This window comes from Lysobacter sp. 1R34A (assembly GCF_051217035.1).
In the GTDB taxonomy this organism is placed as follows: domain Bacteria; phylum Pseudomonadota; class Gammaproteobacteria; order Xanthomonadales; family Xanthomonadaceae; genus Lysobacter.
The window spans coordinates 1-53,905 of the sequence record NZ_JBPKJP010000016.1 but is presented as its reverse complement, the minus strand read 5'-3'; the positions used below and the strand labels follow the sequence as shown (position 1 = coordinate 53,905).

The following is a 53,905-nucleotide window of genomic DNA, read 5'->3' as shown; positions in this document are numbered from 1 at the left end:
ACCCACGACGACGGGGCCAGCGTCGACTACGCCGAGGCCGACCTGATCCTGGTGGCGGTGTCGCGGGCCGGCAAGACCCCGACCTGCGTTTATCTGGCACTGCATTACGGGGTGCGCGCGGCGGCTTTACGGCTGCGCGAGCTCGACGGCGTCGATGCGGCCTTGTGCGAGTCCTTGCCGGTCGAGGCGAGCACCCTGCACCGGCTGCTCGGCAGCGTGCCCGACAGCCCGCGCTTCATGCACGACGCCAGCCGGCCCTTGCCGTTCGACATCGTCGTGGTCGACGAGGCCTCGATGGTCGATCTGCCGCTGATGTGCAAGCTGGTCGAGGCGGTCGCCGATGGCGCCCGCCTGATCCTGCTCGGCGACCGCGATCAATTGCCCTCGGTCGAAGCCGGCGACGTGCTCGCCGCGATCGTCGATGCCGCCGGCGACGACGACGGGCTGCCGCCCGCGCTGGCCGAACGGCTGCGGCCGCTACTCGGCGAGGCGTCGAAGATCCAGCCCGACCCGACCCCGCTCGGCGCCTACCGCGTGCATCTGCGTCGCGGCTATCGCCAGGCCGAGAGCCTAGACCTGGCGCCGCTGGCCGAGGCCACCCGCGCCGGCGACGCCGACGCCGTGCTGGCGCTGTTGCGCGGCGGCCGCCTGGCCGGCGTGCAGTTCCACGAAGACGTGCACGACCCGCTCAGCGGCTCCGGCCGCGAATTGCTGCTGCCGACCTGGCGCGCGCTGGCCGGCACCATCGACCCGCTCGAAGCGCTGGCGCTGGCCGCGCGTTTGCGCCTGCTGACCGCGTTGCGCGACGGCGGCCAGGGCGCGGCGCCGTTGAACGCGCGCATCGAGGAAGCCCTGGCCGGCGCGCACCGCCCGCCGTACTTCCATGGGCGCCTGTTGTTGATCACCGAGAACAGCTACCGCCATGGCCTGTTCAACGGCGACATCGGCGTGTGCCTGCGCGCCGACGCGACCGCGCGTCCGCCCGGCGCGCGCGAGCACGACACCGGCGCCGCTACCACGGTGGCCTGGTTCGCCGGCGGCAGCGACGGCGCACGCGGCTTCCATCCCTCGGCCCTGCCGGCGCATGGCGGTGCGTTCGCGATGACCGTGCACAAGGCCCAGGGCTCCGAATTCGACAGCGTCTGGCTGCAACTGCCGCGCCAGGACGCGCGTCATCTGTCGCGCGAACTGCTCTACACCGGCATGACCCGCGCGCGGCAATCGCTGCACATCGCCGCCAGCGAACCGGTGCTGCGCCAGGCCTTGTCGCGGCACGCGGCGCGGGTGTCGGGATTGGCCTGGCGGTTGGGTGGGTGAGAGGGGCCGCGCACCTGTGTTGGTCCGTAATGGGTACCCGCGTCACTTTCAGGTCGCCCTGCGCTTAGAGCGGGTCTACGATTTTTGAAAAAAAGGGTGGTGGGGTGGCCTTTGCTCTTTTACTTTCGCCGTTGCCGTTGCCGTTGCCGTTGCCGTTGCCGTTGCCGTTGCCGTTGCAGTGCGTAGCTTCGCACTGGCGAAGACAAAAGAAGACCCAAAGGGCGGCCCGCAGGGATGCGGGCCGTTTTTCATCGGGACAAGGATGTCCCGTATGAAAAATCCCCGCGGATGCACCGCTCGTGCGGGCCCTTGATTCAAAGAAAAGCATTTTTCTTTGGTTACCTTTCTTTTGTTGCTTATGACAAAAGAAAGTAACCCGCTGCTTTAGTGGCGGAAGCTTTGGGTTTGATCTTGATCTGCATTTTTCGGATTGAGGCGCCGCGAGGCCGTCGCCGCGATGTCGCGGCTTGCGCCGCTCCTACCACGGCGAAAGCGCGCCGCTTCGATGAATGGCATCGGCGTTTTTGTTTCCGCGCGTCCCGCGGTCGCGGCTCACGCCGCTCCTACAGGAGAAGGTGAGCGCCGCGCTCCTGTTCCGCATTGCAGCTTTCGCTTTCGCTGTGCGCCGCCTCGCACTCGCGAAGGCCGAAGAAGACCCAAAGGGCGGCCCGCAGGGATGCGGGCCGTTTTTCATCGGGACAGGGATGTCCCGTATGAAAAATCACCGCGGATGCATCGAACGCGCGGGCCTGTGATTAAAAATAAAGCAACTTCTTTGGTTACCTTTCTTTTGTTGCTTTAGACAAAAGAAAGTAACCCGCCGCTTTAGTGGCGGAAGCTTTGGGTTTGATCTTGATCTGCATTTTCGGATTGAGGCGCCGCGAGGCCGTCGCCGCGATGTCGCGGCTTGCGCCGCTCCTACCCCGGCGAAAGTACGCCGCCTTCTACGAATGCCGATGGCCTCGTTATCTCTGCGCATTCCGTGGTCGCGACTCACGTCGCTCCTACAGGGATAGATTCATAGCGACATGCAGGTGCGGCGGCTCCAGGGTAGGAGCGGCGCAAGCCGCGACCGCGCGATTGGGGCTGTGCGACTCTGGCTGCAGGGCGTTGAAGCAACATCAAGGTCTAGGGCTTCCGTCCGCTGACGCGGCCGGGTTACTTTCTTTTGTCCAAAGCAACAAAAGAAAGTCACCAAAGAAAAGTGCTTTTCCCTGCAAGGGCACAAGCCCGCACGATCGATGCCGACGCAGGGATGCTCCAGACCGGCCATCCATGGCCTGCTTGCGCACGGCCCGCATCCCTGCGGGCCGCCCTATGGGTCTTCATTTGACCGGCAAAGCGAAGTCGCAAAGCAAAGCCGCAATGCAAGCGGATCAAAATCACGGCAACGGCAACGGCAACGGCAACGGCAACGGCAACGGCAACGGCAACGTGCAGCCTGGATGCGGCGTCGCGACGATGGCGCCGGTCCGGATCAGGTCGCCGCTAGGCTCACGCCAGCGCCACCCTCACACCAGCGCCGCGTCCTCGTCGCTCGGGGTGTCGTCCTTGCGCGCGACATCCCCGGTCGGCTTGGCGCTGCGCACCGGCGATTTGCCGCGTACGTCGACGGCTTCGGCGATCGCTTCGATCGCTTCCACCACCGGCACGGCGATGGTGCGCTGGTCGTTGGCTTCCTTGGCCAGGCCGTGGGCAAGCGCGGCTTCGGCTTCCTCGGAGGCCTTGCGGAAGCGCTTGGCGTCCGGGCACAGCACCTGCATGTAGTCGGCGTCGAAGTTCAGGCGCTCGACCAGGAAGTCGACGAAGGCCCGTACCTTGGGAGATTGCACCTGCCCGCGCGGGAACACCGCGTTGAACTCGTACTCCGGGCCGGTCCAGCCGGCCAGCACGCGCTGCACGTAGCCCTGTTCGGCGAAGGCCTTGACGGTGACGTCGGCGGCCAGCATCAGCGCCTCGCCGCACAACAGCGCGCCGCGCAGCGGGCCCGGGTCGTTGGCGACCATGACCGGGTCGATCACGTAGTCGACGTTGCGCTCGCCGTCGTTGAGGGTCCACACGTATTCGTTGTTGCGGCGCGACTTGGGCATCGCCAGGGTGCGGTGATGGCGCAGGTCGTCGGGGTGCAGGGGCTCGCCGTGGCGGGCCAGGTAGTTCGGGCTGGCGTAGATCTGGGTGCGGAAGACCGCCAGGCGGCGCTTGATCAGGTTGGAGTCGGGCAGGTCGCCGACCCGCAGGGCCACGTCGATGCCCTTGTCGATCAGGTCGACGGTGTCGTTGCTGAGGTTCATCTCGACCCGCACTTCCGGGTGGCGCGCGTGGAACTCGCCGAGCAGCGGCGCGATCCAGGTGATGCCGACCGAGTACGGGGCGGTAATGCGCAGCCAGCCGCGCGGGCCGCCCTGCAGCTGGCCGACCGCGCTCTCGGCCTCGGCCAGTTCGCGGGCGATGCGCTGGCAGTGCTCGAAGTACAGGTTGCCGGCCTCGGTCAGGCCGAGCTTGCGGGTCGTGCGATGCAGCAGCTGCGCGCCGAGCCGGGTTTCGAGTTCCTGGACCTTGCGGCTGACCGTGGTCTTGGGCAGGCGCAGGACGCGGGCGGCGGCGATGAAGCTGCCGCTCTCGACCACCTTGACGAAGATCAGGGTGTCGTTGAGATCGTGAGCCATGGGCGATGGCCTCCGTAGGGGTGTGGATCGAACGGGAGCCTGCCGCGCGCCGCGCCTTGCACCGGCGTTGCGGGGTTCCCGTCAGTTCAAAAACTCGGCGCCGAAAGCTGGACGCCCAAAACACGACGCATATAGCAGGTGCGGTTGCGGGTGACGGCTGTCATAGCGCCTTGCTGACCCCGCCCACTGCCTGGGCGGAACGGCGGCGGCGACAGTAACGGCATCGTCGCGGGCTGCGAGCAAGCTCGATCCCCGCGTCCCCCTCGTCCCTGCCGTCATGTCTGGGGCCGGTCACGGGGCATTCAAGGAGGCAGAGAGGGCATTGGCCCGATGTCGGGACAATTATTCCCTGAATCAGTGGCTAATCAAGTGCCGTCCGTCTCTCTACTCTTTGCCGCAGATCGACACGAGTCCCCCGCCATGTTGAGCCCCCGACAAGCCCGATTCGCATTTCTGCCGCTGATGCTGGTGGCCATGTCCGCCCTGATCGGGCTGGCCGTGGTCGTGTTCCGTCAAGGCCTGGCGCAAGGCGCCGAAGAGGCCTGGATGCTGGCCTGGGTGCTGGCCTTCATCATCGCGCTGCCTTCGGCCATGCTGCTGATGCCGGCCGTCAGCGCGGTGCTGGCGCATTACACCCGGGGTCATTCCGGCAATGACACTCGTCATGGGATCATCCCGATGACGGGAGAGAAAGTCCCGGGAGCGGGACAATGAAAGCCCCTTTGGTTGTACTCGGTGCCACCGGCGGTGTCGGTCGCGGGGTCGTCCAGGCCGCCCTCGACGGCGGCCGGCCGGTCATCGCGGTCGCCCGCCAGGCCAGCGAACTGAAAGTGCTCAAGGCCGCCTACCCCCACGCCGACCTGACCACGATCGCCGGCTCGGTGAGCAACGACCCGGCCGGCGCCAAGCTCGCCCGCGCCCTGCGCAAACTCGGCCGTCCCCTGGCCGGGGTGGTCGCGGCGGTGTGCGGCAGCGCCGAACGCGGCCGCCTGCTCGACAACCCGGCCGAGTTCCTGCGCCGCAAGCTCGACGAGGATCTCCTCCCCCACCTCGCCGCGGCGCGCCACCTGCTGCCCTTGCTGGCCGAACACGATCGCGGCGGCACCTACGTGCTGATCGGCGGTCCCGGCAGCGAGCATCCCTGGGCCGGTTACGGCCACCGTTCGATCGGTGCCGCGGCCCTGCGCATGCTCGCGCGCGTGCTGCACGATGAAGCGCGCCAGCTCGCGGTGCGGGTGCAACTGCTCGCGGTCGACACGCCGGTGTGCACCGAGTTCAACCAACGCAATGCCTGCCCGGAATGGCCGAGCGCCCTGTCGGTCGGCCAGCGCGCGCTGGCCCTGATCGACCACGACGCCGACAGCGAGCCGCCGCACGCGGTGGTGCCGTACGCCTCGCGCGTGGCGCCGCCTCCGCAGTTGCCGCCGCGCGCCGCGCGCGTCCCCCCAGCGCCCGCCAGCCGCTCGCCAGCCGGTGCCCGCGCCTATCCCACCACCGCCCGTCCCACCCCTAAATCGGCTTCAACCGATGCGTGTTCGCAAGATCCGGACAGCACCGCCGAGGAAACCGCGCAACGCTGTCTCCAGGACGCGCGCGCACTGTTGAAGTCGTTGACCTCCAAGAATCCCAAACAGGAACCCACCCCCCGATGAGCACCAGCAACTACTTCGCCCGTTCCGGCCGCGCCGGCGTCGGGCTCTCCGTGCTCGCGCTGGCCGCGAGCGTCGTCATTGCCCTGGCCGCGGTCGGTTGCGGCAGCCAGGCCGCCACCCCCGAAGGCGCGCCGCCGCCGCCGGACGTCAGCGTCGCCCAGGTGCTGACCAAGCAGGTCCGGCAGTGGGACGAGTTCACCGGCCGCGTCACCGCGGTGGAATCGGTCGAGCTGCGTCCCCGCGTCAGCGGCTACGTCGAGCGCGTCGCCTACCAGGAAGGCCAGGAGGTCAAGAAGGGCGATCTGCTGTTCGTGATCGATCAGCGCCGGTACCGCGCCGAGCTCAACCGCGCCCAGGCCGAACTGGAACGCGCGCGCGCCGAAGCGCGCCTGGCCCAGACCCAGGACAAGCGTGCCCAGACCCTGGTCGAGGCCAAGGCGATCTCGCGCGAAGAGTTCGAGACCCGCCGCGCCGCGACCACCCAGGGCAACGCCTCGGTCCGCGCCGCCGAAGCCGCGGTGGCCTCGGCCCAGCTCGACCTGACCTTCACCGAAGTGCGCGCGCCGATCAGCGGCCGCGCCGGCCGCGCCCTGGTCACCGCGGGCAACCTCGCCCAGGCCGACCAGACCCTGCTGACCACGCTGGTCTCGCAGAACCCGATGTACGTGTATTTCGAAAGCGACGAGCAGACTTACCTGCGCTACAACGAACTGGCCCGCAAGGGCGAGCGCGCCGAGAACAAGAACCCGGTCCGCATCGGCCTGGCCAGCGAAACCGGCTATCCGCACCAGGGCACGGTCGACTTCACCGACAACCAGGTCGACCCGCGCACCGGCACCATCCGCGCCCGCGCGGTGGTCGACAACAGCGACCGCATCTTCACCCAGGGCCTGTTCGCGCGCGTCCAGCTCGAAGGCACCGGCGACTTCAAGGCCATGCTGGTCGACGACAAGGCCGTGCTCACCGACCAGGACCGCAAGTACGTCTACGTGCTCGGCCCGAAGAACGAGGCGGTCCGCAAGGACGTCGTGCTCGGCCGCATGATCGACGGCCTGCGGGTGGTCAACTCGGGCCTGGCGCCGACCGACAAGGTCATCGTCCACGGCGTGCAGAAGGTGTTCTTCCCGGGCATGCCGGTGGCGCCGAAGACCATCGCGATGGGCGCGCCGGCACCGGCGCCGGCTGCGCCGGGCGCGGCGGCCGGGGCCTTGTGACCGACCGATGACGGACGCGCCGCGGCATCCGCCGCGGCGGCGCTCGAACACTCAGAAACCACGAAACCCCCAGGCCGCCGTCCCCGCGAATGCGGGCCTGCAGGCCTCCGGGCGAGAACGCTTGAAGTCTCCGGATTTCCGCCCGCGCGGGAACGACGGGCAAAAACGAGCGCTCTCATCGGGTTTCGGCAATCAAGGCCCGCGTCCCCACGGCGCGGGCCGGGAATCATGCGGCTCAACGCCGCGCCAAGGAATCCGTCATGGACTTTTCCAAATTTTTCATCGATCGGCCGATCTTCGCCGCGGTGCTGTCGATCGTGATCTTCGCCGCCGGCCTGATCGCGATACCGATCCTGCCGATCAGCGAATATCCCGAAGTCATCCCGCCCTCGGTGATGGTGCGCACGGTGTACCCGGGCGCCAACCCCAAGGTCATCGCCGAGACCGTCGCCACGCCGCTCGAGGAAGCGATCAACGGCGTCGAGGACATGATGTACATCAAGTCGGTCGCCGGTTCCGACGGCGTGCTGGCGATCACCGTCACCTTCAAGCCGGGCACCGACCCGGACGACGCGGCGGTGCGCGTGCAGAACCGGGTCAGCCAGGCGCTGGCGCGACTGCCCGAGGACGTGCGACGGCAAGGCGTGACGACCCAGAAGCAGGCGCCGGTGTTCCTGATGGTGGTGCACCTGACCTCGCCCAACGGCAAGTACGACACCCTGTACCTGCGCAACTACGCACGCCTGCACGTCAAGGATCAGCTCGCCCGCCTGTCCGGCGTCGGCGACGCGCAGATCTTCGGCGGCGGCGACTATGCGATGCGCGTGTGGCTGGACCCGGACAAGGTCGCCTCGCGCGGCCTGACCGCCGGCGACGTGCTGCGTGCCATGCGCGAGCAGAACGTGCAGGTCTCGGCCGGCCAGCTCGGCGCCGACCCGATGCCCAATAGCGACTTCCTTACCCTGATCAACGCCAAGGGCCGCCTGCAGAGCCAGGAAGAGTTCGGCAACATCGTGGTCAAGAGCGGCGCCGACGGCGAAATCGTCCGCCTGTCCGACGTCGCCCGCCTGGAACTGGGCGCCGGCGACTACAGCCTGCGCTCCCAGCTCGACGGCAAGAACGCGGTCGGCATCGGTATCTTCCAGTCGCCGGGCGCGAACGCGCTGCAGATCCAGGAGCAGGTGATCGCCAACATGGATCGCCTGTCCAAGACGTTCCCGGACGGCATCAAGTACGAAGCGGTGTACGACACCACCATCTTCGTGCGCGACTCGATCAAGGCGGTGGTCACGACCCTGCTGGAAGCGATCGCGCTGGTGGTGCTGGTGGTGATCCTGTTCCTGCAGACCTGGCGCGCTTCGATCATCCCGTTGCTGGCGGTGCCGGTGTCGGTGGTCGGCACCTTCGCCGCGCTGTACCTGCTCGGGTTCTCGATCAACACCCTGAGCCTGTTCGGGCTGGTGCTGGCGATCGGCATCGTGGTCGACGACGCGATCGTGGTGGTGGAAAACGTCGAGCGCAACATCGAGGAAGGCCTGACCCCGCTCGCGGCGGCGCACCAGGCGATGAAGGAAGTGTCCGGCCCGATCGTCGCGATCGCGCTGGTGCTGTGCGCGGTGTTCGTGCCGATGGCGTTCCTGTCGGGCGTGACCGGCCAGTTCTACAAGCAGTTCGCGGTGACCATCGCGATCTCGACGGTGATCTCGGCGATCAACTCGCTGACTCTGTCGCCGGCGCTGGCCGCGCGTCTGCTGCGCCCGCACAGCGCGCCCAAGGATGCGCCGACCCGTTTGATCGACCGCCTGTTCGGCTGGCTGTTCCGTCCCTTCAACCGCTTCTTCGCCTCGAGCTCGCAGAAGTACCAGGGCGCGGTTTCGCGCACGCTGGGCAAGCGCGGCGCGGTGTTCGTGGTGTATGCGGTGCTGCTGGTCGCGACCGGCCTGATGTTCAAGGTGGTGCCGGCCGGCTTCATCCCGCTGCAGGACAAGCTGTACCTGATCGCCGCGGTGAAGTTGCCGGAAGGCTCGTCGATCGCGCGTACCGATGCGCTGCTCAAGAAGGTCACCGACGTCGCCGCCAAGATCGACGGCGTGCAGAACACCATGGCCTTCCCGGGTTTGAACGCGGTGCAGTTCACCAACACGCCCAACACCGGCGTGGCGTTCCTGCCGCTCAAGCCGTTCAGCGAGCGCAGCCGCACCGCGGTGGAGATCACCGCCGAGCTCAACCAGAAGATCGCCGGCTTCCAGGAGGGCTTCACCTTCGCCCTGATGCCGCCGCCGATCCTCGGCCTCGGCAACGGCGCGGGCTACCAGCTGTTCATCGAAGACCGCAGCAACCTGGGTTACGGCGCCTTGCAGAACGCGGTCAGCGCGTTCCAGGGCACGGTCATGCAGACCCCCGGCATGGGCTATGCGAACACCACCTACCAGGCCAACGTGCCGCAGCTCGACGCCGAAGTCGACCGGATCAAGGCCAAGGCCCAGGGCGTGCCGTTGACCGACCTGTTCGACACCCTGCAGACCTACCTGGGTTCGGCCTACGTCAACGACTTCAACCAGTTCGGCCGCACCTGGCAGGTGATCGCCCAGGCCGACGGCTCGTTCCGCGACAGCGTCGAGGACATCGCCAACCTGCGGACCCGCAACGACCGCGGCGAGATGGTGCCGATCGGCTCGATGGTGACGGTCAAGCAGACCTTCGGCCCCGACCCGGTGCTGCGCTACAACGGCTATCCGGCCGCCGACATCGCCGGCGACGTCGATCCGCGCGTGATGTCCTCGGCGCAGGCCATGGACGTGGTCAAGGACGTGGCCGCCAAGGTGTTGCCGCACGGTATGGAAATCGAATGGACCGACCTGAGCTACCAGCAGGCCAGCCAGGGCAATGCCGCCTTGATCGTGTTCCCGCTCGCCATCCTGCTCGCTTTCCTGGTGCTGGCGGCGCTGTACGAAAGCTGGACCCTGCCGCTGGCGGTGATCCTGATCGTGCCGATGTGCATGCTGTCGGCCCTGGCCGGCGTGTGGCTCACCGGCGGCGACAACAACGTGTTCGTGCAGGTCGGCCTGGTCGTGCTGATGGGCCTGGCCTGCAAGAACGCGATCCTGATCGTCGAGTTCGCCCGCGAACTCGAACTGCAGGGCAAGGGCATCGTGGAGTCGGCTCTGGAAGCCTGCCGCCTGCGCCTGCGCCCGATCGTGATGACCTCGATCGCCTTCATCGCCGGCACCGTGCCGCTGGTGTTGTCGCACGGCGCCGGTGCGGAAATCCGCTCGGTCACCGGCATCACCGTGTTCGCCGGCATGTTGGGCGTGACCCTGTTCGGCCTGTTCCTGACGCCGGTGTTCTACGTCGCCCTGCGCAAGCTGGTCGGCCAGAAGCTGGTCTCGCACGGCGAACACACCCCTTTGGAGAAAGTCCATGCGTAAGTTGACCTTGCCCGCGGTGGCCGTGCTGACGCTCGCCCTGGCCGCCTGCGCCGTCGGTCCGGACTATGTCCGGCCGACCCTGGCCACGCCGGAAGCCTTCGCCCGCGCCGACGCGACCGCCGCCACCGACGGCACCGCCGCGGCCGATGCCAACGCCGAGTTCTGGCAGGGCTTCAACGACCCGCTGCTGACCCGGCTGGTCGAGGAGTCGCTGTCGGCCAACCACGACCTGCGCATCGCCCTGGCCAACTACGACCGCGCCAATGCGCTGCTGCGCGGCGCCAAGTTCGACCGCTTCCCGACCATCACCGGCAGCGCCAGCGGCAGCGAATCGCGTTCGAGCTCCGACCAGATGCCGGGCGCTTCCAACGCGGCGCGCGACAACGAGAGCTACAGCGTCCAGGCCAATGCGAGCTGGGAGCTCGACCTGTTCGGCCGGGTGCGCCGCAACATCGAGTCCGAGCGCGCCGAAGCCTGGGCCGGCGCGGCCGACCTGCAAGCGATGCAGGTGTCGATCGTCGGCGAGGTGGCGCGCAGCTACGTCGAGCTGCGCGGCCTGCAGGAACGCCTGCGCGTCGCCCGCGTCAACGCCGACAACCAGAAGGAAACGCTGCGCCTGGTGCAGGCGCGCTTCGACGCCGGCCGCGGCACCGAGTTCGATACCTCGCGTGCCCGCGCCCAGCTCGAGGCGACCCTGGCCCGGGTGCCGAACCTGGAAGCGCAGGTCGCGGTTACCCAGCATCGCCTCGCGGTACTGACCGGACAGACCCCGGACGCGTTGATCGCCACCCTCGACGAGGCCTCGGCCCTGCCGTCGTTGCCGGCGCGGCTGGATGCCGGCACCCCGGGCGAGCTGCTGCGCCGTCGTCCCGACGTCGCCGCGGCCGAGCACCGACTGCATGCGGCCACCGCGCGCATCGGCGTGGCCACCGCCGACCTGTTTCCGCGCTTCACCCTCAGCGGCCTGATCGGCTCGCAGGCGATCGACACCAGCGCGCTGTTCGAACGTGCCAGCGAAACCCGCCTGGTCGCGCTCGGCATCGACTGGTCGTTCCTCGACATCGGCCGCGTGCGCGCGCGCATCAAGGCCGCCGATGCGACCGCCGAGGGCGAGCTCGCCCGCTATCAGCAGAGCGTGTTGCTGGCGCTGGAAGACACCGAGAACGCGCTGGTGCGTTATGCACGGGCGCGGGTCGAGGACCAGCATCTGGAACGCGCCGCGCTCGACAGCGCCAAGGCCGCCCAGCTCGCACGCGTGCGCTACGAGGCCGGCGCCGCCGACCTGTTCGAAGTGCTCGACGCCGAACGCACCCAGTTGCAGGCCCAGGATGCGTTCGCCGACGGCCGCACCCGCAGCGTCACCGGCGCGATCGCGCTGTACAAGGCGATGGCCGGCGGCTGGCCGGGCCGCGAGCCGGTGCGCGAGGGCGTGGCCCGGCGTTGATGGTTCCCCTTGACCGACGATGAAGCGGGCGCGGCGGGGCTCCCTTCCCCTCTCATTCGCCGTGACCCGTCGTCGGTCTTTTTGTTCCGCTCCAGCCGGTCGCGCGACCGGCTGGAGTTTTCGTATGGGTTGCCAATGCTTTAGCTGGTCGTTCCGGCCTTCGCGGAATGACGGACCGGGATGACGGAGTGGCGGGGCACGGGGGCGTTCACCGCCGGGCTGCCCTGGACGCCGTCGCCAAGCCGCATCCGCCGTCGCCGAGCCCTCGACCGAGCGCCCTCCGCGGCTCATGCAGCCCCGCGCCGACTCGGGCTAGACTGCGCAGCTTCATGGTGCGGGAGCGGATCCGGGTATGCGCATGGGCCTGTGGGCGCTGCTGATCGCGTTGGCCTGCGCCTGTCTGCCGGCCGCCGCGCAGTCGCTGAAAGTCGAGGTGCTGCTGACCGACACCGACCTGCAGGCGCCGCCGGTCGGCGCGCCGGTGATCCGCCAGTTGGTCGCCGAGCGGCCCGACGAATCGATCCGTTTCAGCCTGCCGCGCCGCGACGAGGGCTATTGGCTGCGCCTGACCAGCCAGCGCGCTATCGGCAAGTACGAAGGCCAACTGCTGGTCTTGCGCGGTCCGCGCGCGATGGGCCCGCTGCTGTATTACCCGCCCGGCGCCGGTCCGCGCGAAGTCGAGGACGCCGAACACGGCGGCGTGCCGTTGATGCGCCGCGGCTGGGTGCTGGCCTTGCCGAACGGCTGGCCGCCATCCTCGGTCGCCTACCTGCGGATCAAGGGCCGCGCGGCGATGAGCGAGATCCGCCTGTCGTTCGCGAGCATTCCCGAGCTGGCCCGGCAGGAGCGCGGCGACGCCCGCTTCATGGCCGCGGCCTTCACCGCGATGATGCTGATGGCGGTGGCGATGGTCGGGGTGTGGGTCGCGTTCCGCGACTTCGTCTATCTCGGTTATGGCGCCTACCTGGCCTGCATCGCCACCTATCTGTTGCTGCTGTCCGGCGACGCTTCGGAGATGTGGGGCCTGGCCGGGCTGGCCAGCGAACCGGCGATCGGCTGGGCGCTGGCGACCCTGGCGACGATCTTCCAGCTCGGCTTTAGCCTGCGTTTCCTCGACCTGCCGCGGCTGATGCCGCGCACCGCCTGGGTGCTGCGCACGATCCAGTGGGCCAACATGTTCTGGCTGCTGGTATTGGTGATCCTGCGCGAGCATTCCTACGGCTGGTGGTACATCGGCGGCAACCTGTTGCTGCTGCTCGGCGTGCCGCTGATGCTGGTGATCGCGGTCGCGGCCTGGCGCAAGGGCGCGCCGTACGCCGGGTATTACCTGCTGGGCTGGACCCCGATGCTGGTGTTCGCCGCCGCGCTCGCCGCCAACGCGCTCGGCCTGCGCGATGCCGAGTGGGCCGAACGCGGCCTGGCCCTGACCGCGGTGCTGGAATCGGCCGTGCTCGCCCTGGCCCTGAGCCAGCATGCCGCCAACCGCCATCGCATCCTGCTGCTCGCGCGGCAGTCGGTCGAACGCGACCCGCTGACCGGCGCGCTCAACGCCCAGGTGCTGGAACAGATGCTCGAAGCCTGGTCCTCGCCCGGCAGCCTGAACGTCAATACCTACGGCCTGTTGCTGGTCGACCTCGACGGCTTCGGCGAGGTCAACGCGCGCTACGGCCGCGCCGTCGGCGACGCCCTGCTGCAGCAGGCCCTGTCGCGCATGCGCGGGGTGTTGCGGCCCGACGACACCATCGCGCGCATGGCCGGCGACTGCTTCGGCATCGTCAGCGAATGCGAGCGGGTCGAGTGCGAGCTGCTCGCGCGCCGCCTGGCCGACACCTTCGCCCAGCGCCCGTTCCGCATCGACGGTCACGAAATCACCATGAGCGTGAGCATCGGCCTGGCCATCTCGCAGCGCGGCGAGCAGGTCGCCGAACTGTTCGAGCGCGTGCGCCAGGCCTTGCGCAGCGCCACCGTCGCCGGCCGCAACGCGGTCAGCGTGGCTCAGGGACGCGATGTCGCGACGGCATTGCCGGCCGAGTGATCCTCACGCGGCGCTGACGCCGCTGAGCGCCGCGCCACCGGCATCTGAATACCGGCGCCTGCGCGACCGATCTTCACCTGCATTGCATCGCCAAGGGCCTAGCGTAGCGCCCATGGACGCAGGTGGCGTCCGTGGAACCCGATCCAGACCATGAAACATCACGACGCAAAGGAGGTCGGCTCGGCAGCGGCCGAGGCGATCGACCCTGGCGCATACCGCGAGCACTTCCAGCGCGAATACCGCTTCGCGTCGTACTACAGCGCCGGTCGCGAGTGGCCCGATTACGAGCCTGCCTACCGCTATGGCTACGACAGCTACCTCGACCGCGGCGGCCGCCGCTTCGAAGAGGTCGAGGACGAACTCGGGCGCGAATGGGACCGGCACCGCGCCAGTTCGCGCCTGCATTGGACCGAAGCGCGCGAGGCGGTGCGCGACGGATGGCATCACATCGAGCGCACTCTGCCCCACGCACTCGACCGGTCGCTGCGCTGACGGCTCGCGCGATGACCACCGCTCCCTAGGCGCTCTCCCCCGGGGAGTCTACTGGTCGCCCCTCCGGGCGGCCTTTTTTTTGCCGGCCGTGGCGGTTCGCCCCCACGCGGCGCGGCGATGGCGTCCACGGCAACCCGGCGTTGCGCCGGCGCACTCGGCGTGCGCGGCGCGGTGGAGTAGGATGCCCCTCCCACCTGCAAGAGGCCGGACCATGGCCGACAACGACAGCAAGCCGTCCCGCGAACAGGCCGAAGCCGCCGTTCGCACCCTGCTGAGCTGGGCCGGCGAAGATCCCGCCCGCGAAGGCCTGCTCGACACGCCCAAGCGCGTGGTCGAGGCCTACGGCGACTGGTTCAGCGGCTACGGCGACGATCCGCGCGAGTACCTGGCGCGCACCTTCGAGGAGGTGGCCGGCTACGACGAGATGATCGTGCTGCGCGACATCGAGTTCGAAAGCCATTGCGAGCACCACATGGCTCCGATCATCGGCAAGGCCCATGTCGGCTACCTGCCCAGCGGCAAGGTCGTCGGCATCAGCAAGCTCGCCCGCGTGGTCGAGACCTATGCGCGGCGTTTCCAGGTCCAGGAAAAGATGACCGCGCAGATCGCCCAGTCGATCCAGGACGTGCTGCAGCCGCTCGGCGTCGGCGTGGTCATCGAAGGCGCCCACGAATGCATGACCACCCGCGGCGTGCACAAGCGCGGGGTCAGCATGATCACCTCGAAAATGCTCGGCATGTTCCGCGACGACGCCCGCACCCGCGCCGAATTCCTGCGCTTCATCGACGTCGGTCCGGGTCGCTGAGTAGCGACACTCGTTGATGCGTTGCCCGAGTCCGGATTCGCAGCGAATCCGCACAGCCGTCATCCCCGCGAAGGCGGGGATCCAGCTCTTTTCGGGCGAGGACGGTCGAGATCTATGGATCCCCGCCTTCGCGGGGATGACGAGCTGAGGCGCTGCGGTCTGCGCTTCATCGCAGCCCGTCACCCGCTTCGAGCCCCTCTCCCGTTGACGGGAGAGGGGTTGGGGTGAGGACGGCCGCGAGCCGCTCAACCTGCCTGGGCGAGCCGCTCGTCCCGCGCCGCCACCGGCGCCTGCGCGCTCAACAGCATCACGATCCCCGCTGCCGCCTCGCGGCCTTCGAACGCCGCAGTCACCACCAGGTCGGCGCCGCGCACCGCGTCGCCGCCGGCGAATACCTTCGGGTTCGTGGTCTGGTACGGCAGTCCGGTCGCGCTCTTGCGCCGCGTCGCGCAGCTTTCGCTGGTCGCCAGCACCTTGATGCGGCCGTTGTCGGTCAACTCGATGCCCTGCTGCGCCAGCCAGGCCGGCGGGTCGGGCTGGAAACCGAAGGCGATGATGACCACGTCGGCCTCGAGCACCGACTCGCTGCCTTCGACCACTTCCGCGCGCTGGCGGCCGCGCGCGTCCGGCGCGCCCAGCCGGGTCTCGGCCACCCGCACCGCATTGACCGCGGTGCCGTCGCCGAGCAGTTCCAGCGGCTGGCGGTTGAACAGGAACTCCACGCCTTCTTCGCGCGCGTTGCCGACCTCGCGCGCCGAGCCGGGCATGTTGGCCTCGTCGCGCCGGTATACGCAGCGCACCTGCGCCGCGCCCATGCGCACCGCGCTGCGCACGCAATCCATGCCGGTGTCGCCGCCGCCGAGCACCACCACGCGCTTGCCGCGCAGGTCGGGCAGTTCCAGCTGGTCCTCCCAACCGGCGATCGGTTGCGAACGCACGCTGTCGCCTTCGCTGTGCACGACGCGGCCGTTCTGGACCAGGAACGGCAGCGCCGGCAGCACGTTGCGCAGGTCCTGGCCGGGCAGGCCGCCGTCGGTGTAGCGGTACGACCCCAGGCCGAGGAACACCGCGTCGAACTGGGCGATCAGATCGTCCAGGCTCAGGTCGCGGCCGATCTCGACGCCGAGCCTGAACTGCACGCCCATGCCTTCGAGCACCTCGCGGCGCTGGCGCATCACCGACTTTTCCAGCTTGAAGCTGGGGATGCCGAAATGCAGCAGCCCGCCGATGTCTTCGTAGCGGTCGAACACCACCGCCTGGATGCCGGCGCGGGCCAGGCGGTCGGCGCAGGACAGCCCGGCCGGGCCGGCGCCGACGATGGCGACGTGCCGGCCGCTGGCCTTGACCGCCGACAGGTCCGGGCGCCAGCCGCTGGCGAGCGCGCTGTCGACGATGTACTTCTCGACCGCGCCGATGGTCACCGCGCCGAAGCCGTCGTTGAGGGTGCAGCTGCCTTCGCACAGGCGGTCCTGCGGGCAGACGCGGCCGCAGATCTCCGGCAGCGGGTTGGTCTCGTGGCACAGCGCCGCGGCCTCGTGGACGCGGCCTTCGCGGGCGAGCTCGAGCCAGTTCGGAATGTAGTTGTGCAGCGGGCAGGCCCAGCCGCAGTAGGGGTTGCCGCAGTCGAGACAGCGGCCGGCCTGCTTCTTGGCTTCGGCTTCGGCGAAGCGGCCGTACAGCTCGCCCCAGTCGCCATCCAGGCGCAATTGCAGGGGGATGCGCGCAGGCATTTCGCGCGGCGCATCGCGGAATTGGAAGACGGGCTTCTTGCTCATGCCGGCTGGACCCGTTGGCGTTGTCGACGGAAGGCGGTGCAGTTCGCGTGAGCGGCAAGGGCCACCGCAAATTTCGCCTGGCCCCCCTTTTGCAACGCGGGAAAGCCGATCGGATGCTTCGTCTTCGGGCTGAGCCGCTCGGTCGGTTTTGCCGCCGGGGAAGAAAGACGCTGGCCCGAATGCTCAAAACGCGAAATACCGATCATCGTCATCGCCGTCTCCGTCATCGTTGCTGCCTTTGCCGTTCCCCCCGTCGCAAAAGGGGGGCAGGGAGGAGTCGCTCCCGCCGTTGCCGTTTCCCGAAGCGTCATCACGCCGCACTCCTCAAAGTCTCGGCCAGCGACTCCAGGCTCGCCGCCTTGGGCTTCACCAGCCAGAACTTGCCCATGTAGTCGCGCATCTCGTCGAGGATGCGCCGCGCCCAGGCGCTGCCGGTCAGGGCGACGTGGGTTTCGAGCAGGTCGTGCAGGTGCGAGCGGTGATGCTCGAAGCCGTCGGCGGAGATGCGCAGGATGTCGATCAGCTCGTGGTTGTAGCGGTCGACGAAGTCGCGCTCGGTGTCGAGCACGTAGGCCATGCCGCCGGTGAAGCCGGCGCCGAAGTTGAGGCCGGTGCGGCCGAGCACCGCGACCACGCCGCCGGTCATGTATTCGCAGCAATGGTCGCCAGCGCCTTCGACCACCGCGGTCGCGCCGGAGTTGCGCACGCCGAAGCGTTCGCCGGCGCGGCCGGCGGCGTACAGCTCGCCGCCGGTGGCGCCGTACAGACAGGTGTTGCCGAGGATCGGCGTTTCGTGGGCGACGTAGCGCGCGCCGCCCGGCGGGCGCAGGACGATGCGGCCGCCGGCCATGCCCTTGCCTACGTAGTCGTTGGCTTCGCCGGACAGCTCGAAGTGCAGGCCGCCGGCCTGGAACGCGCCGAAGCTCTGCCCGGCGGTGCCGCTGAAGCGCAAGGTCAGCGGCGCGTCGCTCATGCCGCGGTCGCCGTGCAGGCGGGCGATGCGCCCGGACAGGCGCGCGCCGATGCTGCGGTCGGTGTTGCGGATCCTGTAGCTGTACTCGCCGCCGGACTTGTTCGCGATCGCGTCGGCCAGATCGCTTTCGAGTTGCGCCGACAGGCCCTCGGGCGCCTGCGGCGGGGCCGGCATGCCGCAATGGCCGCCGTGGGCGAGGCCGGAGCCGGCGAGCAGGGGCGCCAGGTCCAGGCGCTGCTGGCGCGCGCTGTCGCCGGCGCTCTGGCGCAGCAGGTCGGTGCGGCCGACGATTTCGCCGAGCGTGCGCACGCCGAGCGAGGCCAGCCAATGCCGCACTTCCTCCGCGAGCAGGCGGAAGAAGTTCTCGACGCGCTCGGGCAGGCCGGTGAAATGGTCGCGGCGCAGGCCCGCGTCCTGGGTCGCCACGCCGGTCGCGCAGTTGTTGAGGTGACAGATGCGCAGGTACTTGCAGCCCAGCGCGATCATCGGCGCGGTGCCGAAGCCGAAGCTTTCGGCGCCGAGCAGGGCGGCCTTGACCACGTCGAGGCCGCTCTTGAGCCCGCCGTCGGTCTGCAGGATCACCCGCTCGCGCAGGTCGTTGGCGACCAAGGCCTGGCGCGCTTCGGCCAGCCCGAGTTCCCACGGCGTGCCGGCGTAGCGGATCGACGACAGCGGGCTGGCGCCGGTGCCGCCGTCGTGGCCGGACACGGTGACCAGGTCGGCGCCGGCCTTGACCACGCCGGTGGCGATGGTGCCGACGCCGGCGTGCGAGACCAGCTTGACCGAGATCAACGCCTGCGGATTGACCTGGCGCAGGTCGTGGATGAGTTGCGCCAGGTCCTCGATCGAATAGATGTCGTGATGCGGCGGCGGCGAGATCAGGCCGATGCCGGGCATCGCGTAGCGCAGTCGCGCGATCAGCTCGTTGACCTTATGCCCCGGCAACTGGCCGCCTTCGCCGGGCTTGGCGCCCTGGGCGACCTTGATCTGCAGCACTTCGGCGTTGACCAGGTATTCCGGGGTCACGCCGAACCGGCCCGAGGCGATCTGCTTGATCTTGGAGACCTTGTCGGTGCGATAGCGCGCCGGGTCTTCGCCGCCTTCGCCGGAGTTCGAGCGCCCGCCTAGGCGGTTCATCGCGATCGCCAGCGCTTCGTGCGCTTCCGGCGACAGCGCACCCAGGCTCATCGCCGCCGAGTCGAAACGGCGCACGATGGCCTCGACCGGTTCGACCTCGTCGAGCGGAATCGCGGCGGCGGCATCGGTGTTGAGTTCGAGCAGGTCGCGCAACGCCGCGGTCGGGCGTTCGTTGACCGCTTCGGCGTAATGCTGCCAGTCGGCCCAGTCGCCGCTGGCGACCGCGCGCTGCAGGCGAGTGACCACGTCGGGATTGAACAGATGGTATTCGCCGCCCGGCGTGTACTTCAGCAGGCCGCCGATCTCGGGCAGGCGGTTGGCGTCCCAGCCCAGGTCGGCCAGAGCCTGGTTGTCCTGCTGCAGCAGCTCGAAGCCGGCGCCGCTGATCCGCGAGGGCGTGCCGGCGAAACACAGCTCGACCACTTCGCGGTCCAGGCCGATGATCTCGAACAACTGCGCACCGCGGTAACTGCCGATGGTCGCGATGCCCATCTTCGAGATGATCTTGAGCAGGCCCTTCTTGATCGCGCGGCGGTAGCTGCGGCCGATCTGCGCGACCTCGCCGTGCTTGGTGCGCAGGATGCCGCGCGCGCCGAGGTCGTGCAGGGTCTGGTAAGCCAGGTAGGGATAGACCGCGGTCGCGCCGAAACCGATCAGGCAGGCGAAGTGGTGCGGGTCGCGCGCGGTGCCGGTCTCGATGATCAGGTTGGCTTCGCAGCGCAGGCCGACCCGGACCAGGTGCTGGTGGATCGCGCCGGTCGCGAGCAGCGCGTGCATCATCAGGCATTCGCGGCGCGGGCGGCGGTCGCTGATGATCAGCAGCACGATGCCGTCGCGGGTGGCTTCCTCGGCTTCCAGGCACAGCCGCTGGATCGCCGCTTTGAGGCCTTCCTCGGCGCTGTAGTTCAGGTCGATGTAGCGGTGCGACTGGTCGTACGGCGCCATCGACAGCAGCTGGCGCAGCTTGCGTTGCGCGAGCACCGGCGAATTCAGGTGGATATGGCCGACGTTGCCCGGGCCGTCGACGAAGACGTTGCCCTCGCGCCCGATCTGGGTCGCCAGCGACATCACGCAGTCCTCGCGCAGCGGGTCCATCGGCGGGTTGGTGACCTGGGCGAAGGCCTGGCGGAAGTGGTCGTACAGCGAGCGCACCTGTTGCGACAGCACCGCCATCGGCACGTCGTCGCCCATCGAGCCGGTCGCCTCCTGCTCGATCTCGGCGAGCGGGCGCAGCACTTGCTCGCGTTCTTCGCGGGTCAGCTGGAACAGCTTCTGGAAACCGGCCAGGGTGTCGTGGTCGAAGGGCTCGGCGGTCAGGTTGGGGTCGATCAGCTCGCTGTGCAGGTAGGTCATGCCCTGCTTGAGCCAGCGCTTGTACGGCGCGCGAGCGCGGTTGATGCGGTCGATCGCCTCGGAGTCGAGCAACTCGCCCTGGTAGAGGTCGGCGGCGATCATCTCGCCGGGGCCGAGCTTGCCCTTGGCTTCGATCTCTTCGACCGGCAGTTCCCACACCCCGGCTTCGGAGGCGATCAGGAAGTGGCGGTCGCGCGAACGCAGCCAGCGCGCCGGGCGCAGGCCGTTGCGGTCGAGGGTGCAGGCGGCGTAGCGGCCGTCGCAGGTGACGATGCCGGCCGGGCCGTCCCAGGGTTCGGTGTTGAGCGCGTAGTACTCGTAGAACGCGGCGAGGTCGGCGTCCTTGTACTCCAGCGACTGGGTCGCCGGCGGGATCAGGATGCGCATCGCCTTGAGCAGGTCCATGCCGCCGGCCTGCAGCACCTCGAGCATGTTGTCGAGGCTCTGCGAGTCCGAGCCGTCGGTGCCGACGACCTGGTCGAACTCGCGCAGGTCCAGCACCGGCGTGCGCCAGGCGTGCGCGCGCGCCTGCGCCCAGGCGCGGTTGCCGGCGATGGTGTTGATCTCGCCGTTGTGGGCGAGCAGGCGGAACGGCTGCGCGAGCGGCCAGCGCGGCGTGGTGTTGGTGGAGAAGCGCTGGTGGAACACCACCGCGCTCGCGGCGAGTTCCGGGCGTTGCAGGTCCGGATACAACTGCATCAGCCGGTCCGGCAACACCATGCCCTTGTAGCCGATGCTGGCCGAGGACAGGCTGACCACGTAGAAGTCGCGGAAAGCTTCGGCATCGGTCTGGCGCAGGCGTTGTTCGGCGCGGCGGCGCGCCAGGAACAAGGAGCGCTGGAACCCGGCCGGGTCGAACGGAGCGGCGGCGTCGACGAAGATCTGCTCGATCCGCGGCATGGTCTGGCGGGCGAGTTCGCCGCAGGCCGCCAGGTCGACCGGCACCACCCGCCAACCGGTCACGCGCATGCCTTCGCTGCGCAGGGTTTCGTTGAGTACGTCGCGGGCCTGGGCGGCCAGCGCGGTGTCGCGCGGCAAAAACACCAGACCGGAAGCGAAATGCGGGCCCGGGCGGATGTTGGCCTCGCGGGCGATCAGGCGCAGGAAAGCGTCGGGATGGCGAATCAGCAAGCCGCAACCGTCGCCGCTGAGCCCGTCGGCGGCGACGCCGCCGCGGTGGGTCATGCGCGAGAGCGCCTCGAGGGCGCGGTCGACCAGGGCGCGGCTAGGGCGATCGTCGAGTTGCGCGATCAGTCCGAAACCGCAGCTGTCCCGCTCGTCGCGGGGGTCGTACAGACTTTGTTGCCTGGCTTGCATCGCATCTCCGGACCGGTGGGGTGTTCCGTGGATCGCTAGCTCGCTATCGCTTTACGTTGTGGTCTGACCGGGTCCTTGCATCGATGTTCTAAAACTGGTCCCTGGAGGCGGTTCCCCAACGCGAAGCGATGTTCGCGATATCGATTGGTGGCTTGGCGGTGTTGCGGGAGGTTCGTGTCGCGGCATCGGTTCGATGCATCGATCTGCGGCGCGCAGGGCGCATCCGCCACTGGCGCGGGACGGAGCCCGCACCGGCAGTCTCAAAACCGAGCGTGTTTCGACTAAACCACAAATTGTGCGATGCGGCAATTCGCCCCGGGGCGCGGATTTTGACCCGCTTACACGCGCTCGCGGCTGTGAGCGCGTGCGCTCACACACGATTTTGTAAGCCAATGATCCGGATGGAAAAATTCCCGATTCGCCGAGCAATTAGTAACGTACGAAACCATCGCGCGATGACAAACGTCCCTGCCGCGCATCCGCTGCCGCGCTAGACTGCGCCACTCGCAAAGCCTCTCGCCCTTTGGCACCCATGACCTCTCCCTCCGCTCCTGCTTCGGGCGCGCGTCGTGCTGCGCTCGTCTTCATCTTCATCACCGTGCTGATCGACGTGCTGTCGTTCGGCCTGATCATTCCGGTGCTGCCGCACCTGATCGAGGACTTCGTCGGCGGCGACACCGCCAAGGCGGCGTACTGGGTCGGCCTGTTCGGCACCGTGTTCGCGCTGATCCAGTTCGTGTTCTCGCCGATCCAGGGCAGCCTGTCGGACCGTTACGGCCGGCGCCCGGTGATCCTGATCTCCTGCCTGGGCCTGGGCCTGGACTTCATCCTGATGGCGGTGGCCAACACCCTGCCGCTGCTGCTGATCGGCCGGATCATCTCCGGCATCACCGCGGCCAGCTTCACCACCGCCAACGCCTACGTCGCCGACGTCACCCCTCCGGAACAGCGCGCCAAGAGCTTCGGCATGATCGGCGCGGCGTTCGGCGTGGGCTTCGTGATCGGCCCGGTGATCGGCAGCCAGCTCGGCGCGATCGACATGCGCCTGCCGTTCTGGTTCGCCGCCGGCCTGGCCCTGCTGAACTTCTTCTACGGCTGGTTCGTGCTGCCCGAATCGCTGCCGCCGGAAAAGCGCACCGCGCGCTTCGACTGGGCCCATGCCAATCCGTTCGGCTCGCTGATGCTGCTCAAGCGCTACCCGCAGGTATTCGGCCTGGCCGCGGTGGTGTTCATCGCCAACATGGCCCACTACGTCTACCCGAGCATCTTCGTGCTGTTCGCCGGCTATCAATACCAGTGGGGCCTGGACCAGGTCGGCTGGGTGCTGGCGGTGGTGGGCGTGTTCAACATCATCGTCAACGTCGGCCTGATCGGCCGCGCCGTCGCTTGGCTCGGCGAACGCCGCACTTTGTTGCTCGGCCTGGCCTGCGGGGTGATCGGCTTCATCGTCTACGGCAGCGCCGACACCGGCCTGGTGTTCCTGCTCGGCTTGCCGATCAGCGCGCTGTGGGCGATGGCGGCGCCGGCGACCCAGGCCCTGGTCACCCGCCAGGTCGGCGCCCACGAGCAGGGCCGCATCCAGGGCGCGTTGATGAGTCTGGTCAGCCTGGCCGGCGTGGTCGGGCCGGCGATCTTCGCCAGCAGCTTCGGCTATTTCATCGGCAAGTCCGCGCCGATCCACCTGCCGGGCGCGCCCTGGTACATCGCCGCGGCCCTGCTCGGCATCGGCCTGCTGATCGCCTGGCGCTATGCGCGAGTGCCGGCGCAGGCGCCGGCTGCGGCCGACGCGGTGGCCTGAACCAATGACACTGGCGGGGCCGCGAGGCATCGGCGAAGGTCGCCTGCAACATCCCCACAGGAGCCTCGCATGCGTGTATTCACCGGCCTCGCCGTTCTGACCGCCGCCGCGATGCTCGTCGCCTGCAGCGGCGTCGAGTATCGCGACACCAATGCCGCGGTCGATGCGCGTCCGGAATGCGCGAGCGGCCCGACGCGTCCCGGCGAGACTCCGCCGGCCTGGTGCGAGCGCAAGCTCGAAGCGAAGTGGGACTCGCAGGGCGGGTCGGAAAAGGTCGACTTCAAGAAGCAGGACGACGAGCGCTGAACCGCGTGTTTTCATAGCGACGGCCTTCGGGCCGCGCGTCTTGGCGCGGCCTTGACGGCCGGCCCCGTATTGCTGGGGCATGAGCGAGCGCGCATCGTCCGCAACCGTCAATCGCCGCGCCGCGCGCGCGGCCGGCCTGCGTTACGTCAACGACGGCGAACCCGGGATCGAGCGGCGCCGCGCCGGCCGCGGCTTCGCCTACCGCGACGCGCGCGGCCGTGCGGTGCGGACGGCGAAGACCCTTGCGCGGATCCGCGCCCTGGCGATCCCGCCGGCCTATACCGAGGTGTGGATCTGCAGCGACGCGCGCGGCCACATCCAGGCCACCGGCCGCGACGCGCGCGGTCGCAAACAGTACCGCTATCACCCGCAATGGCGGCAGCGCCGCGACGAGGGCAAGTTCGAACGGGTGATCGCGTTCGGCCGCGCCCTGCCGGCGCTGCGCCGCAGCGTGCGCCGCGACCTGAAGTTGCCCGGCTTCCCACGCGACAAGGTGCTGGCGATCGTGGTGGCGGTGATGGCCGAGACCCTGCTGCGCATCGGCAACCACGAGTACGCCCGCAGCAACCGTTCGTTCGGCCTGACCACCCTGCACAACCGCCACGTCGAGTTCCTGCGCGACGGCCGCGCGCGCTTTCGCTTTCGCGGCAAGAGCGGGTTGGCCCAGGAGGTCGACCTCGACAACACCAAACTGACCCGGTTGGTGCGGCGCTGCCAGCAACTGCCGGGGCAGGCCCTGTTCCAGTACCGCGACGACGACGGCCGGGTGCAGCCGGTCGATTCCGGCGCGGTCAACGACTACCTGCAACGCGCGATGGGCAGCGACTTCAGCGCCAAGGACTTCCGTACCTGGGGCGGCACTCTGGCGGCGTTCCGTCGCCTGGCCGCGATGCCCCTGCCCGAGCCCGCGCGCGGCGGCGCGCCGAGCGAACGCGCATTGGCGACGGCGCAGAACGCGGTGATCGGCGAAGTCGCCCAGGCCCTGCGCAACACCCCGTCGGTCTGTCGCAAGGCCTACATCGACCCGGCGGTGTTCGCCGGGTGGCGCGAAGGCCGCCTGGCGCGTTACGCCGACGGCGCCCGCGGCGAACTGCAGTGGGAGCGCGCCGCTTTGCGGTTCCTGAAGCAGGCGCGGCGCGGCTGATATCGCGGCCCGGCCCTGAAGAATAGGAGCGGCGCGAGCCGCGACCGCGGACCCGCGGCCGGCAACGTTCGTACGGGCGACGGCGTGGTCGCGGCTTGCGCCGCTCCTACTCCAAAGCAGTGATGTCGCCGGAAGCCGGCGGCATCAGAATCAGAATTCGCTCACGGCGCCATCTGCTCGAGCTCGGCCTGCGGCAACGGCAGCAGCGCCCAGAACGGCACCCGCGACTCCGCCCAGTCCTGCGCCGCGTCGTTGAGGATCTCGACCAGGGTCGCAGCGTCGTCGGCGTGCCCGGCCTGCCAGGGGCCGGCGTGTTCGATCAGCAGCAGATAGCCCGGCGCCGGCCACCACGACAGGTCGTTGACGCAATCGTTGAGCGCATCCCAGTTGTGGCCGAACCAGGCCGGGAATCGCAGGCCCGCGGCGATGCGCGTCAGCGCGTCGTCCTTGCCCGTGCAACCGGCGAAATCGACCCGGGCGACCGCGAACTCGAGTTCGGCCGCGGCATCGGCCAGCGCGCGCGCGTCGCGCGCGTCGATGAAATAGGCGCCGGCCTGGGCCGGGTCGGCGAGCAATTCGCGCGGATCGATCGAGCCGCTCATCGTGCGCCCCCGTCGGTTCGCAGGTCGAAGCGGGTGAAGCTGCGGTAGTGATCGGCGGTGTAGTAGTACTCCGACGGCGGGCGGCCGCCGGTGACGATGCGGCGCGCGCCGCGGTCCGCGGAACCCGGCGTTTCCACCGTGTACTCGCGGTAATAGCCGCGCGGTTGGCGCGGCAGGCGCTGTTCGCGGTTCTGGAACACGCCGCCGTCCTGTCGGTGCTCGAACGGGCCGCCGCTGGCGATGCGGCGCAAGGTGTCGCTCGCTTCCGGCGGCAGCGCGATCGAAGCGATCGGCAGGGCCTCGTCGTGGCCGCGGCCGGCGTCCTCGCGTCTGGTCTCGACGCGCCCGGCCTCGTCGCGCGCCGCGGGCTGCGACTTCGCCACCGGTGCATGCGAGGACGTGGTTGGTTGCGGCGACAGCAGGCCGCGTTGGCTCCAGGCCCACAGGCCGATCACGACCACGGCGGCGATCAGCCAGAGATTACGGCGCATCGGAGACTCCTGGCGGACGACGCCGGCAGTTTAGGTCATGGGACCCGGCCGCGCTCGCGGCTTCGACAGGCGACACCCGATGCGTGCGGCCGTTCGATCATCCATCGCGCTGCGCCCCGTCGCGGGCCATGCGACGGCCTCGTGGTCTCATGGTGGGGATCGAACGGCGCGCTCGACTCGCGTCCGACGCGGACCGGGCGATCCACCGAGGCGATCCACACTCACTCGAAAGGAGATGTAGGCAATGGAGATGATCCGTGTTTCTTCCTCGGCCATCGAGGCGATCGGCTACGACCTTGCGACCGGGCTGCTGAGGATCCGCTTCGTCGAGGGCCAGGACTACGATTTTCACGGCGTGCCCGAGAGCGTCAGCCTGGGCTTGATCGCGGCCACCTCGAAAGGCGGCTATTACCACGCCCACATCCGCGATCGTTACGCCAGCTGAGCAGCGTCATCGCGCGCACGCCGGCGAACCGGATTCGCCGGCATGCGATTTGACGGCCGGGATCGAGGCAGGTACTGCGATCAACCGCAGCCGATGTCGACGATGACGTTGTTCTCGTCGACATGGACGTTGACGCGGCCGTCCAGGTACTCCTTGGTGATCATCTGGCCCGGCTTGAGCACCCGCACGGTGTGGCCGCCGGCGCTGGTCTTCGCTTGCTCGACGGTGGCCGCATCGGCGGTCTTGCCGACCAGGCCGGCCTTGGCGGGCGCGGCGTTGCAGGTCGGACGCGACGGCATCGGCGAGGGCTCCCCGGGGGCGACGTTGCCGGGGGCTTGGGCGCCGGCGGGTTCTACCGCGGCGCTCGGCATTTCATCGGCGGCGCGGGGGCCGGCGCAGGCGGCCATCGCCAGCGGCAACGACACGGCGAGCACCGCGCTGGAGAACAGGCGCTGGAAGAGCAGGCGCTGCAGGGGCAGGCGGTGCGGAGGTAGCGACAGAGCGGTCCGGTTCGACATGGCGAAGTCCTTCGCTGGATGCGCGCGCGGCGCGATGGCCCGAGCCTGCCCCGGCACAGCTGTGCCCAGGGTTAACGCCGGGCCGCGGATGCCGCGATTCGCGACCGCGCGCACAGGCCTCAGCCGCAACGCAGGCCGGTGATGGCGCCGCGCTCGTTGACGTCGATGTTGAGGCGGTCCTGCTGGAAGTCCATCGTCGCCGCCATGCCCGGGGTCAGCACGCGCACGGTGCGGCTGCCGGTCTCGACGCGGACGCGTTCGACCACGTCGGCGCTCGGCGCGCGGCCGATGGCCCAGCGCGAAGCCTCGGCGTTGCAGGCGGCCGGGCTGATATCGGTCGGCGGGATCGGCGTGGCGCAGGCGGCCAGTGCCAGGGTCAGGGCGGCGCCGGCGATGAGCGAACGGAATCCGACGAGGCGGTCAGCGGGGTGCAGGGACATGGCGAGGCTCCGGGGCGTGGTCGCTGGCAGAGTGCGACCGGTGGCGTGTGCGGCGTATGAAGGCCGCGGGCCGCGCAGTGTAGCCGGGCCGTTCGCAGCGCAGATGACGCGCCTCCTCGCCGATGCCGGGGCGCGGACCGACACGTCGCCGTCCTGTCGCCAGCCCATCGCTCAGACCGGCAAGGCCGCCTGCGCCTCGACCAGCTTCAGCATCAGCTGCGCCAGGGTCACCACGTCCTGGTGATTGTGCGCGGCGACGCGGTGCAGCAAGGCCGAACTGCCGCCGCGCAGGAACTGCAGCCACGCGGCCGGCGCCTGCGAACCGGGCAGGTCGTCTTCGCGCACGATTCGCAACAGTTCGCGTTCGATGGTCGCGAGCTTGCAGTTTTCCCACACACCGCGATACAGGCGCCGGGTCGGGAACAACAGGTCGACATGGTCGAGCCCGGCCAGCGGATTGGCGATGCGGGCGAGGCGATAGCGCGTATTGAGCAGCGGCGCGTCGTAACAGCGGCCGTTGTAGCTCGACAGCACCGTGTCGGGCCTCAGCCATTGCGCGAAGGCGCGCAGCATCGCCGGTTCGGCGGCGAGGGTGGCGATGGTGAGCTGGCGGATGCGCAGGCCGTCGCCATGCGCCTCGTGGCGATGCCAATCGGCCGCACCGATCATGAAAGCGCGGGTGCCGGTGCCGCCGGCCAGGCCGGTGGTCTCGGTATCGAAAAACATCAGACGGCGCGGGTCGAGCGCATCGTCGGGCCGCTTGGCGAAGGCCAGCGACAGCGCGGCTTGCGGCACCGGCAAGCGCAGGTGGACTTCGGTGAAGAACAGGCCGGGCGAGATTTCACGGCCGGGCATGGAGCGGTCGGCGACGGCATGCAGTACTGCGGGCGCGGCCGCCTGCGGCGATGACGCGCCCGGCTTGCGCTCGCGTTGCGCGATCAGCCGGCGCAGCGCGTCGAGGTCGGGGCGCACAGAGCGAATTTCCGGCAACCCGTCTTTTCCGAACAGGGTCGTGCCGGCCTCGGAGGGACCAGGGCGAGCCGCTCCCGGCGCCTTGTCGTCATGAGGTGAGGGACTGGCCAAGGGCGTAGAGGGACGCGTGCCGTCGAAGCGCGAACGAGGCAGAGCCGCGCCGGCTTCCGAAGCTTCGATAACCGCATCGTTCGCTTCCCGTGCAGCGACGCCGCTCCCCGCTTTGAAAAACAGGGGTTGGCGGAGATTTGCTTTAACTTCCGGTACACCCGCGTCGACCGGTGCCGCATCCGCCCGCCCGGCCTGCCGCTGCAGCATCCGCAGCTTGGCGATATCGATGCTCACGCGTCCCCGCTCCTGACGAGCTCGCTCTCGACGAGCTCGTTATCGACGAGCTCGCCCTGATCGAGGTGGCCTTCGCCGAGCAGACTCAGCACCCGGCGCGCGAGCGATTTCGGCGTGTTTTCGCTGCGGGTTTCGTCGACCGCCAGGATCGGGCCGACGCAGGCCGGGCAGCCGGCGCGGCAATCGCAGCGTTCGATCAGCTCGCGCGCGCGCGTCACCAGTTCGGCCTGGCGCAGCCACAGCGGCTCGCTGAGGCCCACGCCGCCCGGGAAGTTGTCGTACAGGTAGACCGTCGGCACGAACTGCTGCAGCTCCAGCGAGGCCATCGAGCCGCCCGGCACCAGCTCATGACCATTGCCGCGCAACTGCCCGCGTCCGCCGGCATCCTGGGTCGCGAACCAGGCGCCGTCGCCGTTGCCGACCGACTTCTGCAGGTCGCGCGCGTCGGCCATCACCGCGACCGTGGCGACCACGTGCAGGGCATGGGCGGCGCCGAGAAATCCGTCCAGCGCGTCCTGTTTCGAGTCGAAGCGCGACAGCAATACGCCTTGCGGCAACTGCCACCACACCGCGGTCGTATGCAGCTCCTGGTCGGGCAGATTGACCGGTCCGTAGCCGATGTTCTCGTGGGTGTAGTAACGGATTTTCTTATAGCCGGCGACGCGCCGCACCACGTGGACCTCGCCGTGGTGGCTGTCGCCGCGCCCGGCTTCGCCGCCGTCGAAGCGGTCCAGCACCTTGAGCTTGGTGTAGTCGATCGAGTCGGTGTAGTAGTCGACGTGGGTGCGGGTGACGTAGGCCTTGCGGCCTTCCCAGTCGAGGCGCTCGACCTGATAGGGCAGCGACTGGATCATGTGGATCGCGCCCTCGTACAAGGTCAGCGCGGCGGCCGAGTAATCGACCTCGGCGATGATCGCCTGGCGGCCGTCGCTGCGGTCGACCACGACGAAGTTGCCGTCGGCGACCGAGCGCAGGCTGACCGCATTGGCCGGGTAGCTGTCGGCGATCCACTCCCAGCGCTCGCCTTCGCGATGGACCACGCCGGTCTCGGCCAGCGCCTGCAGATATACCTCCGGGTCGATCGGGCCGAACGACTCGCCGTGCTGGAACGGCAGCTCGAAGGCGGCGCAGCGGATGTGGTCGAACAGGATCAGCGGCTGGTCCGGGGCGATCCGCGCGTGTTCGGGCGGGGCGTCGGCGAAGAAGTCCGGGTGCCGCACCACGTACTGGTCGAGCGGTTGCGAATTGGCGACCAGCACGCCGAGCGAGGGCTGCTGGCGGCGCCCGGCGCGGCCGAAGCGCTGCCAGGTCGCGGCGACCGAACCCGGATAGCCGTTGAGCACCACCACGTCGAGGCTGCCGATGTCGACGCCGAGTTCCAGCGCCGAAGTCGAGACGATGCCGTCGATGCGGCCGTCGCGCATCGCCCGTTCGGCTTCGCGCCGCTCGGTCGGCAGGTAGCCGCCGCGGTAGGCGCGGATGCGCGCGGGCTTGCGCGGGTCGTGGTCGAACACGTCCTTGAGGTATTTGGTCAGCACCTCGACCATCAGCCGGGTCTGGGCGAACACCAGGGTCTTGAGTCCTGCCTTGATCGCGATGCGGGCGATGCGGTTGCTCTGCGAGCGCGCCGAAGCGCGCAGGCCGAGGTCGGGATTGACCACCGGCGGGTTCCACAGCAGCACGTGCTTGTCGCCGGTCGGCGCGCCGGAATCGAGGATCGCGCGCACCGGCTGTTCGATCAGCGCCTGCGCATGCGCCTGCGGGTTGCCGATCGTCGCCGAGCACAGGATGAATTGCGGCGCGACGCCGTAGAACGCGCAGATGCGCTTGAGCCGGCGCAGCACGTCGGCGACGTGGCTGCCGAACACGCCGCGATAGGTGTGGATTTCGTCGATGACGATGTAGCGCAGGTTCTCGAAGAACTGCGCCCACTTGGTGTGATGCGGCAGGATCGCCTGGTGCAGCATGTCCGGGTTGGACACGACGATGTCGCCGTGCAGGCGGATCGCCTGGCGCGCATCGCCGGGCGTGTCGCCGTCGAAGGTGAAGGCCTTGACCCCGAGGTCGCCGGCGCGGTTGAGTTCCAGCAGTTCGGCGACCTGGTCTTGCGCGAGCGCCTTGGTCGGGAACAGATACAGCGCCTTCGCGCCCTGGGTCATCGCCGCGGCCACCACCGGCAGGGTGTAGCACAGCGACTTGCCCGAGGCGGTCGGGGTGACCACCGCGACGTGTTCGCCGGCCTGGGCCGCCTCCCAGGCTTCGGCCTGGTGGCTGTAGAGGCGTTCGATGCCGCGCGCGCGCAGCGCCGCCTTGAGCGGCTCCGGCAACGCCTCCGGCAGCGGCGCATAGCGGCCCTCGCGGCCGGGCAGGGTGAAGCGTCCGGTGATGCGGTCGCGGTAACGGTGCTGCAGGCGGTCGGCCAGCGCGCCGCCGTGGCGTGCGTCGACGGCCTCGTCGGCGCGCGCCAGGGCGCGCTGCGCGGCCGCGGCCGGGACGAGGTCGCGAGGGGACGGATCGATCAGGGCGGACATATCGGGGCGGGGCGCCGGCTGCAGGGACGGAGTCTCGTTGTACGCGACGATAATCTCAGTCCATGAGACGGCGTGCCGGCCGCGGTCTGCCGCCATGAACGATTCACCGTTCGTGTCGAACGCCTTCGCGGTCCGCGCCGTTGTTGGGCGGGCGTGGCGCGGCTGCCGCTCGTCGTGGACGCATCGGTGGCGACGCCTTCAGAATCGGCGGCTGCGGGAATTCGGTTCGGCCGGGCCGCGCGTATGACGGCATGCCGCACGCCGAAGACAGACCGGCGTGATCCGGTTCCGTCATCGTCTGCCTGGGCAACGCGATCGAGGGTGAGCGTTGCAACCGACAACTCAGCGCCAGCAAATGGAGATTAGACCGTGACTGACGAGAAGAAAGGATGCCCGACCGGTGTACGTTGTTCGCATAGGCGCTTGAATTCGGGCCGACCCCCGCTGTCGAATGCCATCGCATCGGCTTGCGTGGTGATTGCCGCGCTGACGGCGCACAGCCCGTATGCCGCAGCCCAGGCCAAATCGGACGACCAAGCCGTAGCCCCCATGGGCAGCGGAAAAGCGGCGGCGACCTTCGCAAGCAAGGATCGACTCGAGATAGAAGCGATGCTGACCGACAAATTGCAGCGCGTCGTCGATCGTCAGAAGCGTCTGGAAGGACAGGGTCGGGCCGTTCGCGTCAAAGCGACCCTCGACACCGGCAGCAAGGCTCTCGTCATCGACCTGAGCAAGGCCTACGTGCCGAAGTTCAATGGCGGGCGGTTCGAAGACCAACAGCACGAGCTGGCGATGGTCGCGATGTCGACCCTGCGCGGAACGGTCGCTGTCGATGAGATCAGATTCCTGTTCGATGGCGCGAGCATCGATCGGTACCTTCCGCAGGACGCGGTTCCGCCGCCGCAACCGCGGCCGTAGCGGGAGAGCGTGCCGGCCCTGCGATCGCGACCGGCCGAGCGCTCCGCGGCAGCGTCGCTGTGTCGCCTGGCAAACCTACGGCGTCCGGCGGCGACTCGGCAGGCGCCGGCACACCGCCGCTAATCCGCCGACGGTTCAGCCCCGGCGGGCCGCGGCCCTGTATCCTTGCGCGCCGCAGAACGCTCAGTCGTCCCATGAAGATCGGTATCGATTTCGGCACCAGCTATTCGGCCGCCGCGGCCCTCGTCGACGGCGAGGTCCGTACGATCCGCTTCGGCGAGGAGCGACAGTTCCGCACCACAGTGTATTTCCCGGAGGCGGTGCCGGACCCGAGCCAGTTCGAGCTGACCGACGCGCTCGAAGCCGAGGTCGAGGCGCAGGTGCGCAATGCGCGCACCCAGCAGACCCGTGCGATCAACGAGGCGCAGGCGCGGCGCGAGCACGCCGCGCGACTGCCGGTGGAGCAACGCGAGGCGGCGCTGGCGATGATCCCGACGCCGGCGCAGCGTTCCGAGCCGGACCTGCGCCGCGACGCCATCCGCGCGGTGCGCCGGCAGTGGCTGGAACAGCAGGTGCGCGAGGCGCGCGCCTCGGCGGCCTCGTTGCAGAACGCGGTCTACGGCGAGGAAGCGGTCGAGGCCTACCTCAGCGAAGGCTTCGGCAACCTGGTGCAGTCGCCCAAGTCGATGCTCGGCTACCAGCTCGCGCCGCATGTGCGCCAGACCATCGTCGGCATCGCCGGCTACATCCTCGAACACATCCGCCTGACCGCCGGCCAGCAACTCGGCGCCAACGTGCGCCGCGCGGTGCTCGGCCGCCCGGTCCAGTTCCGCAGCTCGCTCGGCGCGGCCGGCGGCGACCAGGCCCTCGAGATCATGACCGAGGCGGCCGCCAGCGCCGGCTTCGACGAGGTCAGCTTCCTCGAAGAACCGGTCGCGGCGGCGCTGGGCTATCACGCCCAGAGCGCCGCACGTCACCGCACCCTGGTGGTCGACATCGGCGGCGGCACCACCGACATCACCCTGGCCGAAGTCGGCGGCCCGCAGGCGCCGGTGGTGCTGGGCTCCTGGGGCATCGCCCGCGGTGGCGTCGACGTCGACCTGTCGCTGAGCCTGTCGCGCTTCATGCCGCTGTTCGGCAAGGGCGCGACGCGGGTGCCGGCGCACCATTACGTCGAGGCCGCGACGGTCCACGACGTGGTGCGCCAGCGCGAGTTCCAGCGCCGCGACAGCTACCGCGAAGTCGACGCGCCGTTCGGCCCGCGCCTGATCTCGCTGCAGCAGGCCGGCAACACCACGCGCCTGAGCCGGGCGGTGGAATCGACCAAGATCCGGCTGAGCACGCAGGGCGACAGCCAGGCCGCGCTGGACTACATCGAGCGCGACCTCGCCCTGGCCTCGACCGCCGAGGACCTGGCCCGCGCCGCCGATCCTTTCCTCGGCAACCTGGCCGAACTGCTGCGCGAGGTCGGCGCCGAGATCGCCGCCGAGCACGGCGCGGCCCCGGCGGCGGTCTTCCTGACCGGCGGCATGTCGCGCGCGCCCTACGTGCGCGAAACCGTGCGCCAGTGCTTCCCGAACGCGCGCCAGGTCGCCGGCGACGCCTCGCTCGGCGTAGTCTCGGGGCTGGCGTTCGCGGCGGCGCGGGAGGCTTGATCGACGAAAGTCCGGCGCCAGGCCGCCGACCGCTGTCGGAACATGCCCAGGGCTATGGCAAGGTAGGAACACAGCGTGTGAGCTGCCAGGAGGCTGAGTCGTGCAGAAGGAATCGGTACACGTGCCGGCATCGGTGCCGGCGGTCCCCATGGAATGGGCGCTGGATAAGTTCAGGCAGCATCCCAAGACGGCGGTGGTGTCCGCTGCGACGCTGTGGGGCGGCGCGATCGTCCTCCACCATTTTTTTCGAATCGGGTACCTGCCGGTTCTTGCGTTAACGGATTTGCTCGGGGTGGTCATCGCCTCGGCGGCGATCGGACTGATTCTGCTGCTCGTAGTGATGGTCTTGCTGGTGTTTCCGGGCTTGATGCTGATCTTCTGGCGCCGCCAGGGCATCGGTCCGAAGACGGTCGTTCGTCTGCGAGCAGGCCAGCCGTTTCGCCGTCGCTGGAAGCACGAGTGCTATGCCCTGACGAGCGCGGCGGCTGCAGCCTTCGCCGCGGCGGTCTACAGCGCGATGTTGCTGTACGTCAAAGTCCCCTACCTCATCGTGCTGGTCTTGGTACCGCCCCTGACGGCGGTGGTGATGTTGGAAACCCCGCGTCGCGAGAGCTTCGTGATACAGCCGTTGCGCAAAATATCCGGGCTGTTTCTGTTTCAGTTCTACTGCTATGTGCTGGCGTGGTCGTTCATCGCCCTGATCCTGCTACTTTGGCAGCACGAACCGAGCGCGACGTTCTTGGCGAACACGGCCGTACTCGTGGTGACAGCGATCTTTCTACACGTAGTGATGTTGGCCGTAGCCGACATGCCTGGCCGGGCGAAGATCGTCGTGCCGGTGCTGATGGTGATCTACGTATTGGTATTCACCAGTTCATTGTCGATTGGGGCCGGCCGGATCATCGGTTTCTTCGGTCTAGGCCAGATTTCCCGCGTCGACATCGCATTGACCAAGTCCGGTTGCGATACGGTCAATGCGATCTGGAGCAAGCGTCCTTGCGTGGTGGTCAACGGCGGCAATCCGAGTTCGTACCTGTTGGCGGACGTGGATCTAGTCACGCGCATAGGGCCGCATTATCTGATTGGCGAGCGCGGCGTCGTCGCCGATCTCAACGATCGCCGCTTGATCCGCATTGCGATACGCAGCGAAGACGTGCTCGGATGGGCCCGGGTCAGAGAGGAAGGATCGCCGCCATGAAGCCCCATTCCCCCTCCTGCGACCGCAACCGCGATCCAATCCTCGAGGTGTTGCGCGAGCATTACGCCGGGCGCCGGCGGGTGCTGGAGATCGGCAGCGGCACGGGGCAGCACGCGGTGTACTTCGCCGCGGCGATGCCGTGGCTGAGTTGGCAGTGTTCGGACCGCGCCGAGTACCTGCCCGGCATCGCGCTGTGGCTCGACGAGGCGGGGTTGCCGAACACGCCGCCGGCGGTCGGGCTCGACGTGGCCTGGCCGCGATGGCCGGGCGAGGGCGAGGCGCCGCGCTTCGACGCGGCGTTCAGCGCCAACAGCCTGCACATCATGGGTTGGTCGCAGGTCGAGGCCTTCTTCGCCGGGCTCGGCCGGGTGCTGGCGGTGGACGCGACGGTGGTGGTCTACGGGCCGTTCAATTACCGCGGCGAATTCAGCAGCGACAGCAACCGCGAGTTCGACGGCTGGCTGAAGGCGCGCGACCCGCAGTCGGGGGTGCGCGACTTCGAGGCGGTCGATGCCCTGGCCGCGGCCATCGGGCTGCGTCTGGTCGCCGATCGGGCGATGCCGGCCAACAACCGTTGCCTGGTGTGGCGTCGGTCGCCGCCGCACAATGCCTGATCCCTCGGCTACCCGACTCCGGCCATGACGCCTCGCCTGCTTTGTCTGGCCCTGTTGTCGTTGCTGTTCTTGTCGGGCTGCGGCCGTGACTCGGCGCCGGCATCGCCCGAGACTGCAACCCACCCCTCGACCCAGACCGCCGACGCGCCGTGGCGGGTGTCGGCCTGGCCCTTGCAGGTCGACGCGGCGGCGGCTCAACCGGATCTGATCGCCACGCCCGATGGACGAGTGTGGCTGTCGTGGATCACCGGCGAGGCCGGCAAGTTCGCCTTGCGTTACGCCGTCGCCGATCGCGACGGCGGTTGGCCGCGGCCGCCGCAGTCGATCGCGGTGGGCGAGGACTGGTTCGTCAATTGGGCCGACACCCCGCATCTGGCGGTGAGCGCGGACGGCGCGGTGTGGGCGCATTGGCTGCAGAAATCCGCGCAGGCGCCGTACGCCTACGACGTGGTGCTGGTGCGCTCGGCCGACGGCCGCGCGCCGTGGTCGGCGCCGCTCAAGGTCAATACCGACGGCGGCCAGAGCGAGCACGGTTTCGTCTCGATCTGGCCCGACGGCGCCGACGCGGTCGGCATGGCCTGGCTCGATGGCCGCCACAGCAACAGCGGCGAGCGCGGTCACGGCGGCGGCCACGCGGCGGGCTCCGGCGCGATGAGCCTGCGCAGCGTGCGGATCGGCGCCGACCTGCATCGTTACGGCGAAGTCGAACTCGACGCCATGACTTGCGATTGCTGCCAGACCGACGCGGCGATGACCGCGCGCGGCCCGCTATTGGTCTATCGCGACCGCAGCGAGGGCGAGGTGCGCGATATCGCCGTCACCCGTCGCGACCGCAGCGGTTGGACGCAGCCGAAGCTAGTGCATGCCGACGGCTGGGTCATGCCGGCCTGCCCGGTCAACGGACCCTCGGTCAGCGCACGCGGCGAAAGCGCGCTGGTGGCCTGGTACACCGCCGCGGGCGACACGCCGACGGTGCAGGCGGCCTACAGTCGCGACGCCGGCGATCGCTTCGGCCCGCCGCTGGTGCTCGACCGCGGCGAACCGGTGCAGGGACGGGTCGACACCGCGCTGAGCGCCGATGCGGCCTGGGTGCTGTGGCTGCGCGAAGAGCGCGGCGGCCAGAGCCTGCAACTCGCGCGCCTGGCGCCGGATCTGTCGCGGGTGCGCCAGCGCATCGAGGTCGCGCGCCTGCAGGGTCGCGGCCGCGGCACCGGGTTCGCGCAGATGGCGGTGACCGGCGAGGCGGTCCACGTGGTCTGGACCGACTATGTCGGCGGCGCGGCGGTCCTGCGCGGAGCGCGGGTTCAGCCCGAGGCGACGGTGGTCAGCAAGGGCGAATCGAACATCGCCGCCGGCGAGATCACCGGTTCGGCCAGCGGCACCCGTTCGCCGTAACGCTCGCGCAGCTTGGCCTTCACCGCCGGATCGTCGAGCTTGAAGCTGCGCAGCGGCTGCAGCGCGCCGATGCGCAGGCCCAGGGCGCGGTCGTACAGCTTCCAGACCAGCTCCGAGCAATAGATGCGCTGGTCCGACCATTCGAATGCCAGGTCGTAGCGTCGCCCGCGAAAGGCGTCCGCGGCATCGCGCAGCTGGCTCGCCTGCCGCGCGTTCAAGGGCGTGCGCAGGCGCTTGAGCACGTAATGGCCGCCTTCGCCGCGTGCGATCCAGCGCTGCAAGGGGGTGTAGGCGACCGGATCGATCGCCTCGAACACGTAGGGCTGGCCGTCGCGATGCAGGATCATCCCCATGTGGCTGTAGCGCGAGCCGGTCGCGTGCTGGATCGCCTGGCTCTGCGAGGAGCGCGAGACATGGAAGATCACGTCGCCGTCGCGCACCTGCGGCGGCCGCGCCTCGGCGCAGCCGGCGCCGGCCAGGGCGAGCAGGGCCGACAGCAGCGCGCACGCGAGGGCAGGACGTGTCGTCATCGCCGGCTCAGCCGGCCGCCGCCGGCGCGGTCGAGAACAGCCGCAGTTCCTTGGCGTCCTCGCTCATGCGGACCATGCCCTCGAAGCGCAGGCCCAGCCGCTCCAGCACTTTGATCGAAGGTTGATTGTCGGGGTCGGTGATCGCCAGCACCCGCGACAGCGCCAAGGCTTCTCGCGCATGGCGCAGCACCGCCTCGCCGGATTCCAGCGCATAGCCGCGCGACCAATGGCGCGGCAGGAAGGCGTAGCCCAGGTCGGGGTCGGGCAGGGTCTCGCGCCGCAGCAGCCCGCACATGCCGATGACCTCGCCGCTGTCGCGCAGCTCCACCCGCCACAGGCCGTAGCCGTGGCGCGCGTAGCTCTGCGACGGGCCGTCGAGGATGTAGCGGATCGCACCGTCGAGATCGCGCACGCCGCGGTCGCCGATGTTGGCGATGAAAGAGGGTTCGTTGAGCAATTCGAGGATGAAGCCGGCATCGTCCGGCGTCAGTTCGCGCAACAGCAGGCGTTCGGTCTGGATCGGCGCGGTGGGCGGCATTTTGGGCGGCATCGGCGGCATCGGGTTCGCTGGGGTGCGGCGTGCGCTCTCGCCGCCGGGGTCGGTGCACGATACGCCAGCGCGCCGCGTCCGCGCAGCATCGGAACGCGCCCGGGTTTGCGCTACCCTGCCGGGCCACGCACCGGCAGGTCCCGGCCATGGATTCCAGCGACGCGGTCCAGAACATCCACCCGGTTTCGGACGAAAAGCGGCGCGCGGTGCTCGCCGCCCTGGAGGCGGTCGAACGCGAGCACGACGTGCGCATCGTCTATGCCTGCGAATCCGGCAGCCGCGGCTGGGGTTTCTCCTCGCCCGACAGCGACTACGACGCCCGTTTCGTCTACGTCCATCGCCGGCCCTGGTATCTGACGGTCAACGAACGCACCGGGCCCGGCGAGCCGCAGCGCGACGTGATCGAGCTGCCGATCGACGACGAACTCGACATCAGCGGCTGGGACCTGCGCAAGGCGCTGCGGCTGCTGTCCAAGTCCAACCCGACCCTGTCGGAATGGCTGCGTTCGCCGATCGTCTACCGCGAGGACGGCACGCTCAGCGCCGGACTGCGGACCCTGGCCGACGAGTTCTACTCGCCGGTCGCCGCCTGGCACCACTACTTCAGCCTGGCCCACGGCACCTCCCGCGCGCACCTGGGCGGCGAACACATCCGCACCAAGAAATACCTGTACGTGCTGCGCCCGGTGCTGGCCTGCCAGTGGATCGAACGCGAGCAGGGCCCGCCGCCGATGGCGTTCGAGGATCTGCTGGAACGCCTGCTGCCCGACGGCGAAGTGCGCGAGGCGATCGAGGCCTTGCTGGCGCGCAAGCGCCACAGCGCCGAGGTGTCGGCCGGGCCGCGCGTGCCGGCGATCAGCGACTTCCTCGGCGCCGAGCTGGAACGCATGCAGGCCTTGGGGCAGTCGCTGCCGGCGGCCAGCGGGCGGGCGGACCGGCTCGACGGGTTTTTTCGGTCGGCCTTGGTGGATTAGGCGAGGCTGCTAGGGGCGCCGGCGGTCGAGGGTTCGCGGTCGCGGCTTGCGCCGCACCTACCCAGGAGCGACGCCAGCAAGGGTAGAGCGGCGCGAGCCGCGACCGCGCCGATGCGATGACCGCGCAAGCTTCAGTGCGCGAACCGCTGGCCGCCTTACCTGGACAACTGCAGCGACTGCTGCAAAGGCTCGATCGTGCCCTCGCCGCGCATGACCTTCTTGTACTCGGCGCGCGACACCGACACGTAACGGTCGTTGCCGCCGATCTCGACCTGCGGCCCGTCCTGCACGGCGCGGCCGGCTTCGTCGACGCGCACGGTCATGGTCGCCTTCTTGCCGGAATGGCAGATGGTCTTGATCTCGGTCAGCTCGTCGGCCCAGGCCAACAGATACTGGCTGCCTTCGAACAGCTCGCCGCGGAAGTCGGTGCGCAGCCCGTAGCACAGCACCGGAATGCGCAGGTCGTCGACGATTTCGCTGAGTTGCCAGACCTGCGAGCGGGTGAGGAACTGGGCCTCGTCGACGAGCACGCAATGCAGCTGCCCGTGCGCGGCGATGTCGGCGCGGATCAGCCGTTCCAGGTCGGCATCGTGGCCGAAGGCGACCGCGTCGGCGCGCAGCCCGATCCGCGAGGCCACCGTGCCGCTGCCGGCGCGGTCGTCCAGGCGCGGGGTCAGGATCGCCACGCGCATGCCGCGTTCCTGGTAGTTGTGCGCCGACTGCAGCAGCGTCGTGGTCTTGCCGGCGTTCATCGCCGAATAATAGAAATAGAGCTTGGCCATGGCCGCAGTTTAGGGCGCGGCGCGGCGCCGCCACAGACTTGACGCGCGGCGCCCGGCACTGAAGGGCGCGGTCCGCCCATTCAGTCGGGCCGCGCGCCGGTGTCGCGTCAGTGGGGACGCGGCGGGTCGTTCGTGCCCTGCGCGGCGGGCGGCGGCAGCGCGGCGCCTTCCGGATTCATCGCCTCGACATCGCCGATGTTGACCGTGCCGCCGAGTTTCAGCCGCCACAGCCGGTCCTGGCGCTGCCAGTACTGCTCGGCGTTCCAGTTGGCGTCGGCGTACAGCCCGCCGGTCAGGGCGACCGCGCCGGAGGCGTCGCGCTGCCCGGCCAGCACGCCGACGTCGGTGCCGATATGGCTGCCGGTGATCTGGTTGCGCAGGCGTTGCAGGCGGCGGGCGTAGCGCGGCTTGACCGTCGGATCGCCGTACTCGCGATACAGCGCCGGGCCCTGTTCGAGCGCGCGCTGGCGCTCGGCTGCGCTGAGCTGCGCCCAATAGCGTTCGCGCAGGCCGACCAGGTCGCGATAGCCGCGTTCGGCGGCGAGGTCCATCCAGACATAGGCCAGGGCCCGGTCGGCCGGCACGCCTTCGCCCTTCCAGTACATTTCCGCGACCAGGCCTTGCGCGGGCTTGTCGCCGAAGTAGCCGGCGCGGCGGAAATGATCGAAGGCGACCGCGTGATGCCCGCGCCGATACGACTGCAGGCCAAGCTGGCGGTATTCGACGTCGGGATGCAGATGCATGTAGCCGACGTCGGCCAGCCCGGCATCGGCGGCCGGATCGGGGCCGGTCGGCGTCGCCGCCGGACTGGCGCCCGCCGCCAATGAGAGAGCGAACAGACCCACGATCAGACGTCCTGTCACGGCAAGCGCTCCGGTGCTCGCGCCGGGCGGAAGGCCGGCGCGGCGGCGAGGGTAGCAAGCCCGGGCCGAGCGCGCAGCCGCGTCGCGCGCTTCAGGGGCGCTGGCCGCTCATGATCTGCTCCAGGATGCCGACTTCGACGCTGCTGCCGCTTTGCCAAACCGCGTCCTCGACCGCCCAGTAGCGGCGAGTGTCCAGGCGCCACTCGGCGTACATCGGGCGCAGGTCGATCGCGTCGCCGGGGTCGAAAAGGTCCGAGCCGCCGCGCGAGGCGAACACGCGCAGGTTGCCGGTGCTCAGGCCGGCCGGGCTGCCGGTGATGCGGCTGCGGGCGCGGGCGACTTCGCGCTCCATGCGCGGCTTGGCGACTTCGTCGGCGTACTCGTCGAAGATCGCCACACCCACCTGCAGAGCGCGCTGGCGTTCGCTCTCGTCGAGCTCTTGCCAGATCTTCTCGCGCAGCAAGACGAACTGCGGATAGCCGCGCTCGGCGGCGAGGTCGGCCCAGGCATAGGCGAGGGCGCGGTCGTGCGGCACGCCGAGGCCGTGCCAGTACATCAGGCTGAGCCGGTGCTGCGAGTACTTGTCGGCATAGCGCGCGGCGCGGCGGAAGAAACGCGAGGCGTCCCGCCACTGCCCGTGGCCGGCCGCGTCGGTGCCGTACAAGCGCCACAGTTCGTTGGGGTGGGTCGCCGACAGGCGCTGGCGGGCGTCGAACTCGCGCTGGCCGATGCGGTCGGTTTCGGCGCTGGCCAGCCGTTCCGGGGTCGCCTCGACCGGCGTCGAAGCGGTGGTGGGCATGCCGGCGGGCGCCGCACCGGCGGCCGGGCCGGCCAGGGCGGCCAAGGCCAGGCCGATGCCGGTCAGCCGGGCGACGAGATCACGTGTCATGGCGAGCTCCGACGAGGCCCGGCGCGGTGCGGGCCTGAGCCGCCCAGCCTACTCCAGCCGCCCGGTCCGGTCGTACCGGCCGGGCGGTTAGACTGTGCGGCCTGACCGGCCCTTGCCGGCGATCCGATACTCCATGCACGGTCTCAATCCTCCCCAGCGCGCCGCCGTCCTCAACACCGAAGGGCCCTTGCTCGTGCTTGCCGGCGCCGGCAGCGGCAAGACCCGCGTCATCGTCGAGAAGATCGCCCATCTGATCGCGTCCGGCCGCATGCCGGCCAAGCGCATCGCCGCGATCACCTTCACCAACAAGTCCGCCAAGGAAATGCGCGAGCGCGTGGCCAAGCGGATCCGCGGCGACGGCGCCGACGGACTGACCATCTGCACCTTCCATGCGCTGGGGCTGAAGTTCCTCCAGTACGAACACGCCAAGCTCGGCCTGCGCCGCGGCTTCAGCGTGTTCGACAGCGACGACAGCAACGCCCAGATCAAGGACCTGCTGCCGGCCGGCAGCAAGCCCGATGTGATCGACGAGATGCGCAACCTGATTTCGCGCGCCAAGAACTCCGGCCTGTCGCCCGCCGAAGCCATGCGCGAATCGCGCAGCGCGCGCGAGATCGAGGCGGCGACGGTGTACGAGATGTACCAGGCGCGCCTGACCACCTTCAACGCGGTCGACTTCGACGACCTGATCCGCCTGCCCGTGCAGTTGCTCGAAGCCGACCCCGAGGTGCAGCTGGCCTGGCGCGAACGCATCGGCTACCTGCTGGTCGACGAGTGCCAGGACACCAACGACGCCCAGTACCGGCTGCTCAAGGCTCTGGCCGGTCCGCGCGGCCTGTTCACCTGCGTGGGCGACGACGACCAGTCGATCTACGCCTGGCGCGGCGCCAACCCCGACAACCTGCTGGAGCTGGGCAAGGACTATCCGAACCTGCAGATCATCAAGCTCGAACAGAACTACCGCTGCAGCAACCGCGTGCTGCGCGCAGCCAATGCGCTGATCGCCAACAACCCGCACGAGCACCCCAAGACCCTGTGGAGCGACCAGGCCGACGGCGAGCGCATCCGGGTCTGGGAATGCCGCGACAGCGCCCACGAGGCCGAGAAGGTCGCCGCCGAAATCCAGTACCTGGCGCAGAAGAACGAGGCGATGTGGGCCGATTTCTGCATCCTGTTCCGCGGCAACCACCAAAGCCGCGCGCTGGAAAAAGCGCTGCAATTGTTGCGCGTGCCCTATCACCTCAGCGGCGGCACCGCGTTCCTGGAGCGCGGCGAGGTCAAGGACGCGCTGTCCTGGCTGCGCCTGATCGCCAACCCCGACGACGACGCGGCCTTTCTGCGCGCGGTGACCTCGCCCAAGCGCGAGATCGGTGCGACCACCCTGGCCAAGCTCGCCGAGATGGCGCAGCACGCGCAGCTGCCGATGTCGCGCATGGCCGAATCGATCAGCGCGATCAAGCAGCTCAGCCCGCGCGCCGGCACCGCGCTCGACGGCTTCGTGCAGATCCTGCGCTTCCTGCGCGCCGAAGCGCAGTGCATCAGCCCCGGCGAACTGGTCGGCGTGCTGGCCGAGCGCAGCGGCCTGCTGGCCTCGATCCGCGCCCAGTGCAAGGACGAGGCCTCGTTCCAGCGGCGCAAGGAAAACCTCGGCGAACTGTCGGGCTGGTTCGACGGCGGCAAGGGCGCGGGCCCGGGCGAACTGGCCGCGCAGCTGGCGCTGCTGTCGCATGCCGACAAGGGCGAGGCCGGCAATCAGGTGCGGTTGATGAGCCTGCACGCGGCCAAGGGCCTGGAGTTCCGTTACGTATTCATCGTCGGCGTCGAAGACGGCAACCTGCCGCACGACGCCAGCCTCGACGAAGGCCGCCTCGACGAGGAGCGGCGCCTGATGTACGTGGGTATCACCCGCGCCAAGGAAGCTTTGTACTTGTCGCATGCGCGCGAAACCCAGCGCTGGGGCGAACGCATCCGGCTCAAGCCGAGCCGCTTCATCGACGAACTGCCCGCGGCCGAATTGCAGCGCGACGGCGCCGACCCGGTCGCCGACGCGGCGCGCAAGCACGAGCGCGCGAACGCGGGGTTCGCGGCGATCAAGGCGTTGCTGGAGAACGGCTGAGCGGGGCGAGTCGGAGCGCCGAGAAAGTTCCCTCTGCCCCCGCTGGAAGGACGGGCGTGATGCAGGCGGTCGCCACAACGCCAAGCCGACCTGGCGACCCGACGACGGAACGCGCCGAAACCTGCCCCTTGCAGAAGGGGGCAGGCGCCCGCGTCGCGCCGACGTCAGCCGCGTGGCGGCGGTGCCCGGGATTTGCGGTTCGCGCGCCGCGCCCGGCGGCCTGCGCAAAGCGCAAACCCCGCCACGCCGGTTGCAGCCGAATCGGCTAGTCTTGCCGCACTCGTCCACGAACGCGCAACGACATGGCCCTGTTGATCAACGCCTACTCCACGCTCGCCGCGCCGCCGGCGCCGGATTTCCTCGCCGCGCCGCCGGCCTATCGCGACCGCAGCGATGCCGAACTGGTGCCGCATCTGCAGGGCTTCGTCGGCTACGTGCTCGGCACGCTCGCGGACGGCATGGACGCGCGCACCTTCGCGGTGATCCGCCATCTGCAGCGGGTACAGAGTCATTACAGCTTCGAGGTCGAGGACGGCGCGTTCGAGGCCCTGGCCTCGTGGGCGCAGGCCGCGAACGCGGTCTGCTTCCTGCCCGACGGCTCGGTGCGCGACCCGGCCGGGCAAGTGCTGGTCAGCCAGGGCGAGCCCGCGGTCGATGCCGATTCGGCGCTGCCGTATCCGGCCGACGCGCGCGAACGCAAGGCGCGCAGCGAAGCCGAATTGCAGGCGCTCGGTGCGACCGTGCCGGCGCATCTGCCGCCGGTGCTCGGCGCCGGCGAAGTGCGCCTGCGCACGCCGGAGGAGGCCATGCGGCGCATGCTGGCGCTGACCGCGGTCGCGGTGCGCGCCGAATCGCTGGGCAGCGACCCGCTGTCGGCGGCTGAAATCGCCCTCAAGCTCGGCCCGGGCGTCGCCGCGCTGACCCCGGCCGAGCGCGAATTCATCGATGCCGAAACGCCCGACGAGGAAACCTGGGCCAATCACGGTTGGCGCTACGAAAGCGCGGCGTTGCTGCAGTGGGCGCTGGGCCTGACCGAGACGCTGCCGCCTCCGACGGCGATCTGCGATGCCGGCGAGGTCGCCCAGACCGCGATCGAACACGCCGACGAAGCCCGGATCGCCGCCGCGCGGCTGCGCCCGGTGCCGGAACTGCTCGACGCCCTCGATGGGATCTATCGCCGTCATTGGCTGGTCCGCCAGGCCCGCCTCGACGAAAAAGCGCCGCCGGCCGACCTGCACCCGAGCATCGTCTACGAGCGCCATTACGCGCTCAACTGGCTGCTGCGATTCGACGAGCAGGAGTGGGACGAGGTGGGGACGCCTACGTGAGGCTGGGAACGAGTTAAGAGGAACGAGTAACGAGTCGCAGCAGTTGTCGCATCGCTCTCGTTGCTCGTTGCTGACCACTCCTCAGGCGAGAAGTGGGCCAAGAGGAGTGAGTAGCGAGTGGAAGCAGCGCCCTCCTCACTCCTCGCTACCAACTTCTAGTTCCTAGTTCCCAGTTCCTAAGTTCCTCGGGCAAGACGTCCTCGCTCCTCTCACTCCTCATTCCTCACTCCTCTTGACTCACTTCCAGCTCCTAGTTCCTTCCCCTGGTTCCTCGGCCCCCACCCACCTCCAGCCCCCAGCCCGTCGCCATGCCCCCCTACACCATCCGCGACGCCACGCCCGCCGACCACCCGGCGGTGCTCGCGCTCAATCTCGAGTCCGAGGCCTTGATGAGTCCGCTCGATGCGCCGCGGCTGGCCGATCTGGACCGGCAGGCGGTTTATCACCGGGTGGTCTGCGACGGCGACGCCGTGGTCGCGTTCCTGCTCGCGTTCCGCGAAGGCGCCGACTACGACAGCCCGAACTATCGCTGGTTCTCCGAGCGCTACCCGGCGTTCATCTACGTCGACCGCATCGCCGTCGCCGCCGGCCACCGCGGGCGCAAGCTCGGCGGCCTGCTGTACGACGATCTGTTCGGCTTCGCCCGCGAACAGGGCTTCGACCGGGTCGTCTGCGAGTTCTACATCGTGCCGTTCAACGAAGCCTCCAGCCGCTTCCACGCGGGCTACGGTTTCGGCGAAGTCGGCACGCAATGGGTCGCCGGCGATACCAAGCAGGTCTCGCTGCAGGTCGCGCCCGTGCCGGCGTAGGCACTGAAGCCCGCCGAAGCCACTATCCCAATCGAAACCCAACTGCCGGAGTGGTCATGCGCCTAGCCCTGTCGATCCCGTTGCTGCTCGCCGTCGCCGCGCACGGCGCCATCGCCGGCGAAACCCGCAAGCCTGAGTTCCTGAACAAGCCCGAATTCCTGCGTTCGCCCGACCCGGCCGCGGCCAAGCTGCCGTTCTCCGAAGCGGTGCGCAGCGGCGACCTGCTGTTCCTGTCGGGTCAGATCGGCACCGTGCCCGGCGGCGATAACGCGCTGGCCCAAGGCGGCATCGCCGCCGAAGCCGAGCAGACCTTGCGCAACGTCCGCCAGGTGCTCGAACGCCATGGCGCCTCAATGAGCGATGTCGTCAAATGCACGGTGTTCCTGGCCGACATCGCCGACTGGCCGGCCTTCAACGAGGTCTACCGCAAGCACTTCAGTGCGCCGTTCCCGGCACGCAGCGCCTTGGCCGCGTCCGGGCTCGCCCTGGGCGCGAAAGTCGAAGTGGAATGCATCGCCCAGGCGCCGCCGCGCGAGCGCCGCTGACCGGCCGGGCCGCGGGAGCGCGGAAGAGCGCCGCAGCGCCCTGAACCATCGCGGCCGAGCCGGCAATCGACAGGGTTTTGCCACGGGGCCTACACTCCCCGCCTTGCCACGACCGAGCGCCCGCGCATGCAGACCCGCGCCTTGCCCCTGACCGTCCTCGCCTGCGCGCTCACCCTGAGCGCGTGCAAACCGGCGACCCCGCCGGCCGCACCCGCGGCTTCGGCGGACACCAAGCCCGCCCCGGCCGCCGCGCCGGCCGCGACCAGCGCCGACGACAACCTCAACGCGGTGCTGTGGATGCAGCGCTCGGTCGAATACCGCGCCACGACCGAGACGGTCTATCGCGCGGCCGCCGACAAGCTCGACACCGCGCTCAAGCAGCCCAACTGGGATGCGCTGGTGCCCGACGAGCGCGGCAACCCGGTCAAGGGGCTGAAGCCGGCCGTGATCATGGACGTCGACGAGACCGTGCTCGACAACTCGCCGTATCAGGCGCGCCTGGTGCGCGACGGCAAGGAATACGACGAAGTCACCTGGGACGCCTGGGTCGCCGAGAAGAAGGCCAAGCCGCTGCCGGGCGTGGTCGATTTCGCCAAGGCCGCGCAGGCCAAGGGCATCACCATCCTGTATCTGTCCAACCGCGCAGTGCACCTCAAGGAAGCCACCTTGGCCAACCTGCGCAGCGCCGGCCTGCCGGTCGCCGACGACCAGGTGTTCCTCGGCCTCGGCACGGTGGTCGAAGGCTGCGAGCAGAACGGCAGCGAGAAGAATTGCCGCCGCCTGCTGGCCGGGCGCCAGTACCGCGTGCTGATGCAGTTCGGCGATCAGCTCGGCGACTTCGTCCAGGTCGTCGCCAACACGGCGGAAGGCCGCGACGCTTTGCTGCAGCAGTACCACGACTGGTTCGGCGAACGCTGGTGGATGTTGCCGAACCCGAGCTACGGCTCGTGGGAGGCGATGACCTTCAACAACGACTTCAGCCAGCCGCGCGAAACCCGCCGCCAAGCCAAGCGCGCCGCACTCGATCTGGCGCCGTGACGCGGTCTCAGGCGTAACGGCGACGATCTATTGATATTAATCAATAAGTTACATCGCAACACTTCAGGTGTTGCATTAACTTTGGCGCGGCGTTAGGCTGCGCCCATCCCGGTGCCAGTCGGGGCCATGCCACAACTCGTAATCTTCCGGCGCAAGCCGGCTTGAAGGAGGCCTTGCGCCTCCTTTTTCTTTTGCTTCGCGCCGCGTGCGGCCACGCGCCGTGGGTCCGTGCATCGCGACGCAAGGCCCATGCATCGGCGATGCGCTCAGTACGTCACCGTCACCGTGATGGTGTCGCTGTAGCCGCCGATGCTCGGCGCTTGCGCGCCGACGCGGCCGTACACCGGCAGCGACTGCGCGCCGCCGCTGCCGGTGCCGGCCAGGGTGTCGCTGCCGAGAGTGTTGCCCCAGCGCAGGGTGCGCGTGCTGTTGCGATACAACTCGTAGACCACGAACTGGCCGGCGCCGTTGCGCATCCGCCGGGTCGTGCCGCTGGCGTACAGGCCGTTGTTGAGGCCGATCTGCCAGGCGGTGCGGCCGCTGCAGACCAGGCCGATCGAGGTAGTCCGGTCGACGTTCGAGGTGATCGGGCCGGGCACGTTGCCGAAGGCCAGGTTGGGCACCGGCTTGGGCGTCAGGGTGCAGCTGTTCGGCACCGACCCGTTGACGGTGAAGGGGAATTGGCTGGGAGCGCCGGCGCCGGTGCCACCCGCGATGCACGAGGCGGGCATCCCCGGAGTACCGAGCAAGGCTTCGGCATAGCGGAACTCGATCAGGGTGTCGGCGGCGGCGGTGAAGCGATTGACGTAAGTGCCGGCATTGAGCCCGGACTGGGCCGGGATGCGGCCGTACAGGGTCGCGTTAAGGGTCTGGCTGCCACCGAGCAAAGGCACGGCATAACTGAATTCCAATAGCAACGGATTGGGCACGGTGGCACTACCGCGCGAGCCCCAGATCGCAGTGCGCGCGGGATCGGTGTAAAGCTGCATGTTCATCGGATCGCCGAAGCCGTTGATCATGCGGCGCGGATTGAGCGTGCCGCCGCCGTCGGTGCCGCTGCGGATGCTCAGGCACATGCTGACTTTGGCATTGGCGAGCAAGGACAAACCAAAGGTGTTGCAGGTGACGGTTAGGGTTGCGGTCGCATCGGTAACGCCGCCGCTGGTCGGCGCGAAATTGAGATTGGTCATCGTGCCCGTGCAGGTCGTCGCCGCCGATGCGGGACGCGCGAATAGCGACAGCACCAGCATCAGCATCAGGCACGACATTGCGAACCGTAGACGATTCATGGCGACACCTGCCTCTGGCAGATCAGCGGGCCGATGCGCGGCACGCCGCCGCCGGCGGGATAGTCGAAGCGCACGCTGCAGGGCCCGTCGGCGGTATCGACGCGCACGGCGTTGTGCTCCTGCAGATTGTCGAAGTAGGTTTCGCCGTCGTAGCCGACCACCACGTTCGCGCTCGCATTCGAATCCGCATTCGTGCCCGCGTCGAGCCGCACGCGGCTGCCGACCGGCAAGGGTTCGCCGCGGGCATCGTGCAGCACCACCACCGCGGCGCGGACTTGCTCGATGCCGAAGCGCACCAGGGTGCCGGAGCGGTCCTGGGGCGTGGCCTGCACTTCGACCCGGTCCAGTCGCAGGTCGGCCGGCAGTTCCATCGGGTCGATCGCGATGCGGTTGCGTTGCCAGGCATTGAGCGGCGTCACCAGCAGCATGCCGTCGCGGTCGGTGCGGCCGATCGGGCGGTTCTCGAGCAGCACCGGCACGTCGGCGCGGCCGTCGGTCGATACCACCGCGAACGCGTCGCTGACGTTGCGCGCGGCGAAGGCGTGGCCGCCCATCCACACCAGCGAGCCGCTGGCGCTGGCATAGCCGTAGTCGACATCGCCCTGGCGCGCGAGGCCGAGGCTGTAGCGCCCGAACGAGGTCAGCCAGCCGGCTTCGGCCAGGCCGCCTTCTTCGCCGTCGCCGCCGCGCGCCTGCAGGCGCCAGCCGAAGCCGCCGTCGCCGGGCATCGGCCGGCTCAGGTCGAGCACCGCCTGGTCGCGGCCGCGGTTGCGCTGCGCCGAGGCGCTGAGCTGCAGGCTGCGATCGAAGTTCATCGAGAAGCCGAGGTAGACGCTGCGGTCCTCGGAGCGGTCGAGGTTCTGGTTGTAGGACAGGCTGAAGGTCGCGCCGCTGCGGAAGTTGCGCGACCAGGTCGCGCTGCCGTAGCGGGCCGGGGTTTCGCCGCGATAGAGCAGGCGCACGTAACTCAGGCCGATGCTGCCGAGCCGGGTATCGTTCCAACTCGCCACCGCGCGCTCGCTGACCCGCGGGGGAGCGAGGCCGTAGCGCGAGGCGACGTCGCGATACGCGCCGTGCGTGCGCTGGGTGTCGGCGGCGAGGTTGAAGCGTCCGTTGCTCCAGTTGTAGGCGGCGGCGTACAGCCAGCCGGCCTCGTGGCGATGGTCGTGGCGACTCTGGCCGTGAGCGAGCGAAGCGCTGACCACGCCGGCGCGGCCGAGCAGCCAAATCCCGCCGAGGCCGCCGTTGACCACGCCGTCGCCGCCTTCGGCATGCGCCTCGACGGTGAATTCGTCGCTGACGCCATAGCGCAGGTCGGCGCTGGCGAGCGGCTCGTTGCCGTAGGCGAACGAACGCAGGGCGTAATCCTCGCGCGCCAGGCCCAGGCTCAGCGACCAATCCGACAGGCCCTTGGCCAACAGTTGTTGGGCGGCATAGAACGGGAAATCGATCTGGCGGGTGCGGCCGAAGGCGTCGGTGACGACCAACTGCGCGTTGCCGGCGCCGGTGATGCCGGGAATGGTCGCGAGCTGGAACGGGCCCGGCGGCAGCTCGCCGCTGTATTGGCGGATGCCGTTGACGTACAGGTCGACCGCCGAGGGCACCGCGACTTCGCCGAGAAAAGTCGGCAGCGGCGTGGTGATGCGGTACGGCTGCAGGCCGAAATCGCGGCCGATGCGTACGCCGCCCAGGCGCAGCGGCCGGGTCCAGTCGAGCTGGCCGCTGATCACGTCGCCGACGCTGACGCTGACCATCGAGCCCGGCGAGGACCAGCGCCAGCTGCTGTCCAGGCGCACCGAATCGGTCCGACGCGGTTCGTCCTCGCTGCGATGGCTGCGGGTCACCGCGGTCTGGCTGAAGACGCCGCGGCCGAGGCCGAACGCACGCAGTTCGGCGAAGGCGCTGGTGCTGTCGCCGTGGTCGTCGCGGCTGCTGTAGAAGTCGTAATTGAGCAGCAGGCCGGGCGAAGCGCTCGCATCGGGGACATCGGTGCCCGGTGCGTTGAGGCGGGTGGTGGCCAGCGACAACAGCGACAGCGGCGCATCGATCGCGACGCGCTGCAGCGCCGCGTCATAGCGCACGGCGACGCCGGGCAGGCTGTCGGGCGCCAGCGACTCGGCCTCGCCACGGCCGTCGAGGGCGAAGCCGATCTGGCGCAGGGTGGCGACACTGGCGAACAGGCGGCCGTCGCGCAGCTCGAACGGTTGCGGCGTGCCGTAAGCGGTCTGGTTGAGGCTGACTTCGAGATAGAGCTGCAGCGGTGCGCTGGCGGCGTTGCTCTCGCCGGCGCGGGCCAGGATCAACGGCGGCAGTTCCGCCGCAAGGCTCGCGGACGATGCCAGGAGCAGGCCGGCGGACATGGCTTCAGCGAGCCGGCGGGTCCAGCGCCAGCGTCCGCTCGGTCGATTCGCCATTGATCCTCGCCTTGAAGGTGCCCGGCGCGCGCAGCAACTCGGCCGGCGCCGCCAGCGTCCAGCGCATGCCTTGGCCGGCCAGGGCGTAACCCAACAGGCCCGACCCGATCGGATGGCGGCCTCCCTGCGCGTCGACGAAAACCAGATCGGCCAGTTGCGCGTGCTGGCCGCCGCGGTTGCGTACGCTCAGGCGCGGCTGTTCGCCTTCGAAACTCAGTTGCGCGCGCAGCTCCGGCGCGCTCGGCGCCTCGCCGGCCGGCGCGAGGAACACCGGCACCGAATAGCGAAGGACGAATTGCAGGCCGCCTGCGTGTTCCTGGTCGCCGGGCGGCAGTTCGTCGACGATCAGCCGATAGCTTTCCTCGGCCGCGGGCGGCGCGCCGAGCCGGATCACCCGCACCAACTGGCGGGCGCCGGGCGCCAGTTCCAGCATCGGCGGGCTGATCGCCAGGGCACGGGTGGCCTCGAAGCGTTCTTCGTTGTTTTCCTGGACCCAGCGGAACACCCGCACCTGCGCCTGCACCGGTTTGCTGCCGGTGTTGCTGAGCCACAGGCCGTCGGCGCGCTGCCTGGCCTGCAGGGTCAGGATGGTGGGCGTGACCTGCAGCCCGGTCGCGGCGACCGGCGCCCATCCCAGCGCGCCCCATAGCGCCGCGGCGGCGAGAGCGGCGCGGACGGCATGAACGAGCCGGCGGCCGCTCATCGTCCGGTCCCGGTCAGTAGGTCACCGTGGCGGTCACCACGTCATTGTAAGTAGCAGCGGGAAAGTTCGCGCTCGGCGTCCTCCCGTAGACCGGCAGGTTCTGCGCCGCGCCGGTGCCGGTGCCCGCGAGGACGTTGCCGCCGCCGCCGGTGGTGCTGCCCCAGACATCGCCGGCGCCGCGCGCGGCGGCGCGATACAGCTGGTAGGGCACTTCGTTGGTGCCGTCGCTCATCGCGCGGCTGTTGACGTCGGCGCCGTTCTGGCCGTTGTCGAGCGCGATCGTATACGCCGTGCCCGGCGTGCAGTTCACGGTCAGCTGGCCCTGCTGGTCGACGTTGGTCGCGGTCGAGGCGACGCTGCCGAAATTGACGTCGGTGGCGGCGACGGTGTGGATGTCGCAGCTGCTGGTGATGGTGATGGTGACGTCGAACTGGGTGGAGTCGTCGGCGGCGTAGGCGGGTGCGGTGCCGGCGAGAAGGAGGGCGGCGAACAGACGGGTCGAGGTAGGACGCATGGATCGGTGCTCCTGCGCTGATTGCGCTCTGACGTTCCGGCGTTTTGCCGGTCTGCCTGGTTAAGAACGCATAAAACATGCCATGCAGGGCAAATTATCCGGACATATGCGGACAAACGGTGACTCAAGTCACGCGATGTGAGCTAAGGCCTATTCAGTAATATATTCGTGACCAGAATCACGTTTCCTTGGTGAGGCCGCTGCCACGCCCGACCCGACGCAGCACGTCAACTAATGTGCTTCGTGGTCAGTGCCGCGAGTGACGGCTTGTGTCGGCCGGGGTGCGCCGCCAAGATGCCCGTCCGCGACTGGGGAGCCGCACCCGATGCCCAACGTCCGACGCGCATGTATCGCGCTGGTGTCGACCGCTGTCCTGTTGGCGGCGGCCGGCTGTGAGCGCGCCGCGCCGCCGGCCGACCCGGTGCCGACCCTGCCGGCCCAGGCCGTGACCCAGTTGGTCGCCGACCTGCGCCGCAACGACCTGGCCGCCTATGCCCGCCATGCGGTCACCCCGGAGCTGCATGCCCGGCTCGAGAGCGCCTGGAGCGAAGGCCGCACGGTCTGGCCGCTGACCGAGCTGCCGCTGGACGACCGTTTCCCGAGCTTCATCGCCGCGCTCGCCGCCCAGGACGCCGAGCGCAGCCTGGTCGCGACCTATCGCCGCCAGTTCGCCGGCGCCGACAAGGAACTGCACTCGGCGGCCAAGACCATGGGCCTGTTCGCGATCCAGTACGTGCGCAGCGAAGCCGCCTACAGCGACACCGAGCGCGACCACCACGCGCAATTGATCGCCGCGCTCAGCGCCTGGGCGCAGGCCGCCCCGCTCGGCGATTCGGCGCGGGCACGGGTCGCGATTCCGCAGTTGGTCTCGGCCGCGCGCGCGACCGGACTGGCGGCGCCGGACGCGTTCGCACGCACCGGCATGGACCGCAGCCTGCGCCGGCTCGGGCCCTTCGCCGAACGGCTCAAGCAAGTGGTGAACACGTACGGCCTCGACCTCGATGCTGCCCTCGCCAGCGTGCAGGCCACCCTGGCCGAACAGACCGGCGACCGCGCCCGGGTGCGGGTGCGCTACCGACTCGCCGGCGAACCGGTCGATGCCTATGTCCTGGTCGAGCGCCGCGACGGTCGCTGGTACTTGAGCGACGTGCTGCGCCACGCCGAGAGTGAAGCCCAGGCGCCGCCGAAGCCGGCCCGGGCCGAGCCGGCGGCGGCCAAGGCCAAGCCGTCGCAGGCGACCGCCGCGGCGGCACCCACGCACGCGGCTTCCGTGCAGGCTCCCCCCGCGCAGGCGCGCTGAGCCCCGTCCGGCCTGGATTTCGCCGCATCGGCGAGGCCGGCGGAGGGCATATGCAGTCCCATTGGGCGGCCCGATCGGTCAGGCGCGCGCCGAGGCCGAATAGGCATAATGACCGGGATGCCGAAACAAACGCCCCTGCCTTTCCCCGACGCCGCTTCGGCCGAATCCGCACGTACGCCGGCCGATGGCGTCGATCCGGCGGCCGAACCGGCGACGGCCGATGCCGGGCCCGCCGGCCTGCCGCCGCACCGGGCGAGCCCGCCCGCCGATGACGCGGTCGA

General features: G+C 69.3%; 44 protein-coding genes. 25 read left to right on the top strand and 19 right to left on the bottom strand.

Annotated features, from left to right (window positions below; all coding sequences use genetic code 11):
* Positions 1–1,317: exodeoxyribonuclease V subunit alpha (gene recD / locus ACSAMQ_RS06950; protein ID WP_435394962.1), on the top strand; the 1,317-nt coding region annotated here is incomplete at its 5' end.
* Between the two features lie 1,511 nt (positions 1,318–2,828).
* On the opposite strand, the gene ACSAMQ_RS06945 is transcribed toward recD, so the two are convergent.
* The gene (locus ACSAMQ_RS06945) at positions 2,829–3,983 is read right to left on the bottom strand and encodes a LysR substrate-binding domain-containing protein (protein WP_435394961.1); all 1,155 of its coding nucleotides are present in this window, start codon (positions 3,981–3,983) and stop codon (positions 2,829–2,831) included.
* A gap of 420 nt (positions 3,984–4,403) precedes the next feature.
* On the opposite strand from ACSAMQ_RS06945, the gene ACSAMQ_RS06940 reads away from it, so the two are divergent.
* From ACSAMQ_RS06940 to folE, 8 genes are all read left to right on the top strand, one after another.
* Positions 4,404–4,697: a DUF2798 domain-containing protein gene (locus ACSAMQ_RS06940; RefSeq protein WP_435394960.1), complete on the top strand. Its 294-nt coding sequence runs from the start codon at positions 4,404–4,406 to the stop codon at positions 4,695–4,697.
* On the top strand, positions 4,694–5,635 hold the full coding sequence (locus ACSAMQ_RS06935; protein ID WP_435394959.1) for an SDR family NAD(P)-dependent oxidoreductase: 942 nt from the start codon (positions 4,694–4,696) through the stop codon (positions 5,633–5,635). Before ACSAMQ_RS06940 ends, ACSAMQ_RS06935 begins: the two co-directional genes overlap by 4 nt.
* The gene (locus tag ACSAMQ_RS06930; protein ID WP_435394958.1) at positions 5,632–6,849 is read left to right on the top strand and encodes an efflux RND transporter periplasmic adaptor subunit; all 1,218 of its coding nucleotides are present in this window, start codon (positions 5,632–5,634) and stop codon (positions 6,847–6,849) included. The genes ACSAMQ_RS06935 and ACSAMQ_RS06930 overlap by 4 nt, the downstream gene beginning before the upstream one ends.
* A 260-nt stretch (positions 6,850–7,109) precedes the next feature.
* The gene (locus tag ACSAMQ_RS06925) at positions 7,110–10,277 is read left to right on the top strand and encodes an efflux RND transporter permease subunit (protein WP_435394957.1); all 3,168 of its coding nucleotides are present in this window, start codon (positions 7,110–7,112) and stop codon (positions 10,275–10,277) included.
* Positions 10,270–11,721, top strand: coding sequence for an efflux transporter outer membrane subunit (locus tag ACSAMQ_RS06920; RefSeq protein WP_435394956.1), 1,452 nt, complete (start codon positions 10,270–10,272; stop codon positions 11,719–11,721). The genes ACSAMQ_RS06925 and ACSAMQ_RS06920 overlap by 8 nt, the downstream gene beginning before the upstream one ends.
* A gap of 352 nt (positions 11,722–12,073) precedes the next feature.
* On the top strand, positions 12,074–13,756 hold the full coding sequence (locus tag ACSAMQ_RS06915; protein WP_435394955.1) for a GGDEF domain-containing protein: 1,683 nt from the start codon (positions 12,074–12,076) through the stop codon (positions 13,754–13,756).
* A gap of 150 nt (positions 13,757–13,906) precedes the next feature.
* A complete protein-coding gene (locus ACSAMQ_RS06910; RefSeq protein ID WP_435394954.1) occupies positions 13,907–14,248 on the top strand; it encodes a hypothetical protein in 342 nt (113 codons plus the stop codon).
* 211 nt (positions 14,249–14,459) lie between these two features.
* Positions 14,460–15,053, top strand: coding sequence for a GTP cyclohydrolase I FolE (folE, locus tag ACSAMQ_RS06905; protein ID WP_031371805.1), 594 nt, complete (start codon positions 14,460–14,462; stop codon positions 15,051–15,053).
* A 245-nt stretch (positions 15,054–15,298) separates the two neighbouring features.
* Here folE and ACSAMQ_RS06900 read toward each other — a convergent pair whose 3' ends face one another.
* From ACSAMQ_RS06900 to gltB, 3 genes are all read right to left on the bottom strand, one after another.
* Positions 15,299–16,828, bottom strand: coding sequence for an FAD-dependent oxidoreductase (locus ACSAMQ_RS06900; protein ID WP_435394953.1), 1,530 nt, complete (start codon positions 16,826–16,828; stop codon positions 15,299–15,301).
* Positions 16,825–17,040, bottom strand: coding sequence for a hypothetical protein (locus ACSAMQ_RS06895; RefSeq protein WP_435394952.1), 216 nt, complete (start codon positions 17,038–17,040; stop codon positions 16,825–16,827). The genes ACSAMQ_RS06900 and ACSAMQ_RS06895 overlap by 4 nt, the downstream gene beginning before the upstream one ends.
* A 98-nt stretch (positions 17,041–17,138) precedes the next feature.
* Entirely contained in the window at positions 17,139–21,608 is a 4,470-nt protein-coding gene (gene gltB / locus ACSAMQ_RS06890) for a glutamate synthase large subunit (protein WP_435394951.1), read from the bottom strand.
* 532 nt (positions 21,609–22,140) lie between these two features.
* Here gltB and ACSAMQ_RS06885 point away from each other — a divergent pair.
* The 3 genes from ACSAMQ_RS06885 (at position 22,141) to ACSAMQ_RS06875 (ending at position 24,856) form a co-directional block, all read left to right on the top strand.
* A complete protein-coding gene (locus tag ACSAMQ_RS06885; protein ID WP_435394950.1) occupies positions 22,141–23,406 on the top strand; it encodes a TCR/Tet family MFS transporter in 1,266 nt (421 codons plus the stop codon).
* A gap of 69 nt (positions 23,407–23,475) precedes the next feature.
* Positions 23,476–23,712 carry a hypothetical protein gene (locus tag ACSAMQ_RS06880; protein WP_435394949.1) on the top strand — a complete coding sequence of 79 codons (237 nt, stop codon included), beginning with the start codon at positions 23,476–23,478 and terminating at the stop codon, positions 23,710–23,712.
* Between the two features lie 79 nt (positions 23,713–23,791).
* Positions 23,792–24,856: a DNA topoisomerase IB gene (locus tag ACSAMQ_RS06875; protein WP_435394948.1), complete on the top strand. Its 1,065-nt coding sequence runs from the start codon at positions 23,792–23,794 to the stop codon at positions 24,854–24,856.
* Between the two features lie 161 nt (positions 24,857–25,017).
* On the opposite strand, the gene ACSAMQ_RS06870 is transcribed toward ACSAMQ_RS06875, so the two are convergent.
* Entirely contained in the window at positions 25,018–25,458 is a 441-nt protein-coding gene (locus ACSAMQ_RS06870; RefSeq protein ID WP_435394947.1) for a barstar family protein, read from the bottom strand.
* Entirely contained in the window at positions 25,455–25,949 is a 495-nt protein-coding gene (locus ACSAMQ_RS06865) for a ribonuclease domain-containing protein (RefSeq protein WP_435394946.1), read from the bottom strand. The genes ACSAMQ_RS06870 and ACSAMQ_RS06865 overlap by 4 nt, the downstream gene beginning before the upstream one ends.
* A 244-nt stretch (positions 25,950–26,193) precedes the next feature.
* Between ACSAMQ_RS06865 and ACSAMQ_RS06860 the strand changes: the two genes are divergently transcribed.
* Positions 26,194–26,394, top strand: a complete 201-nt coding sequence (locus tag ACSAMQ_RS06860) for a KTSC domain-containing protein (protein WP_435394945.1) — start codon at positions 26,194–26,196, stop codon at positions 26,392–26,394.
* Between the two features lie 80 nt (positions 26,395–26,474).
* Here ACSAMQ_RS06860 and ACSAMQ_RS06855 read toward each other — a convergent pair whose 3' ends face one another.
* The 4 genes from ACSAMQ_RS06855 to ACSAMQ_RS06840 form a co-directional block, all read right to left on the bottom strand.
* Positions 26,475–26,912 carry an I78 family peptidase inhibitor gene (locus ACSAMQ_RS06855; protein ID WP_435394944.1) on the bottom strand — a complete coding sequence of 146 codons (438 nt, stop codon included), beginning with the start codon at positions 26,910–26,912 and terminating at the stop codon, positions 26,475–26,477.
* Between the two features lie 119 nt (positions 26,913–27,031).
* Positions 27,032–27,352, bottom strand: a complete 321-nt coding sequence (locus tag ACSAMQ_RS06850) for an I78 family peptidase inhibitor (RefSeq protein ID WP_435394943.1) — start codon at positions 27,350–27,352, stop codon at positions 27,032–27,034.
* A gap of 171 nt (positions 27,353–27,523) precedes the next feature.
* Complete coding sequence (locus tag ACSAMQ_RS06845; RefSeq protein WP_435394963.1) at positions 27,524–28,642, bottom strand: ribonuclease H-like domain-containing protein; 1,119 nt, start codon at positions 28,640–28,642, stop codon at positions 27,524–27,526.
* A 23-nt stretch (positions 28,643–28,665) separates the two neighbouring features.
* Positions 28,666–31,200, bottom strand: coding sequence for a DEAD/DEAH box helicase (locus ACSAMQ_RS06840; RefSeq protein WP_435394942.1), 2,535 nt, complete (start codon positions 31,198–31,200; stop codon positions 28,666–28,668).
* A gap of 369 nt (positions 31,201–31,569) precedes the next feature.
* On the opposite strand from ACSAMQ_RS06840, the gene ACSAMQ_RS06835 reads away from it, so the two are divergent.
* From ACSAMQ_RS06835 to ACSAMQ_RS06815, 5 genes are all read left to right on the top strand, one after another.
* Entirely contained in the window at positions 31,570–32,118 is a 549-nt protein-coding gene (locus ACSAMQ_RS06835) for a hypothetical protein (protein WP_435394941.1), read from the top strand.
* A gap of 194 nt (positions 32,119–32,312) precedes the next feature.
* Positions 32,313–33,773 carry an Hsp70 family protein gene (locus ACSAMQ_RS06830; RefSeq protein WP_435394940.1) on the top strand — a complete coding sequence of 487 codons (1,461 nt, stop codon included), beginning with the start codon at positions 32,313–32,315 and terminating at the stop codon, positions 33,771–33,773.
* 100 nt (positions 33,774–33,873) lie between these two features.
* Complete coding sequence (locus ACSAMQ_RS06825; protein WP_435394939.1) at positions 33,874–34,971, top strand: hypothetical protein; 1,098 nt, start codon at positions 33,874–33,876, stop codon at positions 34,969–34,971.
* Positions 34,968–35,585, top strand: a complete 618-nt coding sequence (locus ACSAMQ_RS06820) for a DUF938 domain-containing protein (RefSeq protein WP_435394938.1) — start codon at positions 34,968–34,970, stop codon at positions 35,583–35,585. Before ACSAMQ_RS06825 ends, ACSAMQ_RS06820 begins: the two co-directional genes overlap by 4 nt.
* Positions 35,586–35,609: 24 nt before the next feature.
* Entirely contained in the window at positions 35,610–36,980 is a 1,371-nt protein-coding gene (locus tag ACSAMQ_RS06815; protein ID WP_435394937.1) for a hypothetical protein, read from the top strand.
* On the opposite strand, the gene ACSAMQ_RS06810 is transcribed toward ACSAMQ_RS06815, so the two are convergent.
* Both ACSAMQ_RS06810 and ACSAMQ_RS06805 read right to left on the bottom strand, forming a co-directional pair.
* Positions 36,890–37,510 carry a YiiX family permuted papain-like enzyme gene (locus tag ACSAMQ_RS06810; protein WP_435394936.1) on the bottom strand — a complete coding sequence of 207 codons (621 nt, stop codon included), beginning with the start codon at positions 37,508–37,510 and terminating at the stop codon, positions 36,890–36,892. The two genes, ACSAMQ_RS06815 and ACSAMQ_RS06810, sit on opposite strands and share 91 nt — an antisense overlap.
* A 7-nt stretch (positions 37,511–37,517) precedes the next feature.
* Complete coding sequence (locus tag ACSAMQ_RS06805) at positions 37,518–38,060, bottom strand: GNAT family N-acetyltransferase (protein WP_435394935.1); 543 nt, start codon at positions 38,058–38,060, stop codon at positions 37,518–37,520.
* Positions 38,061–38,206: 146 nt separating this feature from the next.
* Between ACSAMQ_RS06805 and ACSAMQ_RS06800 the strand changes: the two genes are divergently transcribed.
* Positions 38,207–39,034 (top strand): nucleotidyltransferase domain-containing protein, encoded by an 828-nt coding sequence (locus ACSAMQ_RS06800; protein ID WP_435394934.1) that lies wholly within the window; start codon positions 38,207–38,209, stop codon positions 39,032–39,034.
* A gap of 155 nt (positions 39,035–39,189) precedes the next feature.
* On the opposite strand, the gene ACSAMQ_RS06795 is transcribed toward ACSAMQ_RS06800, so the two are convergent.
* From ACSAMQ_RS06795 to ACSAMQ_RS06785, 3 genes are all read right to left on the bottom strand, one after another.
* The gene (locus ACSAMQ_RS06795) at positions 39,190–39,816 is read right to left on the bottom strand and encodes a thymidine kinase (RefSeq protein WP_435394933.1); all 627 of its coding nucleotides are present in this window, start codon (positions 39,814–39,816) and stop codon (positions 39,190–39,192) included.
* Positions 39,817–39,923: 107 nt separating this feature from the next.
* Complete coding sequence (locus ACSAMQ_RS06790) at positions 39,924–40,679, bottom strand: hypothetical protein (RefSeq protein WP_435394932.1); 756 nt, start codon at positions 40,677–40,679, stop codon at positions 39,924–39,926.
* 91 nt (positions 40,680–40,770) lie between these two features.
* The gene (locus ACSAMQ_RS06785; RefSeq protein ID WP_435394931.1) at positions 40,771–41,568 is read right to left on the bottom strand and encodes a hypothetical protein; all 798 of its coding nucleotides are present in this window, start codon (positions 41,566–41,568) and stop codon (positions 40,771–40,773) included.
* A gap of 133 nt (positions 41,569–41,701) precedes the next feature.
* On the opposite strand from ACSAMQ_RS06785, the gene ACSAMQ_RS06780 reads away from it, so the two are divergent.
* The 5 genes from ACSAMQ_RS06780 to ACSAMQ_RS06760 all read left to right on the top strand — a co-directional run bounded on the left by ACSAMQ_RS06780 (position 41,702) and on the right by ACSAMQ_RS06760 (position 47,404).
* On the top strand, positions 41,702–43,684 hold the full coding sequence (locus tag ACSAMQ_RS06780) for a UvrD-helicase domain-containing protein (protein WP_435394930.1): 1,983 nt from the start codon (positions 41,702–41,704) through the stop codon (positions 43,682–43,684).
* Between the two features lie 302 nt (positions 43,685–43,986).
* On the top strand, positions 43,987–45,012 hold the full coding sequence (locus ACSAMQ_RS06775; RefSeq protein ID WP_435394929.1) for a DUF4272 domain-containing protein: 1,026 nt from the start codon (positions 43,987–43,989) through the stop codon (positions 45,010–45,012).
* Between the two features lie 308 nt (positions 45,013–45,320).
* The gene (locus ACSAMQ_RS06770; protein WP_435394928.1) at positions 45,321–45,821 is read left to right on the top strand and encodes a GNAT family N-acetyltransferase; all 501 of its coding nucleotides are present in this window, start codon (positions 45,321–45,323) and stop codon (positions 45,819–45,821) included.
* A 56-nt stretch (positions 45,822–45,877) separates the two neighbouring features.
* Positions 45,878–46,366 (top strand): RidA family protein, encoded by a 489-nt coding sequence (locus ACSAMQ_RS06765; protein ID WP_435394927.1) that lies wholly within the window; start codon positions 45,878–45,880, stop codon positions 46,364–46,366.
* 126 nt (positions 46,367–46,492) lie between these two features.
* The gene (locus ACSAMQ_RS06760) at positions 46,493–47,404 is read left to right on the top strand and encodes a 5'-nucleotidase, lipoprotein e(P4) family (protein ID WP_435394926.1); all 912 of its coding nucleotides are present in this window, start codon (positions 46,493–46,495) and stop codon (positions 47,402–47,404) included.
* A 266-nt stretch (positions 47,405–47,670) separates the two neighbouring features.
* Here ACSAMQ_RS06760 and ACSAMQ_RS06755 read toward each other — a convergent pair whose 3' ends face one another.
* Genes ACSAMQ_RS06755 through ACSAMQ_RS06740 form a run of 4 tightly spaced genes read right to left on the bottom strand, consistent with a single transcriptional unit; the run spans position 47,671 to position 52,324 of the window.
* Entirely contained in the window at positions 47,671–48,693 is a 1,023-nt protein-coding gene (locus ACSAMQ_RS06755) for a Csu type fimbrial protein (RefSeq protein ID WP_435394925.1), read from the bottom strand.
* Positions 48,690–51,053, bottom strand: a complete 2,364-nt coding sequence (locus ACSAMQ_RS06750) for a fimbria/pilus outer membrane usher protein (RefSeq protein WP_435394924.1) — start codon at positions 51,051–51,053, stop codon at positions 48,690–48,692. The genes ACSAMQ_RS06755 and ACSAMQ_RS06750 overlap by 4 nt, the downstream gene beginning before the upstream one ends.
* Before the next feature lie 4 nt (positions 51,054–51,057).
* Entirely contained in the window at positions 51,058–51,810 is a 753-nt protein-coding gene (locus ACSAMQ_RS06745) for a fimbrial biogenesis chaperone (RefSeq protein WP_435394923.1), read from the bottom strand.
* 13 nt (positions 51,811–51,823) lie between these two features.
* A complete protein-coding gene (locus tag ACSAMQ_RS06740; RefSeq protein WP_435394922.1) occupies positions 51,824–52,324 on the bottom strand; it encodes a Csu type fimbrial protein in 501 nt (166 codons plus the stop codon).
* A gap of 358 nt (positions 52,325–52,682) precedes the next feature.
* Here ACSAMQ_RS06740 and ACSAMQ_RS06735 point away from each other — a divergent pair, with 358 nt between their 5' ends.
* On the top strand, positions 52,683–53,624 hold the full coding sequence (locus ACSAMQ_RS06735) for a hypothetical protein (protein WP_435394921.1): 942 nt from the start codon (positions 52,683–52,685) through the stop codon (positions 53,622–53,624).
* The last annotated feature ends 281 nt before the right edge of the window (positions 53,625–53,905 follow it).

Coding starts and splice junctions, on each gene's coding strand:
- ACSAMQ_RS06945 (WP_435394961.1), bottom strand. CDS start 3,983: ATGGCTCACGATCTCAACGACACCCTGATCTTCGTCAAGGTGGTCGAG.
- ACSAMQ_RS06940 (WP_435394960.1), top strand. CDS start 4,404: ATGTTGAGCCCCCGACAAGCCCGATTCGCATTTCTGCCGCTGATGCTG.
- ACSAMQ_RS06935 (WP_435394959.1), top strand. CDS start 4,694: ATGAAAGCCCCTTTGGTTGTACTCGGTGCCACCGGCGGTGTCGGTCGC.
- ACSAMQ_RS06930 (WP_435394958.1), top strand. CDS start 5,632: ATGAGCACCAGCAACTACTTCGCCCGTTCCGGCCGCGCCGGCGTCGGG.
- ACSAMQ_RS06925 (WP_435394957.1), top strand. CDS start 7,110: ATGGACTTTTCCAAATTTTTCATCGATCGGCCGATCTTCGCCGCGGTG.
- ACSAMQ_RS06920 (WP_435394956.1), top strand. CDS start 10,270: ATGCGTAAGTTGACCTTGCCCGCGGTGGCCGTGCTGACGCTCGCCCTG.
- ACSAMQ_RS06915 (WP_435394955.1), top strand. CDS start 12,074: ATGCGCATGGGCCTGTGGGCGCTGCTGATCGCGTTGGCCTGCGCCTGT.
- ACSAMQ_RS06910 (WP_435394954.1), top strand. CDS start 13,907: ATGAAACATCACGACGCAAAGGAGGTCGGCTCGGCAGCGGCCGAGGCG.
- folE (WP_031371805.1), top strand. CDS start 14,460: ATGGCCGACAACGACAGCAAGCCGTCCCGCGAACAGGCCGAAGCCGCC.
- ACSAMQ_RS06900 (WP_435394953.1), bottom strand. CDS start 16,828: ATGAGCAAGAAGCCCGTCTTCCAATTCCGCGATGCGCCGCGCGAAATG.
- ACSAMQ_RS06895 (WP_435394952.1), bottom strand. CDS start 17,040: ATGACGATGATCGGTATTTCGCGTTTTGAGCATTCGGGCCAGCGTCTT.
- gltB (WP_435394951.1), bottom strand. CDS start 21,608: ATGCAAGCCAGGCAACAAAGTCTGTACGACCCCCGCGACGAGCGGGAC.
- ACSAMQ_RS06885 (WP_435394950.1), top strand. CDS start 22,141: ATGACCTCTCCCTCCGCTCCTGCTTCGGGCGCGCGTCGTGCTGCGCTC.
- ACSAMQ_RS06880 (WP_435394949.1), top strand. CDS start 23,476: ATGCGTGTATTCACCGGCCTCGCCGTTCTGACCGCCGCCGCGATGCTC.
- ACSAMQ_RS06875 (WP_435394948.1), top strand. CDS start 23,792: ATGAGCGAGCGCGCATCGTCCGCAACCGTCAATCGCCGCGCCGCGCGC.
- ACSAMQ_RS06870 (WP_435394947.1), bottom strand. CDS start 25,458: ATGAGCGGCTCGATCGATCCGCGCGAATTGCTCGCCGACCCGGCCCAG.
- ACSAMQ_RS06865 (WP_435394946.1), bottom strand. CDS start 25,949: ATGCGCCGTAATCTCTGGCTGATCGCCGCCGTGGTCGTGATCGGCCTG.
- ACSAMQ_RS06860 (WP_435394945.1), top strand. CDS start 26,194: ATGGAGATGATCCGTGTTTCTTCCTCGGCCATCGAGGCGATCGGCTAC.
- ACSAMQ_RS06855 (WP_435394944.1), bottom strand. CDS start 26,912: ATGTCGAACCGGACCGCTCTGTCGCTACCTCCGCACCGCCTGCCCCTG.
- ACSAMQ_RS06850 (WP_435394943.1), bottom strand. CDS start 27,352: ATGTCCCTGCACCCCGCTGACCGCCTCGTCGGATTCCGTTCGCTCATC.
- ACSAMQ_RS06845 (WP_435394963.1), bottom strand. CDS start 28,642: ATGCTGCAGCGGCAGGCCGGGCGGGCGGATGCGGCACCGGTCGACGCG.
- ACSAMQ_RS06840 (WP_435394942.1), bottom strand. CDS start 31,200: ATGTCCGCCCTGATCGATCCGTCCCCTCGCGACCTCGTCCCGGCCGCG.
- ACSAMQ_RS06830 (WP_435394940.1), top strand. CDS start 32,313: ATGAAGATCGGTATCGATTTCGGCACCAGCTATTCGGCCGCCGCGGCC.
- ACSAMQ_RS06820 (WP_435394938.1), top strand. CDS start 34,968: ATGAAGCCCCATTCCCCCTCCTGCGACCGCAACCGCGATCCAATCCTC.
- ACSAMQ_RS06815 (WP_435394937.1), top strand. CDS start 35,610: ATGACGCCTCGCCTGCTTTGTCTGGCCCTGTTGTCGTTGCTGTTCTTG.
- ACSAMQ_RS06810 (WP_435394936.1), bottom strand. CDS start 37,510: ATGACGACACGTCCTGCCCTCGCGTGCGCGCTGCTGTCGGCCCTGCTC.
- ACSAMQ_RS06805 (WP_435394935.1), bottom strand. CDS start 38,060: ATGCCGCCCAAAATGCCGCCCACCGCGCCGATCCAGACCGAACGCCTG.
- ACSAMQ_RS06800 (WP_435394934.1), top strand. CDS start 38,207: ATGGATTCCAGCGACGCGGTCCAGAACATCCACCCGGTTTCGGACGAA.
- ACSAMQ_RS06795 (WP_435394933.1), bottom strand. CDS start 39,816: ATGGCCAAGCTCTATTTCTATTATTCGGCGATGAACGCCGGCAAGACC.
- ACSAMQ_RS06785 (WP_435394931.1), bottom strand. CDS start 41,568: ATGACACGTGATCTCGTCGCCCGGCTGACCGGCATCGGCCTGGCCTTG.
- ACSAMQ_RS06780 (WP_435394930.1), top strand. CDS start 41,702: ATGCACGGTCTCAATCCTCCCCAGCGCGCCGCCGTCCTCAACACCGAA.
- ACSAMQ_RS06775 (WP_435394929.1), top strand. CDS start 43,987: ATGGCCCTGTTGATCAACGCCTACTCCACGCTCGCCGCGCCGCCGGCG.
- ACSAMQ_RS06770 (WP_435394928.1), top strand. CDS start 45,321: ATGCCCCCCTACACCATCCGCGACGCCACGCCCGCCGACCACCCGGCG.
- ACSAMQ_RS06765 (WP_435394927.1), top strand. CDS start 45,878: ATGCGCCTAGCCCTGTCGATCCCGTTGCTGCTCGCCGTCGCCGCGCAC.
- ACSAMQ_RS06760 (WP_435394926.1), top strand. CDS start 46,493: ATGCAGACCCGCGCCTTGCCCCTGACCGTCCTCGCCTGCGCGCTCACC.
- ACSAMQ_RS06755 (WP_435394925.1), bottom strand. CDS start 48,693: ATGAATCGTCTACGGTTCGCAATGTCGTGCCTGATGCTGATGCTGGTG.
- ACSAMQ_RS06750 (WP_435394924.1), bottom strand. CDS start 51,053: ATGTCCGCCGGCCTGCTCCTGGCATCGTCCGCGAGCCTTGCGGCGGAA.
- ACSAMQ_RS06745 (WP_435394923.1), bottom strand. CDS start 51,810: ATGAGCGGCCGCCGGCTCGTTCATGCCGTCCGCGCCGCTCTCGCCGCC.
- ACSAMQ_RS06740 (WP_435394922.1), bottom strand. CDS start 52,324: ATGCGTCCTACCTCGACCCGTCTGTTCGCCGCCCTCCTTCTCGCCGGC.